The sequence below is a fragment of the Streptomyces sp. C36 genome, from assembly GCF_040932295.1.
Classification (GTDB): domain Bacteria; phylum Actinomycetota; class Actinomycetes; order Streptomycetales; family Streptomycetaceae; genus Streptomyces; species Streptomyces triculaminicus.
Genome location: NZ_JBFQGI010000004.1, coordinates 507,035 through 564,079 on the forward strand (window position 1 = coordinate 507,035; position 57,045 = coordinate 564,079).

Below are 57,045 nucleotides of genomic sequence, written 5' to 3' on the forward strand. Positions count from 1 at the left end.
CTGGCCGGCGAGGTTGGCCGTGTCGGGGTTCGGGATTTCCGGCTTCGTCGTGGTCATGCGAACGACGATAGAACCTCAAGCTCACTTGAGATCAAGTGTGTTGGGGGTCACGGGTGGTAGCGGGGGAACTCGGAACTGTCGATCGTCCAAGGACCGACGGAGACCTTGTCGCCGAAGACGTAGTCGTGGCGGGCTCGGTAGCAGTGCTGCCCGTCCGAACCGATGCCCGGGTCGGACATGACCGCGATGGATCCCTTGCGCGGGTCGACGAGCAGGTACAGAGGGATGCCCATGCGGGGGTAGTCGCGCGTCTTCTGCGCGTAGTCGTTGGCATGGTTGGACGGGGAGACGACCTCAGCCGCCAGCTTGAGGTCCTGGGGATGGAAGGCTCCTGGCGTGTCCATCACGTCGATCGGGATGACGATGAGGTCCGGACGGCGCAGGATTCCGAGCGAAGGATCCTCCACGTCCCCGCCCGTATGCGCTGCGAGATCGTCTGCCACCTGGCGGTCCAGCTGACGGCGCAGCCTCCAGGCCGCGAGTTCATGAGTGCCCGACGGGCTCATCATCATGACGATCGTGCCGTCGGAAATCTCGACCTTCCCCGCATTCGGCAGCGCGGCAAGTTCTTCGGCGACGGCACGCATGCGGGCGTAGTCCATGACAGGGCTCCTGGGTGCGAGCTACGAGCGCGTACGCCTTCATCGTCCCACGCCCCTACGACGACGGCCGGTCCCCGCGAGAGATCGCGGGGACCGGCCGTACGCACGCGTGCGGGACGCCTACTTCACCGGCTACTTCACCGGCTCAGGCTCCGGCGTGTCCGCCGTTTCGCCGTCGCCCTCCGGGGCGGCCGGGGTCTTCACCGACTCCAGCAGCAGCTGGGCGACGTCGACGACCTGGATGGACTCCTTGGCCTTGCCGTCGTTCTTCTTGCCGTTGACCGAGTCGGTCAGCATGACGAGGCAGAAGGGGCAGGCGGTGGAGACGATGTCCGGGTTGAGGGACAGGGCCTCGTCGACGCGCTCGTTGTTGATGCGCTTGCCGATGCGCTCCTCCATCCACATGCGCGCACCGCCGGCGCCACAGCAGAAGCCGCGCTCCTTGTGACGGTGCATCTCCTCGTTGCGCAGGCCCGGCACCTTGGCGATGATCTCGCGCGGCGGGGTGTAGACCTTGTTGTGGCGGCCCAGGTAGCAGGGGTCGTGGTAGGTGATCAGACCCTCGACCGGGGTGACGGGGACCAGCTTGCCCTCGTCGATGAGGTGCTGCAGCAGCTGGGTGTGGTGGATGACCTCGTACTCGCCGCCGAGCTGCGGGTACTCGTTGGCGATGGTGTTGAAGCAGTGGGGGCAGGTCGCGACGATCTTCTTCTTCGCCTTCTCGACCTTGACGCCCTCCTCCGCGTCCTCGCCGAAGGCCATGTTCAGCATCTCGACGTTCTGCTGGCCGAGCTGCTGGAACAGGAACTCGTTGCCCAGGCGGCGCGGGGAGTCACCGGTGCAGTTCTCCTCGCCGCCCATGATGGCGAACTTCACGCCCGCCATGTGGAGCAGCTCGGCGAAGGCCTTGGTGGTCTTCTTGGCGCGGTCCTCCAGGGCGCCGGCGCAGCCGACCCAGTAGAGGTAGTCGACCTCGGTGAGGTCCTCGATGTCCTTGCCGACGACCGGGACCTCGAAGTCGACCTCCTTGGTCCACTGCAGGCGCTGCTTCTTCGCCAGGCCCCAGGGGTTGCCCTTCTTCTCCAGGTTCTTGAGCATCGTGCCCGCCTCGGACGGGAAGGAGCTCTCGATCATCACCTGGTAGCGGCGCATGTCGACGATGTGGTCGACGTGCTCGATGTCGACCGGGCACTGCTCGACGCACGCGCCGCACGTGGTGCAGGACCACAGCACGTCGGGGTCGATGACGCCGTTCTCCTCGAGCGTGCCGATCAGGGGGCGCTCGGCCTCGGCCAGGGCCGCCGCCGGGACGTCCTTCAGCTGCTCCTCGGTCGCCTTCTCGTTGCCCTCCGCGTCCTTGCCGCCGCCGGCGAGCAGGTAGGGGGCCTTGGCGTGCGCGTGGTCGCGCAGCGCCATGATGAGCAGCTTCGGCGACAGCGGCTTGCCGGTGTTCCAGGCCGGGCACTGCGACTGGCAGCGTCCGCACTCGGTGCAGGTGGAGAAGTCGAGGATGCCCTTCCAGGAGAACTCCTCGACCTTGGAGACGCCGAAGACGTCGTCCTCGCCCGGGTCCTCGAAGTCGATCGGCTTGCCGGCGCTGACCATCGGCTGCAGCGCGCCGAGAGCGACGTCGCCGTCGGCCTCGCGCTTGAACCAGATGTTGGGGAAGGCCAGGAAGCGGTGCCAGGCGACACCCATGTCCGTCTTGAGCGAGACCGTGATCATCCAGATGAAGGAGGTCGCGATCTTCAGGCCCGCGAAGAAGTAGGTGAGGTTCTGGAGCGTGGAGACGTCCATCCCCTCCAGCCACGAGACCACCGGGTACGAGACGAAGAACGAGGCCTCGTAGCCGTCCACATGGTGCTGGGCGCCCTCGAGCGCGTGCAGCATGAAGATGCAGACGCCGACGATGAGGATGACGGCCTCGACGAAGTACGCCTGGCCGGTGTTGGAGCCGGCGAAGCGGGACTTGCGGCCCGGCTTGTCCGGCCGGTTCAGCTGCCGGATGACGATGAGGGTCAGGATGCCGAGCGCGGTCATCGTGCCGAGGAACTCGACGAAGACGTTGTACGGCGCCCACTCACCGATGATCGGCAGGAGCCAGTCGGCCTGGAAGAGCTGACCGATGGCGTTGACGATCGTCAGCAGCAGGGAGAAGAAACCCACCGCCACGAACCAGTGCGCCACGCCGACCACGCCCCAGCGGTTCATCCGCGTGTGGCCGAGGAACTCCTTGGCGACGGTGACGGTCCGCTGCGTGGGGTCGTCGGTGCGGGTGCCGGCCGGTACGGGCTGACCCAGCCGTACGAAGCGGTAGATCTGCAGGAGGGCACGGCCGAACAGCGCGACGCCGACCGCGATAAGGACCAGCGACACAATGATCGCGGCGAGTTGCATGGGAAGGGCTCCTCGAACCTGCGAGAGCGGGATTACTAATCGGTAACTTATCCAGTCCGTACGAGACTACTCACTCCCGCGTGCGCGATATACCCGCACCGCCGGTGATCTGTGTCGCCAAGGCAAGCCTTGCTCCCCTCCTCGCTCCCTGCTGTGCGATCACGACTGCCAGTAAGACCTACATAAAAGTTGAGTGGGCCCGACTCAGGTCTGTTGACAGGTTTGCGGGGGCTGTTGCACCCTTGAGTCTGTTCCACTCAAGTCAGCTGGAGGAATCGACATGGCACGTGCGGTCGGCATCGACCTGGGTACGACGAACTCCGTCGTCAGTGTTCTCGAGGGCGGTGAGCCCACCGTCATCACCAACGCCGAGGGCGCCAGGACCACGCCGTCCGTCGTCGCCTTCGCGAAGAACGGTGAGGTGCTGGTCGGCGAGGTCGCCAAGCGCCAGGCCGTCACCAACGTCGATCGGACGATCCGCTCGGTCAAGCGCCACATGGGCACTGACTGGAAGATCAACATCGATGGCAAGGACTTCAACCCGCAGCAGATGAGCGCCTTCATCCTGCAGAAGCTCAAGCGGGACGCCGAGGCCTACCTGGGCGAGAAGGTCGTCGACGCGGTCATCACCGTCCCGGCGTACTTCAACGACTCCGAGCGTCAGGCCACCAAGGAGGCCGGTGAGATCGCGGGTCTGAACGTCCTGCGCATCGTCAACGAGCCCACCGCGGCCGCCCTGGCCTACGGCCTCGACAAGGACGACCAGACCATTCTGGTCTTCGACCTCGGTGGCGGCACCTTCGACGTCTCGCTGCTCGAGATCGGCGACGGCGTCGTCGAGGTCAAGGCCACCAACGGCGACAACCACCTCGGTGGTGACGACTGGGACCAGCGCGTCGTCGACTACCTGGTCAAGCAGTTCGCCAACGGCCACGGCGTCGACCTGTCCAAGGACAAGATGGCGCTGCAGCGTCTGCGCGAGGCCGCCGAGAAGGCGAAGATCGAGCTGTCCTCGTCCACCGAGACCTCGATCAACCTGCCCTACATCACGGCGTCCGCCGAGGGCCCGCTGCACCTGGACGAGAAGCTCACCCGCGCGCAGTTCCAGCAGCTGACCGCGGACCTGCTCGACCGCTGCAAGACCCCGTTCCACAACGTCATCAAGGACGCCGGCATCAGCCTGTCCGAGATCGACCACGTGGTCCTGGTCGGCGGTTCCACCCGTATGCCCGCCGTCGCCGAGCTCGTCAAGGAGCTGACCGGCGGCAAGGAGGCCAACAAGGGTGTGAACCCGGACGAGGTCGTCGCCATCGGCGCCTCGCTCCAGGCCGGTGTCCTCAAGGGTGAGGTCAAGGACGTCCTGCTCCTCGACGTGACCCCGCTGTCCCTCGGCATCGAGACCAAGGGCGGCATCATGACCAAGCTGATCGAGCGCAACACCACGATCCCGACCAAGCGCTCCGAGATCTTCACGACGGCCGAGGACAACCAGCCGTCCGTGCAGATCCAGGTCTACCAGGGCGAGCGCGAGATCGCGGCGTACAACAAGAAGCTCGGCATGTTCGAGCTGACCGGCCTGCCGCCGGCCCCGCGTGGCGTCCCGCAGATCGAGGTCTCCTTCGACATCGACGCCAACGGCATCATGCACGTGACCGCGAAGGACCTGGGCACGGGCAAGGAGCAGAAGATGACCGTCACCGGCGGCTCCTCGCTCGCCAAGGACGAGGTCGACCGCATGCGCCAGGAGGCCGAGCAGTACGCGGAGGAGGACCACCGCCGCCGCGAGGCCGCCGAGACCCGCAACCAGGGCGAGCAGCTCGTCTACCAGACCGAGAAGTTCCTCAAGGACAACGAGGACAAGGTCCCGGCCGAGGTGAAGACCGAGGTCGAGACCGCGGTCGCCGAGCTGAAGGAGAAGCTCAAGGGCGAGGACGCGGCCGAGATCCGCACGGCGACCGAGAAGGTCGCCGCGGTCAGCCAGAAGCTCGGTCAGGCCATGTACGCCGACGCCCAGGCCGGTCAGGCCGCGGGCGGTGCCGACGCCGGTGCCGGCCAGGCCAAGGCCGAGGACGACGTCGTCGACGCCGAGATCGTGGACGACGAGAAGCCGAAGGGCGGTGCGTCGGCGTGACGGAGGAGACCCCGGGCTTCAACGAGAACGAGAAGCCTGAAGGCCCCTCCGACGCCACGACCCCCGATGACGCGGCGAAGGCCGCCGGATCCGCCGACAAGGCGGGTCCGGCCGGCCCGGCCGCGCCCGGCGAAGAGCTCGTCGAGGTAGGCCTCCAGGCACAGCTGGACCAGGCCCAGGCCGCGCTCACCGAGCGCACCGCGGACCTCCAGCGGCTCCAGGCCGAGTACCAGAACTACCGTCGCCGTGTGGAGCGGGACCGCGTCACGGTCAAGGAGATCGCCGTCGCGAACCTCCTGTCCGAGCTCCTGCCCACGCTCGACGACATCGGTCGCGCCCGTGACCACGGCGAGCTCGTCGGCGGCTTCAAGTCCGTCGCCGAGTCGCTGGAGACGGTCGTGTCCAAGATGGGCCTGCAGCAGTTCGGCAAGGAGGGCGAGCCCTTCGACCCGCTGGTGCACGAGGCCCTGATGCACAGCTACGCGCCCGACGTCACCGAGACCACCTGCGTGCAGATCCTGCAGCCGGGGTACCGGATCGGCGAGCGCACGATCCGCCCCGCGCGGGTCGCGGTCGCCGAGCCGCAGCCGGGCGCCGGCCCCAAGGGCGACGAGGCGTCGGACGAGGAGAACGGTGGCCCGGAAGAGGGCTGACGCCCTGGGTGACGGGAAGGAGGGACGTCGGGGATGAGCCTGAGCAGGGACTTGCTGGAGAAGGACCTCTACAAGGTCCTCGGCGTCCCCAAGGACGCCACCGAATCGGAGATCAAGAAGGCGTACCGGAAGCTCGCCCGCGAGTACCACCCGGACGCCAACAAGGGTGACTCCTCGGCCGAGGAGCGCTTCAAGGAGATCTCCGAGGCGAACGACGTCCTCGCCGACGCCAAGCGCCGCAAGGAGTACGACGAGGCGCGCGCCCTGTTCGCCAACGGCGGCTTCCGCGCCGGGCCGGGCGGCGGCGGCTCGTTCAACTTCGACCTGGGCGACCTCTTCGGGGGCGCCCAGGGCGGCGGCGGTGCGGGCGGTGCCGGCGGCTTCGGCGGCGGGCTGGGCGACGTGTTCGGCGGCCTCTTCAACCGGGGCGGTACGAGCACCCGCAGCCAGCCGCGTCGCGGCCAGGACATCGAGTCCGAGGTGACGCTCAACTTCACCGAGGCGGTGGAGGGGGCCACGGTCCCGCTGCGGATGTCCTCCGCCGCGGCGTGCAAGGCCTGCTCCGGCACCGGTGACAAGAACGGCACGCCCAGGGTCTGCCCGACCTGTGTCGGCACCGGCCAGGTGTCGCGCGGCTCGGGCGGCGGCTTCTCGCTGACCGACCCCTGCCCGGACTGCAAGGGCCGCGGGCTGACCCCCGAGAACCCCTGCGACGTCTGCCACGGCAGCGGGCGCGCCAAGTCCTCCCGCACGATGCAGGTCCGCATCCCCGCCGGCGTGTCCGACGGCCAGCGGATCCGGCTGCGGGGCAAGGGCGCTCCGGGCGAGCGCGGCGGCCCGAACGGCGACCTCTACGTCGTCGTCCACGTCGGCACCCACCCGGTCTTCGGGCGCAAGGACGACAACCTCACCGTCACCGTGCCCGTCACCTTCGTGGAGGCGGCGCTGGGCGGCGAGGTCAAGGTCCCTACGCTCGGCGGCCCCCCGGTCACCCTGAAGCTGCCCGCGGGTACGCCCAACGGCCGCACGATGCGCGCCCGTGGCAAGGGCGCGGTGCGCAAGGACGGCACCCGCGGCGACCTCCTGGTCACCGTCGAGGTCGCCGTGCCCACGGACCTCGACGACAAGGCCAGGGAAGCCCTGGAGTCCTACCGCGAGGCCACCGCGGGCGAGGATCCGCGAGCGGAGTTGTTCGAGGCTTCGAAGGGAGCGTGAACCCATGGAAGGTGTCGGCCGCCGACGAAACCCCTATGAGCTGACCGACGAGTCGCCGGTCTACGTGATCTCGGTCGCCGCTCAGCTCTCGGGGCTGCATCCGCAGACCCTGCGGCAGTACGACCGTCTCGGCCTGGTCTCCCCCGACCGTACGGCCGGGCGGGGCCGACGCTATTCCGCGCGCGACATCGAGCTGCTGCGGCAGGTCCAGCAGCTGAGCCAGGACGAGGGCATCAACCTGGCCGGCATCAAGCGCATCATCGAGCTGGAGAACCAGGTGGCCGCGCTCGCCGCGCGCGTCGCCGAGCTCCAGGCCGTCGTCGACGGCGCGGCGGCCGCCATGCAGCAGCGCGAGGCCCAGGTCCACGCCTCGTACCGCCGCGACCTGGTGCCGTACCAGGACGTCCAGCAGGCCGGCGCGCTGGTCGTGTGGCGTCCACGACGGGACCAGCGGGAACGCTGACGCCGAGGACCCGGAAGGGGCCGGGAGAGCCAGAGGCTCTTCCGGCCCCTTCGTTTTTCCCTGGCGACGTGTCCGCGCTGCGACTTGTCCACGGCGGCTTGTCCACACAGAGTCATCCACACAGAGTCATCCACAGAGAGTTATCCACAGGCCTGGCGGGTGACGGTGGGTGACCGGGACACTCGGGGCATGACGGGGGACACGACTTCTCTGCGGGCCCTGGCCGATGCCCAGGGCGGGGTGGTGCTCACGGCCCAGGCGCTGGCCGGGGGCTGGACGCGGGGGCGGCTCGGCCGCTTCCTGGCATCGGACGGATGGGCGAGGATCCGCGGCGGCGCCTGGCTCGCGCCGGGCCGCGAGGCGGGGCCGGGGGAGCTGCTGTGGGCGCATCAGCTGCTGCGGCCGGAGTTCGTGGTGAGCCACTGGTCGGCCGCCGCGCTGCACGGCGTGGAGGGCGGGCCGCCGGCCCGGCCCGAGTTCGTCTGCGCCGCCCGGGCGGCGGTGAAGGGCGTGAGGCTGCACCGGCTGCCGCTGGAGCCCGGCGAGGTGACGGCCGTCGGGGGCCTGCGGGCGACCACCGTCGCGCGGACCATGGCGGACCTGCTGCGGGCCGGGCCCCGGGACGAGGCGCTGCTGGCGGTCGACTCGGCCCTCGCCTGGCGGCATGTCGCGGCGCCGGGTGCGCGGGGCGCGCGAAGACCCCCGCTGACCACGCTCGACGCGATCGGCCGTGCCCTGACGAGCGCCCCGGCGCTGCGTGGCGCCCGGGGCGCCGCCTGGTGGCTGGCGCTGGCCGACCCCAGGGCGGGCTCACCCGCCGAGACCCTCGCCCGCCTGCGGATGCACGACGCGGGGCTCCATCCCGAGACGCAGGCCGTGCTGGTGGTCCCGGCCACGGGCCGGCGCGTCTATCCCGACTTCCTCTTCCGGCGGCAGGGCCTGGTCGTGGAGACCGAGGGGTACGCCTGGCACGGCAGCAGGGCGCAGCACCAGCGGGACGTCATACGGTTCAACGCCCTCGCGGCCTGCCCGGAGGTGCGCCGCATCCTGCGGTTCACCACGGCCGACGTCCGTGACCGCCCGGCCCTGATGATCCGCGACATCCGCGCCGCGCTGGCCTGACGGCCCGCGGCTCAGCCCCGGCCCAGCGCCCGGGTGACCGTGATCTCGATGACCACGCGCTCGGGGTTGGGCCGCGGGACGCGCTCGTAGCGCTCGGCGTAGCGGGTGACGGCGTCGGCGACGGCGTCGGCCTCGGTGCGGACGACGGCGCGGCCCTCGAGGGTGGCCCAGCGCCGGCCCTCGAGCTGGCAGACGGCCACGCGGGCGCCGTCGGGGCCCGCGGCCAGGACGTTGAGGGCCTTGCGGCTGTTCTTGCCGGTGATGACACGGGCGATCCGGGCCCCGGGGTCGAAGGTGACGCCGACGGGGACGACGTGCGGCGAGCCGTCCGGGCGGGGGGTGGTGAGGGTGCAGATGTGCCGCTCGCGCCAGAAGGCGAGGTAGGCGGGGTCGAGATCGAGGAGGTCCAGAGCCATGGAAGGAAGCCTAGGCGGCCGGGGGGCCGGGCCGGGGGCGGTCGCGCTCGCGGGTTCGGGGCACGGCGGCTTCACTCACAAGTGGGGCATTTCGCCGCGACCGTCTACCGAAGACAAGGTTGAGTGGAATAGACTCAACTTATCGCACGCTGATCCAAGCAGGACTGCGAGATCTGGGCATACGACACCCGGGCCTGTGACACCGCAGGCCAGCACGAGCCACAAGGAGGAGCGCGAAGCCGTGGATGCCGAGCTGACCAACAAGAGCCGTGAGGCGCTCAGCGCCGCGAACGACCGCGCCGTGTCGGCGGGCCACGCCGACCTGACACCCGCGCACCTGCTGCTGGCACTGCTGGCCGGCCGGGACAACGAGAACGTGATGGACCTGCTGGCCGCGGTGGAGGCCGACGCCGCCGCCCTGCGCTCGGGCGCCGAGCGGATTCTCGCCTCGCTGCCCAGCGTCCAGGGGTCCACCGTGGCCCCGCCGCAGCCCAACCGCGAGCTGCTGGCCGCCCTGGCGGACGCCTCGGAGCGGGCGCGCGACCTGGGCGACGAGTACGTCTCCACCGAGCACCTGCTCATCGGCCTCGCGGCCAAGGGTGGCCGGACCGGTGAGCTGCTGGCCGACCAGGGGGCCTCGGCCCGGAAGCTGCTGCAGGGCTTCGAGACCGCCCGGGCCGGGCAGCGCGTGACCTCGCCGGACCCGGAGGGCACGTACAAGGCGCTGGAGAAGTTCGGTACGGACTTCACCGCCGCCGCCCGGGAGGGCAGGCTCGACCCCGTCATCGGGCGGGACCACGAGATCCGCCGCGTCGTGCAGGTCCTCTCGCGGCGCACGAAGAACAACCCCGTGCTCATCGGCGAGCCGGGCGTCGGCAAGACCGCCGTCGTCGAGGGGCTCGCGCAGCGGATAGTGAAGGGCGACGTCCCCGAGTCCCTGAGGAACAAGCGCCTGGTCGCACTGGACCTGGGGGCGATGGTCGCGGGCGCGAAGTACCGGGGCGAGTTCGAGGAGCGGCTGAAGACCGTGCTGGCCGAGATCAAGGCCAGCGACGGGCAGATCATCACGTTCATCGACGAGCTGCACACCGTCGTCGGGGCCGGCGCCGGCGGGGACTCCGCCATGGACGCGGGGAACATGCTCAAGCCCATGCTGGCGCGCGGCGAGCTGCGCATGGTCGGCGCGACCACCCTCGACGAGTACCGCGAGCGGATCGAGAAGGACGCCGCGTTGGAGCGCCGCTTCCAGCAGGTGCTGGTCGCCGAGCCGTCCGTGGAGGACTCGATCGCCATCCTGCGCGGTCTCAAGGGCCGCTACGAGGCCCACCACAAGGTGCAGATCGCCGACTCCGCGCTGGTCGCGGCCGCCACGCTGTCCGACCGGTACATCACCTCCCGCTTCCTGCCCGACAAGGCCATCGACCTCGTCGACGAGGCCGCCTCCCGGCTGCGCATGGAGATCGACTCCTCGCCCGTCGAGATCGACGAGCTGCAGCGCGCCGTCGACCGGCTGAAGATGGAGGAGCTCGCGCTCAACAACGAGTCCGACGAGGCCAGCAAGGAGCGGCTCGCCAAGCTGCGCCGCGACCTCGCCGACAAGGAGGAGGAGCTGCGCGGCCTGACCGCCCGCTGGGAGAAGGAGAAGCAGTCCCTCAACCGCGTCGGCGAGCTCAAGGAGCGCCTCGACGACCTGCGGGTGCAGGCCGAGCGCGCCCAGCGCGACGGCGACTTCGACACCGCCTCCAAGCTGCTCTACGGCGAGATCCCGGCCGTGGAGCGTGAGCTGGCGGAGGCCGCGGAGGAGGAGGCCGAGGCCGAGCAGGAGGCCGCGGCCAAGGACCTCATGGTCAAGGAGGAGGTCGGCCCGGACGACATCGCCGACGTCGTCGCCTCCTGGACCGGCATCCCGGCGGGGCGCCTGCTGGAGGGCGAGACGCAGAAGCTGCTGCGCATGGAGGACGAGCTCGGCAAGCGGCTGATCGGCCAGAGCGAGGCCGTGCGGGCCGTCTCGGACGCCGTGCGGCGCTCCCGGGCCGGCATCGCCGACCCCGACCGTCCCACCGGCTCCTTCCTCTTCCTCGGCCCGACCGGCGTCGGCAAGACCGAGCTGGCCAAGGCGCTCGCCGACTTCCTCTTCGACGACGAGCGGGCGATGGTCCGCATCGACATGAGCGAGTACGGCGAGAAGCACTCCGTCGCCCGGCTGGTCGGCGCGCCGCCCGGCTACGTCGGCTACGAGGAGGGCGGTCAGCTGACCGAGGCCGTGCGTCGGCGCCCGTACAGCGTGGTGCTGCTGGACGAGGTGGAGAAGGCCCACCACGAGGTCTTCGACATCCTGCTGCAGGTGCTCGACGACGGCCGGCTCACGGACGGCCAGGGCCGGACGGTGGACTTCCGCAACACCATCCTCATCCTCACCTCCAACCTCGGCTCGACGTTCCTGGTGGACCCGCTGCTGAAGGAGGAGCAGAAGAAGGAGAGGGTGCTGGAGACGGTACGGGCCTCCTTCCGCCCCGAGTTCCTCAACCGCCTCGACGACATCGTGGTCTTCCACCCGCTCGGCACCGGCCAGCTGGAGCGGATCGCCCAGATCCAGCTCGGCCATCTGCAGCGCCGTCTGGCCGACCGCAGGCTCACCCTGGAGGTGGACGACGACGCGCTGCGCTGGCTGGCCACGCTGGGCCACGCGCCGCGGGCGGAGGGTGGCGAGGCGCCGGACCTCACCTACGGCGCCCGCCCGCTGCGCCGCCTGGTCCAGACCGCCATCGGCGATCAGCTCGCCCGGGCCATCCTGGCGGGCGACGTCCGGGACGGGGACACGGTCCGTGTCGGTGTCGCCGAGGGACACGGGTCGCTCACCGTTTCGCCTGCTCGCGAGGGTGTCATCGGGAAATAGGTGGGACAACAGGCCGGGCGGGGGTTGCCAGCTCCCGCCCGGGATGGGGGAGGATGGCGTCAGACCGTACGAAGGGAATAACACGGTGAGCATCGACCCGTCCTCGATTCCGAATTTCGGGGGCCAGCCCGAACCGCAGCCTGAGGCGGGCCCGACAGGCCCCGTCATCCCCGACCAGGACCTGGTCAAGCAGCTCCTCGAGCAGATGGAGCTGAAGTACGTCGTGGACGACGAGGGTGACCTCGCCGCGCCGTGGGAGCAGTTCCGGACGTACTTCATGTTCCGCGGCGAGGAGGAGCAGCAGGTCTTCTCCGTGCGCACGTTCTACGACCGTCCGCACGGCATCGAGGAGAAGTCCAAGCTCCTCGAGGTCATCGACGACTGGAACCGTCGCACGCTGTGGCCGAAGGTCTACACCCACACCCACGACGACGGCACCGTTCGCATGATCGGTGAGGCGCAGATGCTGATCGGCGTCGGCGTCGCGCTGGAGCACTTCGTCTCCAGCACCGTCAGCTGGGTGCGCGCCTCGATCGAGTTCGACAAGTGGCTCGTCGAGCAGCTCGGCCTGGAGGCCGACGCGGAGTCCGGCGACCAGAAGCCGGACGACGAGGAGTAGGACCCGGCCGCGGGCCCCCGGGGCTGCGTGTCACATCGGGACTCTGGCGACCGCCAGCAGGTAGGTCCCGTAGAAGAACGACAGCCCGGCCAGCGCGCCCGCCGTCATGGCGACGGTGCGCGGCCGGGCTCTGGCCATGGCCACGGCGGCCGGCAGCAGCAGCGGGAAGGCCGGCAGCAGGAAGCGCGGCTTGGACGCGAAGTAGCTGGAGCCGCCGACCGCGATGACGGTCAGCACGAGCACGTACACCAGCAGGGCCGCCGGCGGGCGGTCCAGGGCGAGGAAGAGCAGCGCGACGAGGGCGGCGCCCAGGATCGCCAGCGTGACGTAGTACGCCATGTAGTCCCGCGCGACGATCAGATGCCGGGCGAAGAGGAACGCGTCCCGCCCGAAGTCGAAGCGCGAGCCCCACAGCCGCTGGACCTCGAAGTAGCCGAGCGGCCCGCCACCGGAGCGCAGCCCGGCCCACAGCACGTAACCGGCCCAGCCCAGCGGCGCCATGGCCGCGCACCCCCACACCCGCCAGTTCCCGCGCGAGCGCCCGTCGCGCCACAGCGCGAGGCCGGCCGCGCAGGCGATGGCCGCGGCCACGGCGACGGCGTTGGGCCGGGAGAGCCCGGCCAGCAGGGCCAGCGCCCCCGCCGACAGCCACCGCTCGGAGATCGCCGCGTACAGCGCCCACGCCGCGAGCGCCGTCATCAGGGACTCGGTGTAGGCCATGGTCTGCACGATCGCGTGCGGCAGCAGCGCCCACAGCAGCACCAGCAGGGTCCCCACCCGCGGCCCGTGCAGCCGCTCGCCGACCGCGTAGATGCCCCAGGCCGCCGCTCCGGCCGCCGCCCAGGCCACGAGCAGCCCGGCGCTGACGATCGTCAGCGGCAGGACGGTCGCCACGGCGCGCACCAGCCCGGGGTAGAGCGGGAAGAAGGCGAGGTCGTTGTAGAAGACGTCGGGCGAGGTGGGGGAGGGAACGATCAGTCCGTAGCCGTCGCGCGCGATGCCGGCGTACCAGATGCCGTCCCAGAGGTGGCCGAGCAGCGTGCGCGGATGCTTGCCCACCCACCACGCCCACGCCGCCATCACCGTCATGCCGGTCAGCCGGACGGACGCGTACAGCCAGAGCGCGGGCAGCGCCCGGCGCAGCGCCTCGCGCACCCGGTCCGCGCGGTCGGCGCGGCGGCGGTCGCGGGCGGTGCGGCGCTGACCGGGCGTGCGGGCGGGCGCCGCGACGCGGTGGACGGTGGGGCCGGCGGCGGACACGGGGGCACCTCCGGTGCGGTGCTGCGGGAAAGTGGAGGTATACGGAGGCATACCGACGGCAGCCCGTTCGGCATTCCGGCGGCATACCGACCATGCGGCCCGTGCCTCGCGCGCGCGACCTGCAGCGCCCGTAAGCGGTGCACCTTCCACCCGCTCGGCCGCACAACCGGAGTGTCTGCGTCCGGACGATCCCGCGTCGTGTGCCGCGTCATGTGCTGTGCCGCCCGGGGCGTTCTGCCTAGGGTGAGGACGATCAGCGGAGCCGATGAGGACCGAGGGGAGCGGGATCGGGGATGGCCGAGAACGTCGAGATCACGATGGGTGCGCGGGGGGCGGACTGGAGTCCGGCGGCGCGGGTGCGCGGCCTGGGGACGTCCGTCTTCACGGAGATGACCGAGCTGGCCCGCAGCACGGGAGCGGTCAACCTGGGCCAGGGGGTGCCCGAGCTGGACGCTCCCGCGGCCCTGCTGCGGGACGTCGCCGAGACGGTGCTCGCGGGCGGCAACCAGTACCCGCCCGCCCACGGCTTCCCCGCGCTGCGGGAGGCCGTCGCCGCGCATCAGCTCCGGCGGTACGGGCTTTCGTACGACCCGCGGGACGAGGTGCTGGTCACCACGGGCGCGACGGAGGCCCTGGCGGCGGCGCTGCTGGGGCTGTGCGACCCGGGCGACGAGGTCATCGCCTTCGACCCCTGCTACGACGCCTACCCGGCGGGGGCGCGCTTCGCGGGCGCCCGGCTGGTGCCCGTACCCCTGGCGGAGGACGGCGACGGTTTCGTGCTCGACGCGGACGCGCTGCGCGCCGCGGTCACCCGGCGCACCCGCGTCCTGCTGCTCAACACTCCGCACAACCCCACCGGCAAGGTGTTCACCGACGGGGAACTGGCCGCGGTGGCGGAGGTCTGCCGGGAGCACGACCTGACGGTGGTGACGGACGAGGTCTACGAGCACCTGGTCTACGACGGGGCCGGGCACCGGACGATCGCCGCACTGCCGGGGATGCGCGAGCGGACGCTGACGATCTCATCGGCCGGCAAGACCTTCAACGTCACCGGCTGGAAGGTCGGCTGGGTGTGCGGCCCGGCCCGTCTGGTGGCGGCCGTGGCGGCGGCGAAGCAGTTCCTCACCTACGCCTCGGGCACGCCCTACCAGGAGGCGCTCGCGCGGGCGCTGGGGGGCGTGGAGGAGTGGGCGGCCGAGCTCAGGGCGTCGCTGCGCCGCAATCGCGACCTGCTGAGCGAGGGGCTCGCGCGGGCGGGGCTGCGCCCCCTTCGCGCGGACGCCGGCTATTTCGTGCAGGCGGACATCCGCGCGTGGGGGCACGCGGACGGCGTGCGATTCTGCCGTGAACTCCCTTTGCACGCCGGGGTGGTGGCCATTCCCACGTCCGCCTTCCAAATGCGCCCGGACGCCCCGTCCTATCTGGTGCGATTCTCCTTCTGCAGACGCGAGAAGTCGGTGGTCGAGGCGGTGGAGAAGCTGGTAGCCGCTATGTGATCAGTGGGATTGCAAGCGGCCCAAGGCCATTCGCATATGCGTCCGGCGGATTTCGACATCCGTCGGACGCCGGTGTGTTGAACATTTGAGCTGCACGGCCCTCGCGTGGATGGAAAGTTGCAGATGATGGGTAAAACTGCTGTGCACGCGGCTCATTCGTGATTCCCTCTCATTCAGAGCCACGTTGAGAGACAACTCCTCGGAATCGCCGGAATCCGGAATCCCACCCGCCGGAGCGGAACCAGGGGCCTCGAATGTGGGCATGAGCCGGCGCACCCGAAAGGAATCTGGTCCTCCTCGGGGCGGGCCGGCCCACCCTCCACTGCTCGCTCGCGGAGCCGACCCATGCTCACCACCCTCAAGACCACCTACACCGATACCCGCGCCGCCGATCTCGCCTGGTGTCTGGGCAAGGAGCCCCTTCCCGCGCTGGCGGTGCTCGACCTCCACCTCGACGGCGCGGCCGTCCAACTGCGCCTGCTGGGCGCCTCCCACCAGGTCATACTCGAAGAGGAGGACGGCATCTGCTCGGAGACGGTCGCTTGCATAGCCGGCAGCAGTACCCCGCTCCCGCTGGGAGTCGCCCGGCGCGTCGGCGCATGGGAGTACGAATTCGCCGCCCGCGTCGAGACCCTCTCCAGATGCTCGTTCGCAGGGCGCGCCCAGGAGCTGCTGGCCCTGGTCGCCGAGCACCCGCAGGGCCTGGCCGGCACCTTTCCCGGCAGCCCCCACGCCTTCACCGCGCTGCTGGCCCAGCGCCACGACGGCCAGATCAGCTGGCGCACCTGGCACGCCTACCCCCAGGAGGGGAGGCTGGTCGCCACCCGCACCCGCGTGGGCGTGCGCATGGCGGCCCCCATCTGAGGTCACCCCAGCGTGTGACGATTAAACCCGTGTGGGTGACAAAGGGTATGCCGGTTCGTGACGTAGCGTTCCCGCATGGTCCACCACCCCCCGGTACCAGCGAGGCTGCCCGTACCGGCAGGGCTCGGCCGCCTCCTCGTTCTGACCACGGTCTTCGTCTGCGCGGCCTGCGGGCTGGTGTACGAGCTGGAACTGGTCGCCCTGGCCTCGTACTTGATCGGTGACTCCGTCACCCAGGCCTCCGTCGTCCTGTCGGTGATGGTCTTCGCCATGGGCGTCGGCTCCCTGCTCGCCAAACGGTTGCGCGACCGCGCGGCCGTCGGTTTCGCGGCGGTCGAGGCGGGGCTGGCGCTGACCGGCGGGCTGTCGGCCATGGCGCTGTACGCCTGCTTCGCCTGGTACGGACAGGCCCGGCCCGCGCTGGTGGGCTTCTCGCTCGCCATCGGGGTGCTGATCGGCGCCGAGGTGCCGCTGCTGATGACCCTCATCCAGCGCATCCGCCGGCAGGACGCGGGCGGCGCGGTCGCCGACCTCTTCGCCGCCGACTACGTGGGCGCCCTGGTCGGAGGGCTCGCCTTCCCGTTCCTTCTGCTGCCCGTGCTGGGCCAGTTGACGGGCGCCCTGCTGACCGGCGCGGTGAACGCGGTCGCCGGCGGGGCGCTGGTGCTCTGGCTCTTCCGGGGCGACCTGAGCGCGCGGGCACGCTGGGTGCTGGTCACCGCGAACGCGCTGGTGCTGGTGCTGCTGGCCGTCTGCTCCGCGCTCACCGGGCCCTTCGAGCGGGCCGCGCGCAACGCCGTGTACGGGGCCGACGTCCGGGTGGCCGTGCAGTCGGAGGTGCAGGAGGTCGTCCTGACCGGCGGCGGCGCCGACGGTCAGCCGCTGTCCCTCTTCCTGGACGGGCGGCTGCGGGTCAGCGGCGACGACGAATACCGCTACCACGAGGCCCTGGTGCACCCCGCGATGGCGGGCCCCCACCGCGACGTCCTCGTCCTCGGCGGCGGCGACGGCCTCGCGGTGCGCGAGCTGCTGCGTTATCCGGACGTCGGCTCGGTGACCGTCGTCGAGCTCGACTCCGCCGTGCTGCGGCTGGCCCGCACGGACGCCGGCCTCGTGGCGCTCAACCGCGGCGCCTACCGCGATCCGCGCGTCAGGGTCGTGGCCGCCGACGCGTTCGAGTGGCTGCGCGCGCCGCGCGGGGCCGCCGAAGGTCCGTACGACGTGGTGATCTCCGACCTGCCCGATCCCGGCGTGACGCCCAGCGCCAAGCTGTACTCCCAGGAGTTCTACGGGCTGGTGACGCGGGTGCTCGCGCCCGGCGGCCGATTAGCCGTGCACGGGGGCGACCTCGACGCGCGTCCGCGCACCTTCTGGACCGTGGACGCCACGGTCCGTTCCGTGGGGCTGCGGACCGCGCCCTACGAGGTCCGGGCGCCGGCCGCGCGGGACGAGCGCCGCCCGGGCTGGGGCTTTCTGCTCGCCGCCCGCTCGCCCGTACGGCTGCGGCTGCCCGACGCCCACCCGTATCTGCCCTCCCTGACGCCCGAGAAGCTGGGCGAGGAGGCCCACGAGGCCGCGCGGCGCAGGGAGACGGGGCTGCTGCCGTCCACGTTGATGCACCCGCGCTACGCGCAGTGAGGCCCACCGGGCGGCGCCGGCCGCAGGGACGCGCGGAAGGCCCCCGGGGCGAGGCCCGCGCGGTGCTGGAAGAACTTGGAGAAGTTCGCCGCGTCGTCGAAACCCAGGCGGGCGGCGATCCGGGCGGCGGACAGCTCGCTGTGCGCGAGGAGCCGCTTGGCCTCCAGCATCACGCGCTGGTCGACGAACTCCTTGGCCCCCGCCCCGGTCGCCGCCAGCGTGGCCCGGGAGAGGGTGCGGGAGGAGTAGCCGAGCGCGCGGGCGTAGTCGGCGACCCGGCGGTGGGTGGCGAAGTCACGCTCGACCGCGGCCCGGAAGCGCGAGAACGCGTCGCCGGCGGCGGGCGGCGGCCCCGCCACGGCCGCGGTGTGCGCCAGGCGCAGCACCAGCACGGAGAACAGGTGCCGCAGGACGTCCGTGTGCACGCCCGCGGGGAGCCCGGCGCCGGTGCGGTAGTCGGTGGCCAGGTGGCGTACGGCGCAGAAGACGGCCTCCCGGTCGCCGCCCTCGGGCCGCCACAGCACCGGTCGGAACGGGTCGTCCGCCGTGGCCGCGACGCTGCTGCCGGGCGGCAGGAAGCCGGGCTCGACGAGGACGACGGTGCCCTCGACGCCGGTGACGTCGTCGCCGAACTGCTGCACCTGGCCGGGGCGCACCCACAGCACGCGGCCGGCGGCGAGGGAGTGGGCGGTGAAGTCCACGATGTGCGAGGCGGCGCCGGAGTCGACGGTGATGATCTGGTGGAAGTCCAGCCGCTGGGGCCTGGTCAGCAGGCCGTCCAAGGCGCGCTCGCGGAGCTCGGCGAGCGTCATCACCTCGAGGCCGGCGGGGCTGCCGGGCGGGGGGTCGTAGGCGAGGTCGAGGATCTCGCCGGGCTCGCCGTCCGGGTCGTCGTGTCGTTTTCTCACCATGAGCAGGCGCGAGCCTACCTCGCCGCGGGGCACCGGTCTGCCTAGCGTGGGTGTTCGGCACTGACCGCCGTTTCCGCAGTTCCAGAGGAGAAACCCCCATGGCCAAGATCGCTCTCTTCGGCGCCACCGGCACGATCGGCAGCCGCGTCCTGCGCGAGGCGCTGGACCGCGGCCACCAGGTCACCGCGGTCGTCCGCGACCCGGCGAAGGTCACCGAGCAGCACCCCAACCTCACCGTCACCACCGGTGACGTCCTCGACCCCGCGTCGGTCACCGAGGCCGCCCGGGGCCGGGACGTCGTGGTCAGCGCGGTGGGCGGCGGCGACGGCCCCGGCCACCTGGCGACCATCGAGCCCGCGGCCAAGTCGCTGGTGGCGGGCCTGCGCGCGCTCGGCGACGCGGCCCCGCGGCTGGTGGCGGTGGGCGGCGCGGGCTCGCTGCGCACGCCGGACGGCAAGCAGGTGTGGGACGCCGAGGGGCTGCCGGAGTTCCTGCTGCAGATCATGCACGCGCACGGTGACGCGCTGGACTTCTACCGCACGGTCTCCGACGTCCGCTGGACCAACATCAGCCCCGCGGGCCTCATCGAGCCCGGCGAGCGCACCGGCACCTACCGCACGGCGCTGGACGACCTCGTGGTGGACGCGGACGGCAAGAGCCGGATCTCCGCCGAGGACTACGCGGTGGCGCTCATCGACGAGATCGAGACGCCGAAGCACGTCGGAGAGCGCTTCACTGTCGGAGACTGACCGTCTTCTGACGGAAAGTTCGATCGGATTCGACCGGGGCGGTACCGGTACGGGGCCCGGTGGGTAGGCTCGCTAGCTATGGAGCATGAGGTGTTCGTTCCGTTTCCCGTGGAAGCGGTGCGGCGAGTTCTTTCCGACCCCGCGCGCGTCGCGCGCTGCGTGCCCGGCCTGCAGCAGGACGCCTCGGCCGGCGCCGCGCTCACGGGGCGCCTGCGGCTGCGCATCGGCGGCTCGACGATCACCTACCGGGGAGCGCTCCGGCTCACCGAGCGGGACGGCTCGTACGAACTGTCCGGCGAGGGCACGGAGGCACGGGGCTCCGGCACGGTCACCCTCATGCTGAGCGTCATGCCGGAGGAGATGCCCGGCGGCACCCGGTTGACCTGCACCGGAACGGTGGGCGGCGCCGGGCGGCTCACGGAGTTCGACACCAAGACCGCGGAGTCGGCGGCGCGGCGGCTGCTCGACCGGTTCGCCGCGGCACTGGCCGAGGAGCTGCGCGACGACGCCGCGACGGCCGTGGAGGCGGTGCCGCCGGTCGTCGTGGAGGCGGAGGAAGTCCCCGAGTTCGAGGACGAGGTCCTCGACGACGAGGAGCCCCCGGCCGAGGCCGCGCACGCCCGCCGCACGATGATCGGCCGCAGCGCGGAGGAGGTCGACCACGCGCCGCCGAGGGGCCGTTACGCCCCCGTCCCGGCACCGGAGACGGCCTCCGGCACGGCGGTCCTGCGCTGGGCCGCCCCGGCGGCGGCCATCGCCCTGGCGGGCGCGGTGGTCGTGACCCGGGCCCTGCGGCGCAAGCGCTGAACGTCCTGACCGTCTCCAAACCGTGCGTCTCCAAACCATGCGTCTCCCACCGGAATCGGTGGGTGTGTCCGGGCGTCAGGACATAGGCTCGAAGAGTGAGCGATGACGTACGCCTGAAGGCCGCGAACGCCGCGGTGACCCTGGATCCCGGCAACGGCTGCCGCCTGAGCAGCCTCAAGATCGACGACACCGAACTCCTGCGCCAGGGAGACCACTACGGCGCCTTCCCCATGGTCCCGTGGTGCGGCCGCATCGAGCTCGGCCGCTTCCGCAACGGCGGCGACACCCACCAGATGCCGGTCAACCACCCCCCGCACGCCATTCACGGAACCGGGCGGGACACCGCCTGGCGCACCGCCCGTGCGGACGAGCGCTCGGCGGCGTTCACCTACGACCTCGCCGACCCCTGGCCGTACACCGGACGCGTCACCCAGCTGGCCGAGCTGACGGAGAATTCCCTCACCCTCACCATGGGCGTCGAGACCTACGACGACTCCTTCCCGGCGCAGGCCGGCTGGCACCCCTGGTTCCTGCGGAACCTGGGCACCGGCAAGGACGTGGAGATCGGCTTCCAGGCCGCCTGGCAGGAGGAGCGCGGCGACGACCACCTCCCCACCGGCCGCCGCATCACCCCCCGGCCCGGCCCGTGGGACGACTGCTTCGGGATGCCCGACGGCGTGGACGTCACCCTCACCTGGCCCGGAGCCCTGGAGCTGAAGATCACCAGCCGTGCCGAGTGGGTCGTGGTCTACGACGAGCAGACCGAGGCGGTCTGCGTCGAGCCGCAGTCCGGCCCGCCCAACGGGCTGAACACCCACCCGCGCCTCGTCACGCCGATCGACCCCCTGGAGATCTCCACGACGTGGACCTGGCGGTCGCTGGCCTAAGCTCATGGCCATGAGCGATGCGCGTGACGCCCTGCTGCAGCAGATCAAGGACAAGGCCGTGGTGCACGGCAAGGTGACCCTCTCCTCCGGCAAGGAGGCCGACTACTACATCGACCTGCGCCGGATCACCCTGGACGCCGAGGCCGCGCCCCTGGTCGGCCAGGTGATGCTGGACGCCACGGCGGACCTGGACTTCGACGCCGTCGGCGGCCTCACCCTGGGTGCCGACCCGGTCGCCACCTCGATGCTGCACGCGGCCGCCGCGCGCGGCCGCAAGCTGGACGCGTTCGTCGTCCGCAAGGCGCAGAAGGCGCACGGCATGCAGCGTCGCATCGAGGGCCCGGACATCAAGGGCCGTCGCGTGCTCGTCGTCGAGGACACCTCCACCACCGGCGGCTCCCCGCTGACCGCCGTCGAGGCGGCCCGGGAGGCCGGCGCCGAGGTCGTGGCCGTGGCCACGATCGTCGACCGCGGCGCCCAGTCGGCCATCGAGGGCGCGGGCCTGCGCTACATCACCGGCTACGCCCTGGGTGACCTGGACCTGGGCTGACCCCGGCCGCGACCTCCGGTCCGGACTCGGTCCGGATTCGGGTCGGGTGCGGGCTTTTCCGGAAAAGCGTCGCCGAAGGGCGCGTGGTTTCACGTGAAACCACGCGCCCTTCGTCCGTATATGCCCTTCGCATATGTGTATACGCCCCTCGCATATGAGCGTGGTGGACCTCATGTGGAGCAATTCGAGGAGTCTGGGAAGATGGGTCCGACGATGACCGTCGCCCCCTAGGTCAGGGCCCGTATTTCGCCCGTACCCGCACATCACAAGGAGCGGACAGATGCCCATCGCAACCCCCGAGATCTACAACGAGATGCTCGACCGGGCGAAGGCAGGCAAGTTCGCCTACCCGGCCATCAACGTCACCTCGACGCAGACGCTCCACGCCGCGCTGCGCGGCTTCGCCGAGGCGGAGAGCGACGGCATCATCCAGATCTCCACGGGTGGCGCGGAGTTCCTGGGCGGCCAGTACAGCAAGGACATGGTCTCGGGCGCCGTCGCGCTCGCCGAGTTCGCGCACGTCGTCGCCAAGAAGTACCCGGTGAACATCGCGCTGCACACCGACCACTGCCCGAAGGACAAGCTGGACGGCTACGTCCGTCCGCTGCTGGCCATCTCGCAGGAGCGCGTCGCCGCCGGCCTGAACCCGCTCTTCCAGTCCCACATGTGGGACGGCTCCGCCGAGAAGCTCGACGAGAACCTGGCCATCGCCAAGGAGCTGCTCGCCGAGGCCGTGAAGGCGAAGATCATCCTCGAGGTCGAGATCACCCCGACCGGCGGCGAGGAGGACGGCGTCTCCCACGAGATCAACGACGACCTCTACACCACCGTCGCGGACGTGGAGCGCACCGCCGAGGCCCTCGGCCTGGGCGAGAAGGGCCGCTACCTGCTGGCCGCCTCCTTCGGCAACGTCCACGGCGTCTACAAGCCGGGCAACGTCGTCCTCAAGCCGGAGCTGCTGCGTGAGCTGCAGGACGGCATCGCCGCCAAGCACGGCAAGGCCGACCCGTTCGACTTCGTCTTCCACGGCGGCTCCGGCTCCACCGAGGAGGAGATCCGCACCGCGCTGGAGAACGGCGTCGTGAAGATGAACCTCGACACCGACACCCAGTACGCCTTCACCCGTCCGGTGGCGGCGCACATGTTCAAGAACTACGACGGCGTCCTGAAGGTCGACGGCGAGGTCGGCGACAAGAAGACCTACGACCCGCGCACCTGGGGCAAGCTGGCCGAGGCGAGCATGGCCGAGCGCGTGACCAAGGCCTGCGCCGACCTGCGCTCCACGGGCACCAAGCTCAAGTAGGCGCGTGAGCGTCGAGTAGGCGACGTCGAGGGCCCGGCACGGATCACCGTGCCGGGCCCTTCGCGTTCGCACAGGCCGTCCGGACCACCCGGCCCGCACTGGCCGTGGACGCCCGGCGCGGGGATCATCCAGGTATGAGCGACTCGGCAGCGGACGCCGGCGCCGTCCGCCTCGGCACCCCCGTGGGGCGCTGGGTCGTGCTCACGGCCGTGCTCGGGTCGGGCATGGCGATGCTGGACAGCACGGTCGTCAACGTCGCCCTGCCGCACATCGGCAAGGACCTCGACGCGGATCTGGGCGCCCTGCAGTGGACGGTCAACGCCTACATGCTCACCCTCGCGGGCCTGATCCTGCTGGGCGGCTCGCTGGGCGACCGGTACGGGCGCCGGCGGGTGTTCGTGACCGGCACGGTGTGGTTCGCGCTGGCCTCGCTGCTGTGCGGGCTGGCACCGGACGCCGGGATCCTGATCGCCGCCCGCGCGCTGCAGGGCGTCGGCGGGGCGCTGCTGACCCCCGGCTCGCTGGCGCTGATCCAGGCGGTGTTCCACCCCGACGACCGGGCGGGCGCGGTGGGCGCCTGGTCGGGCCTGGGCGGCGTGGCGTCGGCCGTCGGCCCGTTCGTGGGGGGCTGGCTGGTGGACGGGCCGGGCTGGCGCTGGGTCTTCCTGATCAACCTGCCGCTGGCCGCCGTCTGCGTGCCGGTGGCCCTCAAACACGTGCCCGAGACCCGCGACCCGTCCGCCCACGGCCGCTTCGACGTCCTCGGCGCGGCGCTGGGGGCGCTGGCCCTCGCCGCGGTGACGTACGCGCTCATCGCGGCCCCGGACAAGGGCGCCTCGCCCTGGGTGATCGTCCCGGGGGTCGCCGGAGTGCTGCTGGGCGTTGCGTTCGTGTACGTCGAGGGGCGGCGGGCGAACCCGATGCTGCCGCTGGAGATCTTCCGCGTACGGCAGTTCTCGGCGATCAACGTCGTCACGGTCTTCGTCTACGCCGCCTTCAGCGGGTTCTTCTTCCTCTCCGTCCTCCAGTTGCAGGTGGTGCTCGGCTGGTCGGCCCTCGAGGCGGGTACGGCCCTGCTGCCCACGACCGTGCTCATGCTGATGCTGTCCGCCCGTTCGGGACGGGTCGCCCAGCGTGTGGGCGCGCGCCTGCCGCTGACCGTCGGGCCGCTGCTGTGCGCGGCGGGCCTGCTGCTGATGACGCGGGTGGGCGCGGGCGCGCGGTACTGGACCGACGTGCTGCCGGCCCTCGTCGTGCTGGGTATGGGCATGGTGGTGCTGGTGGCCCCGCTGACCGCCACGGTCCTGGCCTCCGTCGACGTCGCCCGCGCCGGGCTGGCCAGCGGCATCAACAACGCCGCCGCGCGCGCGGCCGGCCTGATCGCGGTGGCGGCGCTGCCGCTGGCGGCCGGGATGGGCCCCGACGTGTACCGCGACCCGGCGGCGTTCTCGGCCGCCTTCGACCGCGCGATGCTGCTGTGCGCGGGCGCGCTGCTGGTGGGGGCGGCGCTGGCCTGGGGCACGGTCCGGGCGCCCGAGCGGGGCGTGTGTCATCCCGAGTGCGAATACCACTGCGGGGTCACCGCGCCGCCGCTCGACCCCGGGGAGGCCTAGGGAGGCCTAGGGGGGCCTGGGGCGTGTCCGATGTCCCGGCACGGACCGTGGCCGCCGTCCGCTGCTGGGGCAGACTGGAGCTCATGTCCATTCACGAGAACCTTCTCGGGGGCCCGGCCCCGACGCACCTGCCCGACGACCCCGAGCCGCGCGAGCTGCTCGCCTCCGGAGCGGCCCCCTCCGAGGTCGCCGCGAAGTACCCGGCGTCCTCCCTCGCCTGGGCCCAGCTCGCCGACGAGGCGTTCGAGGCCGGCCGCGTCGTCGAGTCCTACGCGTACGCCCGCACCGGCTACCACCGTGGCCTCGACGCGCTGCGCCGCAGCGGCTGGAAGGGCCACGGCCCGGTGCCGTTCGAGCACGAGCCCAACCGGGGCTTCCTGCGCGCCCTGCACGCCCTCGCCCGGGCCGCGCAGGCCATCGGCGAGAACGAGGAGTACGAGCGCTGCTCGACGTTCCTGCGCGACAGCTCCCCGACGGCCGCCAACACCCTGGGCTGAGCCTTCGGCACGGCCGGAACGCCCCGCCGCCGCGGGGCGTTCCCGCCGGTCAGCTCTTGCGCGAGCGAAGCGGGCGACGCATGATGCGCGCAGGGGACCGGGGCTCCGATGCCGACAGGAAGGGGCGGACCGCTACCCGGAAGCACGACGTGCCGAGGAGCCCGCCATGCCGCACGCGCAGCCCGCCTTCCCCCCTGCCCTCAGGGACTCCGGACCGGAGACCGGGGCGTCCCCGAACCTCGCCTTCGAGGGCACCACCCCGTACGAGGACTACGTACGGGCCGAGATCCTCACCAACCTCCAGAAGCCGCTCTCCGACGACCCCGGCGAGATGGTCTTCCTCGTCACCACCCAGGTGATGGAGCTGTGGTTCACCGTCATCGTCCACGAGTGGGAGACCGCCGCGCGCGCCCTGCGCGAGGACGACCTGCCGGTCGCGCTGGCCGCGCTCAAGCGCTCGACGTACGAGCTCACCTCCCTCAACGCCTCCTGGGAGCCGCTCGCGCACCTGACGCCCGCGCAGTTCAACGCCTTCCGCTCCGCGCTCGGCGAGGCGTCCGGCTTCCAGTCGGCGACGTACCGCCGGCTGGAGTTCCTGCTGGGCGAGAAGTCCGCCGCCATGCTCGTTCCCTATCGCAACGCCCCCGGCGTCCACGCGCGGCTCGAGACGGCCCTGAAGGCGCCGAGCCTGTACGACGAGGCGCTGGGCTGGCTCGCCCGGCGCGGGCACGCGATACCCGCGGCCGTCCTGGAGCGCGACCCGTCCGAGCGGTACGCCCCCGTCCAGGAGGTCGAGGACGTGTGGCAGGCCGTCTACGCGGGCGACCAGGGCAGCGAGGAGTGCCGGCTGGGCGAGGCCCTGACGGAGGTCGCCGAGCTCGTCTGGCGCTGGCGCAACGACCATCTCGTCGCGACCCGGCGGGCGATGGGGGCCAAGGTGGGCAGCGGCGGCTCGGCCGGCGTCGCCTGGCTGGAGAAGCGCGCCGGCAAGCACGTCTTCCCCGAGCTGTGGACGGCGCGCAGCAATGTCTGACCTCACGCACGAGGCCCTCGCGCTGGACGCCGCGGACGGACTGCGCGCCAAGCGCGCCGAGTTCGTCCTGGACGACGACACCGTCTACCTCGACGGCAACTCCCTGGGCGCCCTGCCGGGCGCCGTCGCCGGCCGCCTCGCCGACGTCGTCGAGCGGGAGTGGGGGCGCCTGCGCATCCGGTCCTGGACGGAGTCCGGGTGGTGGACGGCGCCCGAGCGGGTGGGCGACCGGATCGCCCGGCTCGTCGGCGCCGCGCCGGGTCAGGTCGTGGTCGGCGACTCGACAAGCGTCAACGTCTTCAAGGCCGTTGTCGCCGCCGTCCGCCTGGCCGCCGAGGGCCGTGACGAGATCCTCGTCGACGCCGCCACCTTCCCCACCGACGGCTACATCGCCGCCTCCGCCGCCCGCATGACCGGCTGCCGTGTGCGGGCCGTCGACGCCGCGGACATGGCCGCCGCGGCCGGGCCGAGCACGGCCGTCGCGCTCGTCAACCACGTCGACTACCGCACCGGCCGGCTGCACGACCTGCCCGGCACGACCGCCGCCGTGCACGCCGCCGGGGCGCGCGTGGTGTGGGACCTGTGCCACAGCGCCGGCGCGCTGCCCGTGGCGCTCGACGAGGACGGCGTGGACTTCGCGGTCGGCTGCACGTACAAGTACCTCAACGGCGGCCCGGGTTCGCCCGCCTACCTCTACGTCCGCCGCGAGCTGCAGCCCCGCTTCGACTCGCCGCTGCCCGGCTGGAACTCCCACGCCGACCCCTTCGGCATGTCGGCCGTCTACGAGCCCGCCGACGGCGCCCCGCGCGGGCGGGTCGGCACGCCCGACATCCTCTCCCTGCTCGCGCTGGAGGCCGCGCTCGACGTCTGGGACGACGTCGACGTCACGGCCGTACGGGCCAAGAGCCTGGCCCTGACCGACTTCTTCCTGCGCTGCGTCGCGGCGTACGTGCCGGCGGGGCGGGCCGAGCCCGTCACGCCGCTCGCGCACGCCGAACGCGGCAGCCAGGTCTCCCTGCGCTGCACCGGCGCGGAGGAGGTCATGGCCGAGCTGATCCGCCGGGGCGTGGTCGGCGACTTCCGCCCCCCGGACGTGCTGCGCTTCGGGTTCACCCCGCTCTACACCGGCTTCGCCGACGCCGAGCGCGCGGCCCGGGTGCTGGGAGAGGTGCTGGGAGCGTGACCTCCGAACGGGAGGAGGAGGCGCTGTTCGGCCTGCCGTACGTGCCGCCGGACGAGACGGTGGCCTACGGCCCGCATCCGAGCCAGGTCGTCGACTTCTACGGCCCGCCCGGCGCCACGACCCGGGTCACGCTGCTGCACGGCGGCTTCTGGCGCGAGGCGTACGACCGCCGTCACCTCGCGCCGCTGGCCGCCGCGCTGGCGGGGGAGGGGCTGCGGGTCGCCCTGGCGGAGTACCGGCGCGTGGGCGGCGGGGGCGGCTGGCCGGCGACCTTCGACGACGCCGCCCGGGCCGTCGGCACGGGCCCGGCCCCGGCGCGGCACGTCGTGGCCGGTCACTCCGCGGGCGGCCACCTCGCGCTGTGGCTGGCCTCCGGGCCGGTGGCGGCGCGGCTGGACGGTGTGGTGGCGCTCGCCCCCGTCGCCGACCTCGCGCGCGCCCGGGCCCTGCGGCTGAGCGACGGCGCGGTCGCCGGCCTCGTCGGGCCCGCCGACGAGGCGCGGGCCGACCCCATGCGGCTGCCGCCGCCGGCCGTACCGGTCACGCTGCTGCACGGCGACGACGACCGCGAGGTGCCGGTGGCCTTCTCGGCGTCCTACGCCGCGTACGCCCCGGCCGTCGCCTTCCGCCCGCTGGCCGGCACCGGCCACTACGCCCCGGTCACGCCGGGCACGCCCGCGTACGGGGCGCTGCTGGCGGCGATCGGCGGGTAGCGCCGGGAGGGCCTGCGGGGGTTCGCGTAGTACTTGAGACGGACCCCCGTAGATCCTCATCGGTGCGGACGCCGGGAGCACGCGCGCGTGCCTACCGTTGACGCTGTGATGGACACGTATGAGACGAACGGGCTGCGCAGCGAGATGCGCATCGCCAAGAGCGCCCTCGAGGGCATACGCCAGGACCTTTTCACCGACCCGTTCGCCTTCCGGCCGCTGCCACCGCTCGGCGGCGGGCGCGGGCGGTACGTCCGGTGGCTGCCGCACGCCGCCGTCATCGCGTTCACCGGCATGGTCATGCTCGCGGCGATGGCCTACGAACCCAGCAGGGGTGGCGTGCTGCTCGCGCTGCTCGCGGGCGCGCCGCTGCTGACGACGCTCTTCCGGCCGGTCGGCGCGTGGTGGCTGTCGCTGGGCTTGGTGTTCGCCTCCGGCGTGCTGTTCGTCCCCGCCCCGTGGACGCCGTCCGGGTTCGTCTCGCACCTCGCGGTGATGGTGATCGTCACGATCCGCACCCGGCCGCGCACGGCCGCGTGGATGTGGCTGCTGACGGCCGCCGCGGGGGTGTTCCTCGACGCGTTGCGCGGCCACGAGTACGACTCCGCCGTGTACGCGATGACCCTGCTGTCCGCCGTCGTGCTCTTCGGCGTCGCGGCCGTGCGGGGGCTGAGCGACTCCAAGCGTGAGGTCGCCGCGCAGGCCGCCGTCACCGAGGTGGAGCGCTCCCGGCGCACCGTCCTCGAGGAGCGCACGACCATCGCCCGCGAGCTGCACGACGTGGTCGCCCATCACATGTCCGTCGTCGCCATCCAGGCCGAGGCCGCGCCCTACCGCGTGCAGGACACCCCGCCGGAGCTCGCCGCCGCGTTCCAGACCATCCGGGAGAACGCCGTCGCCGCCCTGACCGAGCTGCGCCGCGTCCTGGGCGTCGTACGGTCGGAGAACCCCGACGCCTTCGCCGGCCCGGAGGCCCCGCAGCCCACCCTCGACGCGCTCCCCTCGCTGATCGACAACGTCCGCGCGGCCGGATTGGCCGTCGAGCACGTCACCACCGGCGCGGTGCGCCCGCTGCCGCAGGGCGTGGAGCTGTCGGCCTACCGGATCGTCCAGGAGGCGCTCAGCAACGTGCTGCGGCACGCGCCGGGCTCCCAGGCCCGCGTCGAGGTCTCGTACGTCCTCGGCGGGCTCGGCCTGCGGGTGGTCAACGGCCGCCCGGACCGGCTGGCCAAGCCCTCGCCGGGCGCCGGGCACGGCGTCCTCGGCATGCGCGAGCGGGTCGCCATGCTCGGCGGCGACATGACGGCCGAGGCCACCGGCGACGGCGGCTACGAGGTCGTGGCGTTCCTGCCCGTCGCGAACCCGGCCGAGGCCGCCGCGTGAGCGCCCCCATCCGCGTCCTGATCGTGGACGACCAGATGATGGTCCGCGAGGGCTTCTCGGTGCTGCTGGGCGCCCAGCCGGACATCGAGGTCGTCGGCGAGGCCGTGGACGGCCGCCAGGCGCTCGCGCAGGTCGCCGCCCTGCGCCCCGACGTCGTCCTGATGGACATCCGCATGCCGGAGCTCAACGGCCTGGACGCGACCCGCGAGATCGTCGCGGCCGACGCGGACGCCAAGGTGCTGGTGCTGACCACCTTCGACCTGGACGAGTACGTCTACCAGGCGCTGCGGGCCGGGGCGAGCGGCTTCCTGCTCAAGGACGCCTCCGCCCGGCAACTGGCCGACGGGGTGCGCGTCGTGGCCGCCGGCGAGGCCCTGCTGGCGCCCACGGTCACCAAGCGCCTGATCCAGGAGTTCTCCCGGCTGGGCGCGCCCAGGGCGCCCACCCAGGAGCGCGTCGGCGACCTCACCGAGCGGGAGACCGAGGTGCTGGTGCTGGTCGCCCAGGGCCGCTCGAACTCCGAGATCGCCGAGGGGCTGGTGGTCGCCGAGTCCACGGTCAAGACGCACGTCAGCCGCATCCTGGTGAAGCTGGGCCTGCGCGACCGCACCCAGGCCGCGGTCTTCGCCTACGAGGCCGGGCTGGTCACCCCCGGCGGCTAGAGCACCCCCTGGGCGCGCGGCAGGGTCAGCCGCCAGGCCTCCGGGTGGGCGGTCCAGGTGCGGGTACGCACCGGCCCGCGGATGCGGTTGTCCGCGCGGTAGCGGAAGTCCGGGCCCGAGACGGTGACCGCGCGGGCGCGGGCGCGTACCGGCTCGTCCCCCGAACGCTGCTGCACGACGACCTCGGCCAGCCCCTCCACCGCCGAGACCGCGACACGCCCGACGGGCCGGTCCAGGTCCGCCAGCAGCACCCCGTCCGCCTCGACCCGCAGCCGGGTGCAGGAGGGCAGCGGATGCCGCCCGCCGGGCCCGGAGAGCATGGTCAGGGCCGTACGGGCGGTCCGCGCGGCCGGCGACCACCACGACTGGTGGCCCGCGCCGCCCCCGCCGTCCCCGCCGCCGCTCCCGGCCGGCCCGGCCTCCGCGCCGGCGGGGGCCCGGCCGCGCCGCGCGCCGGCGGCGGGAGGGCCCGGCGTGTTCCGGTGGGTGGCCCCCGCGGGCACCCACAGGCCCCCCAGGACGACGCCGTCGCTGTCGTCGGCCAGGAGCCCCAGCCGCCGCTCCGCGCCGTCCAGAACGGCGCGTGCGGCCGCGACGGCGCTCAGCGGCACACCGAGCACCCGGGCCACCGACACCGCCGGGAGCGCGCCGACCGGCACCCAGGCCAGCGGCGCCACGGCCAGTTCCCGTCGCCGGTGCAGCAGGCCGACGACGCGCAGCAGGGCGCGGTCGTCCCCGATGACGACGGTCCGGCGGCGCCCGCGTCGGGCGACGGCGCGGGCGACCTCCTCCGGGCCGTTCGGGAGGCAGATTTTGGCCACCGCTCCCGCGCACAACACGTCCCGCGCGATCCGCGTGGACTCGCCGTCCACGCGCCGGGCGGCCGGGTCGATGACGACGAGCAGCTGCGCTCCTGTCGGGTCTGCAGCCGACACCTTCGTCCTTCCTCAGGTAATCTCTCGGTGCAAGAGCCCCTGTCGCTGTTGCGCCAGGGGCTTCGTCTATCCGGGGCACCGGTTCGACGGCTCTAGCAGTGGTGAACGCCCGATTCACGCGGGCTTCCGCCACCTGTGCACGTTGGACATGCCCCGCCCGGAAGGGGTGTACGCCTGTGCCCGCACTTGTGCTGCTCGGTGCTCAGTGGGGTGACGAGGGCAAGGGAAAGGCCACCGACCTGCTCGGTGGATCCGTCGACTACGTGGTGCGCTACCAAGGTGGCAACAACGCCGGCCACACGGTCGTCGTGGGTGACCAGAAATACGCGCTGCATCTCCTCCCTTCCGGAATCCTCTCGCCGGGGTGTACCCCGGTCATCGGCAACGGTGTCGTCGTCGACCCCGCGGTCCTGCTCTCCGAGCTGAGCGGGCTGAACGACCGTGGTGTCGACACGTCCAAGCTGCTGCTCAGCGGTAACGCTCACCTGATCACGCCGTACCACACCACGGTCGACAAGGTGACGGAACGCTTCCTCGGCAAGCGGAAGATCGGCACCACCGGCCGCGGCATCGGCCCGACCTACGCGGACAAGATCAACCGCGTGGGCATCCGGGTCCAGGACCTGTACGACGAGTCGATCCTGGAGCAGAAGGTCGAGGCCGCTCTCGACTTCAAGAACCAGATCCTGGCGAAGCTCTACAACCGCCGCGCCATCGAGTCGGGCAAGATCGTCGAGGAGCTGCTGGCGTACGCCGAGCAGATCAAGCCGTACGTCGCCGACACCACGCTGATCCTCAACAACGCCATCGACGAGGGCAAGGTCGTCCTCTTCGAGGGCGGCCAGGGCACGCTCCTGGACGTCGACCACGGCACGTACCCCTTCGTCACCTCCTCCAACCCGACCGCGGGCGGCGCCTGCACGGGTGCGGGCGTGGGCCCGACGAAGATCAACCGCGTGATCGGCATCCTCAAGGCGTACACCACCCGCGTCGGCGCCGGTCCGTTCCCGACCGAGCTGTTCGACAAGGACGGCGAGGCGCTGCGCACCATCGGCGGCGAGCGCGGTGTGACCACCGGCCGTGACCGCCGCTGCGGCTGGTTCGACGCGGTCATCGCCCGCTACGCCACCCGCGTCAACGGCCTGACGGACTTCTTCCTCACCAAGCTCGACGTCCTCACCGGCTGGGAGCAGATCCCGGTCTGCGTCGCCTACGAGATCGACGGCAAGCGCGTCGAGGAGCTGCCCTACAGCCAGAGCGACTTCCACCACGCGAAGCCGATCTACGAGATGCTGCCGGGCTGGTCCGAGGACATCACCAAGGCCAAGACCTTCTCCGACCTGCCGAAGAACGCGCAGGCGTACGTGAAGGCGCTGGAGGAGATGTCCGGCGCGCCGATCTCCGCGATCGGCGTCGGCCCGGGCCGCACCGAGACGATCGAGATCAACTCGTTCCTCTCGTAGGCGGTACCGCCGCGTGAGCGGTACGACGCGAGCGGCACGCACGCGTGCACGGCGCCCCGGTGGCTCAAGGCCACCGGGGCGCCGTCATGTCCGGGCGGTCCCGGCCGGGATCAGGAGATCTTCCGGTAGACGAGCGACGCGTCCTTGGTGCCGGAGTCGGTGAAGTCGCGTCGCATCCTGCCGTCCGGGAGCAGGACCAGGTCGGACGACGAGCCCGGCTGGCAGGCCGACGTGGGCATGGCCCGGCTGACGCTGGAGGGACCGACGTGCAGCGGCGCCCCACCGGTGCCGCCGCCGGTGGCGGTCGTGTGCCAGGCGCAGACGTACGAGGTGCCGTCGTCGAGGGTGCCGCTGCCGTCGATGGTGACGTCGACGACCGAGCCCCGCGTGATGGTGATGGTCCGGGTGTTGACGCGCGTGCCGCCGCCGAAGCTCGACTGCCAGGTGCCGATGAACGCGGCGGGTCCGGAGTCCGGCGTGGCGCTCGGCCCGGCGGACGGCGTCGTCGGCCCGGCCGTGGGCGGCTGCGGCGCGCCGGACGCCGAGCGGGCGGAGGGCGTCGGCGCGGGGTCCGGGGAGCGGGCGTCGTCCTGGGTGTGGCGGTTGAGCAGGAAGACCGTGCCGCCGCCCGCGAGCAGGCAGACGGCGACGACGGCGGCCAGCACGTAGGGCGCCTTCGAGCGGGGCGGCGGCGGTGCGGGAAGGCCGTAGGGCGAGGGGCCGTACGGGCCGGGGTAGCCGTAGCCGGCGGGCGCGGGCGGCGGCAGCGGTCCCGCGCCGGGCGCCGCGGTGACGGTCGGCGGCTCGGTGGGGCGCGCGTCCCGCGGCTCGGCCCGCGTCTCGACGCGGGTGGGCGCCTCGGAGGCGACCGGGGGTATCGGTGCGGCGGCCGGGCGGGCCGGGTTCTCGACGTCGAGCAGCTGGACGGCGTGCCGGCCGAGCTGGGCGACGAGGCCGCCGGGCAGCCAGGGTTCCGCGGCCCGCAGGTCGGGGAGCAGGTCCTCCACGCCGGTGCGCTCGAGGACCTCTTCCGGAGTGGGCCGTTGCGCGGGGTCCTTGACCAGGAACGCGGAGATCAGCGGCCGCAGTGTGGCCGGAACGCCGGTGAGGTCCGGCTCCTCCTCGGCGATGCGGTACATGAGCGCGTGCACGCCGCTGTCCGCCGTGCCGAACGGCATCGTGCCGGTGGCCGCGTAGGCCAGCACCGAGCCGAGGCAGAAGACGTCGCTGGCCGGGGTGACCTGCGCGCCGCGCACCTGCTCGGGCGACATGAAGCCGGGCGAGCCGACGGCCGCGCCGGTGCGGGTCAGGCCGCCGTCGGTGACGGTCTCCAGGGCCCGGGCGATGCCGAAGTCGATGACGCGGGGGCCGTCGAGGGTGATCAGGACGTTGGAGGGCTTGAGATCGCGGTGGACGATCCCGGCGGCGTGGATCGCCTGCAGGGCGCGCGCGAGCCCGGCGCCGAGGATGCGCACGGACCGCTCGGGCAGCGGGCCGTGGTCGGTGTCGACGACCTGGCGCAGCGAGGGGCCGGCGATGTAGCCGGTGGCGACCCAGGGGATCTCCGCCTCGGTGTCCGCGTCGAGCACGGGCGCGGTCCACTCGCCGCCGACCCGCCGGGCGGCCCGTACCTCCTGGCGGAAGCGTCGGCGGAACTCCTCCTGGCCCGCCAGCTCCGGCTGGACCAGCTTGACCGCGACCGTGCGTCCCCGGTCGGACCGGGCGAGGTAGACCCGGCCCATGCCTCCCGCCCCCAGCCTGCCCAGCAGGCGATAGGCACCGAGTTCTCGCGGGTCTTCCGGCGACAGCTCTTCCATGCCGGTGCCCTCCTTCCCCCATGTTTCGTCGCGGGGAGAATAGCGGCACGGCAAAGGGCCGGGTATCCGCACCGGCGAAAGTGCGGTCCCGGCCCCCGGCCCCCGGCTCCGGGCGGCCGCCGAGGCGGCCCCGGGCCCCGGCGTCAGGCCGGAAGGATGTTCTCCGCCTGGGGGCCTTTCTGGCCCTGGCTGATGTCGAACGTGACCTTCTGGCCCTGCTGGAGTTCCCGATAGCCCTGACTGACGATGTTGGAGTAGTGGGCGAACACGTCGGCGCCGCCGCCGTCCTGCTGGATGAAGCCGAAGCCCTTTTCCGAGTTGAACCACTTCACGATGCCGGTAGCCAAGACGATCTCCTTATGAGGGGGCGTGCGGAGGAATTTCGCGCGCCCGGGGGTGAAAAACGCGAGTGCGCCCGAGGTCGCGGACCTCAGGCGCACAAGACAAATGGGTACCAAACTGCAACCGCAAAGGACCGTAGCAGGCGAATTGCCATCGAATTGGGATTTCTCGTACGGCGATTTGCGTGATCCCGTGCCCATCCCGTGCCCACCGTCCGCGCCCGGCATTGTGTCCGCGTGCGCGGCGAGCGGTGCGACACAGTGCCGGTACCGGCCCGGGCGGGGCTTTCGTAGGCTCGGGGCCGCACAGCCCACGCCTCTTTCCTCCCGCACTCCCGATCAGAGGTCACGCCCGTGAGCACGCAGCCCGATCCCGCCCGTGGCGCCGCCGTGAAGGCGACCGACCGCGCGCACGTCTTCCACTCCTGGTCCGCCCAGGGGCTCATCGACCCGCTGGCCGTGGCCGGCGCCGAGGGCTCGTACTTCTGGGACTACGACGGCAACCGCTATCTCGACTTCTCCTCGCAATTGGTCAACACCAACATCGGCCACCAGCACCCCAAGGTCGTCGCCGCGATCCAGGAGCAGGCCGCCCGGCTGTGCACCATCGCGCCCGGCTTCGCCGTCGACGTGCGGTCCGAGGCCGCGCGGCTGGTCGCCGAGCGGACGCCCGGCGACCTGGACAAGATCTTCTTCACCAACGGCGGCGCCGAGGCGGTGGAGAACGCCGTCCGGATGGCCCGGCTGCACACCGGCCGGCCCAAGGTGCTGAGCGCCTACCGCTCGTACCACGGCGCGACGGCCGCCGCGATCAACCTCACCGGGGATCCGCGCCGTTGGGCCTCCGACACCGGCTCGGCCGGTGTGATCCACTTCTGGGCGCCCTTCCTCTACCGCTCGCCCTTCCACGCGGAGAGCGAGGAGCAGGAGTGCGAGCGCGCCCTGCGGCACCTCGAGGACACCATCGTCTTCGAGGGCCCGGCGACGATCGCCGCGATCCTCCTGGAGACCGTCCCGGGAACCGCCGGGATCATGGTCCCGCCGCCCGGCTACCTGCCGGGCGTCCGCGCGCTCTGCGACCGGTACGGCATCGTCCTCGTCCTCGACGAGGTCATGGCCGGCTTCGGGCGTACGGGCCGGTGGTTCGCCGCCGACCACTTCGGCGTCACCCCCGACCTGCTGACCTTCGCCAAGGGGGTCAACTCCGGCTATGTGCCGCTCGGCGGCGTCGCCATCTCCGCCGAGATCGCCGCCACCTTCGAGACGCGGCCCTACCCGGGCGGGCTCACCTACTCCGGGCACCCGCTCGCCTGCGCCTCCGCCGTGGCGACGATCGACGCGATGGCCGAGGAGGGCATCGTGGAGAACGCCGCGCGCATCGGCGAGGACGTCCTCGGTCCCGGCCTGCGCGAACTGGCCGAGCGCCATCCCTCGGTGGGCGAGGTCCGCGGCCTCGGCGCGTTCTGGGCGGTGGAGCTCGTCCGCGACCGCGCCACCCGCGAGCCGCTGGTGCCGTACGCGGCGACGGGCGAGGCGAACGCCCCCATGGCCGCCTTCACCGCGGCGTGCAGGGCGGCCGGCCTGTGGCCGTTCGTGAACATGAACCGCACCCACGCCGTTCCGCCGTGCACCGTCACCGTGTCGGAGGCCAAGGAGGGTCTGGCGGCCCTGGACGAGGCGCTGACGGTGGCGGACCGGTACACGGTCTGACGGCCCCCGCCGCCCCGGCGGCACGGCCCGGGTGACCGAATCGCCCGTACCCACCCGTACCGCCCAGCCCGGCGATCCGGTAGCGTTCGCCCTTCCCGTGCTCACGGCCATATCGCCCGTGACGGCCCTCGCATATCGTGGCGGGGGCCGTTCGCATGTCAAGCGCGGCGGCCAGGGGACATCGGAAAAAAGCGGAGACGGAGACCCATGCCCGGCAGCGAGACTGTCAAGCGCACGACGCTGCGCTCACAGATCGCCGAGGCGTTGCGCGACGAGGTGATCGCCGGGCGGCTCCCGGCGGGCCGGCAGTTCACCGTCAAGGAGATCGCCGAGCAGTACGGCGTCTCGGCCACGCCCGTCCGCGAGGCGCTGCTCGACCTGTGCTCGCAGGGGCTGCTCGACGTGGAGCTGCACCGCGGTTACCGGGTGCGGGAGTTCTCCTACGCCGACTTCCGCGACATGATCGAGGCCCGCACGCTGATCGTCGAGGGCATGTTCCGCCGCTCCGCCGAGCGCGCGCTGCAGGCCGCGACGCCGCAGGCGCTGGCCTCGGTGCGGCGGCGCGCGGAGGAGGCCGGACGGGCCGCGCTGGCGGGCGATCTCGACATCCTCATCGGCTACGACCTGCGCTTCTGGCGGGAGATGGCCGGGCTGGTGGGCAACCCCTACATATCGGACTTCCTGGACCGGGTCCGGGTGCAGAGCTGGATCTTCACGGTGCCCCTGCTGCGGGGCCTGGGGGACCTGCGGGGGCGGCTGTGGCACGGCCACGCCGACCTGGTGGAGGCGGTGGCGTGCCAGGACGTGGTCCGCGCGCAGCGGATCGTCGTGGCGTACAACCACCACTCGCTGGCGTTGATCGACGGCTTGGCCCCTCGACCCGATCGGAATCCGACCGCATAAGGTCGATGTCGCTCGCCGTCGTCGACAAACGGAATGTGATTCGCCATGAAGCCGGCACCGGCCCAGCCGTCGGATCCCTCCGGAACGGCCGCTGAGGCAGCCGTCGATCTGACGGTGGTCATCCCCGCGTACAACGAGGAGAACCGGCTCGCCCCGACGCTCACCGCGGTGCGCGCCCACCTCGAGAGCCTCGAACCCCTGAGCTGGGAGCTGATCGTCGTCGACGACGGCTCGGCCGACGGCACGGCCGCCGTCACCGAGGCCGCCGCCGCCGAGGAGCCCCGCGTCCGGCTGCTGCGCACCCCGGCCAACCGCGGCAAGGGGCACGCCGTACGCACCGGAGTGCTCGCCTCGCGCGGCCGCCGGGTCCTGGTCACCGACGCCGACCTGGCCACCCCCATCGAGGAGCTGACCCCGCTCCAAAGACGGCTGGACGAGGGCGTGGCCGCCGCCGTCGGCTCCCGGGCGCTGCCGGAATCACGGATCGCCGTACGCCAGAACCCCGTGCGGGAGATCATGGGGCGGCTCGGCTCCGGGCTGATACGCGCGGCCGCCGTGCCGGGCATACGGGACACCCAGTGCGGCTTCAAACTCTTCGACGGCGACAAGGTCCGCACGGCCTTCGAGGGCTCCCGGCTCGACGGCTGGAGCTACGACGTCGAAATCCTGCGCTTCTTCCACCAGATGGCCTGGGAGGTCGCCGAAGTGCCCGTCCGATGGGCCCATCAGCCCGGTTCCAAGGTCCGTCCGTTCGCCTATCCCACCGTCCTCGCGGACCTCGTGCGGCTGCGCTGGCGCGCGGTGCGGCCGGAGCGGATAGCCATACCCGCGATCTTCCTGGTCCTCGCCTTCTTCCTCTACGGGGGCCTGTGGGGCGGCCTCGGCGGCGCCTACCTCGCCGACTCGGGCTCCGACCAGCAGCAGTGGGAATGGTTCTTCGCGGTCACCGCCGACAACGTCGCCCACCTGCGGAACCCGCTCTTCACCGACCTGCAGAACGCCCCGCTCGGGGTGAACCTCATGGCGAACACCGCCATGCTGGGCCTGTCCGTACCGCTGGCGCCCCTCACCCTCGCCCTCGGCGCCCACGTCACCTGGGCCGTCGTGCTCACCGGCGGGCTGACCGCGACCGCCTGCTCCTGGTACTGGCTCATCGCCCGGCGTTTCGTGCGCTCCCGCTGGGCGGCCGCGCTGGGCGGCGGGTTCTGCGCCTTCGCGCCGCCGATGATCTCCCACGGCACCGCGCACCCCAACTTCGCGGTGCTCTTCATGATGCCGCTGATCATCGACCGGGCGCTGCGGCTGTGCGAGGGCAGGCGGCCCACCCGCGACGCCGTCGTCCTCGGTCTCTTCCTCGCCTACCAGGTCTTCCTCGGCGAGGAGGCGCTGCTGCTGGCCGTCACGGGCATGCTCCTGTTCGCCTTCGGCTACGCGGTCGCCTCCCCGGACGTGGCCAAGGCCGTCGCCCCGCCCCTGCTGCGCGGCCTGGGCATCGCGGCGCTGGTGGCCGTGCCGCTGGTGATGGTGCCGCTGGCCTGGCAGTTCTTCGGCCCGCAGAGCTACCGCAGCGTGCTGCACGGGCAGGTCGGCAACCACCCCATGGCGCTGCTGGAGTTCGCCACCCGCTCGCTGGCCGGCGACGAGCACGTCGCGGCCTCGCTGTCGCTCAACCGGACCGAGGAGAACGCCTTCTTCGGCTGGCCCCTCGTCGTCCTCGCCGTCGCGCTCGTCGTCCACCTGCGCGACCAGCCGCGCGTGCGCGCCCTGGGCTTCACCGCGCTGGCCGCCGCCGTGCTCTCCCTGGGCCAGAACATCCCGCTGCCCGGCACCGGCAAGACCCTGCCGGGACCGTGGCGGGTGGTGGCGCCGCTGCCCGTCTTCGAGTCGGTCATCGAGTCGCGGATGGCCATGGTCTGCGTCCCGGCCCTCGGCATCCTCCTGGCCCTCGGCTGCGACCGGCTGGTCCTGCGGCGCGTCCGCAGCGAGCGCGAGAGCTCCCGCCGGATCCTCGGCGCGGCCGCGCTCGTCGTGGCCGTGCTGCCGCTGTTCCCCACGCCGTACCGCACCGTCGAGCGCGCCCCCGTGCCCGCCTTCGTCTCCGACGGCACCTGGCGGGAGTACGTACGCCCCGGCCGCTCCCTGGTGCCCGTACCGGTCCCGTCCCCGGCCGACACCACCGCACTGGGCTGGCAGATCGACGCCGGCCTCGGCTTCCGCATCCCCGGCGGCTACTTCAACGGACCCTGGGGCCCGGAGCGCATCGGCATCTACGGGCCGCAGCCGCGCCCCACGTCCGAGCTGCTGCGCAAGGTCCGCGAGACGGGCAGGGTGCCGGTGATCGGCCCCCAGCAGCGCCGCGAGTTCGGCTGGGACCTCGACTTCTGGCGCGCCGACGTGCTCGTCCTGGCGGGTCAGGACAACGACGAGGCGCTGCGCACGGCGGTCACCGCCCTCGCGGGCCGGCAGCCGAAGCGGGCGGGCGACGTGTGGGTGTGGGACGTGCGGGCGGGCCGCTGACGCGGGCGGTGGCGGGAGGCGTCCACGGCCGTGCGGAGTGCGCGATTCCATCTGCGTCGGCCCTGTGTGACAACCGGCTGAGCGGCACTACTCTGGCCCGACCATCGCATGCCCCGACCATCGCACGAACGCGAAAACGAGAGTGAGTTCACGTGGCCTGTGACCTCTGGCTAGTGCCCCTTGTCGACGTGCTGTGCCACAGCCCCGACAACCCCTTCGCCGAGGAGATCGCCGCGTACGACAAGGCCCTCGGCGAGGCCGGACTGCCTCCCGTGCCCGTCTTCGGCTACATGCCGGGCCTCTCCGGCGACGTGGCCCCGGTCGCGGGCTTCGACTACGACGCGCTGCACTTCCTGCGCCGCGCCCACCTGCTCAACCTGTGCGGTCTGGCCGTCACCCCCGTGGATGAACTCGGCGGCGACTACGAGCAGTTGCTGGAGATGTTCGAGAGCACGGCCCAGCAGTCGCACCTCGTGTGGCACTACGACCACGCCGGGGCGTACGTCCCCGTGGACTTCGCGCATCCGCTGTACAACGACGAACTCCTCGAGGGCGGCGGCCCCTTGGGCTCCAGCCACGGGCTGCTGCGCGAACTCCTCGCCGTGGCGCCCGTCCTGGGCATCGACCCGGCCAACCCGCCCGCCGCGCCCGCCGCTCCGGACCACCCGACCACCCTCGAGGAGCGCGCGGCCCCCGGCCCGCACGACGACAGCCCCTTCGCCCGGGAGCGCCATGTGTGGCTGGGCCTGCACGCGGCGGCGACGCGCAGCCTGGGTCAGGGATCGATGATCGTCTTCAGCTGACGGGCGCCTACGGCCGACGGGCGCCCCCGGCGCCGGACGGCGGCCACGGCCGTACGGCACCGGGAGCTCCCGGGCAGGTCCTGGGACAACACGGCCTAGCGCGGCGACTCCGGCGGCCGCTGCCGGGGCATGTTCGGCCGCGTGTGCGGCGGCATCGGGAACCGCCCCACGGGGCCGTTTCCCTCGCCCCGCGGGCCCCACGCCACGAGCGACTGCGTCAGAAGCGGCGCCGGGCCCGCCCGGAACTCCACCATCCAGTCCGCCGTCTCGGCCCGTACGAGCTCGGAGACGTCCTCCGAGAAGCGCCGCAGCACGGTCAGGCAGCGCTCGGCGGCCTCGCTGGCCGTGCCCTCGGTCGGGCCGAGCACCTCGCGCACGCACTCCGACGCCCAGTCGAACTGCAGCACCTCCAGCCGCCGCTGCACCGCCTGCGCCGTGGCCACCGCCCGCATCCAGCCGGACGTCAGGCCGAAGTAGCGGTCGCAGGCCACGCAGGCCACCGCGCCCAGCAGCGCCAGGAACGCCCAGGCCGAGCCCGTGCGCAGCACCTTCGTCAGCTCCAGCAGCGGCAGCGCGGCCCCCACCAGGGCGCAGGAGGCCGCCGCCAGGCGCAGCCCGCGCGCCCAGCGGCGCTTCCAGGCGCGGTCGGTCAGGTACCAGTCGGCGAGATTGAGGGCGCCGCCCTCGACCCATCTGTACAGCTCGTCCAGCCGCTCGGCGGGCTCTCCCCAGTCCCCGAGCGGGAAGGTCCGGCCGCGCAGGTCGCCCCGGTGCTTCCCGTCCTGCTCCCGAGGGAGCCCCTCGGGCTGCATCTCAGGCTGGCTCACGCCTGCACTCCCTCTCCGCCGTGTGCGCGTCCACGCACCTCAACCGTGCTGGCAGCCTCCTTCCTACCGCCGAACGGTTGGCGTTGGGCGCAAGATCCAGCCTTTTCCGTCCGTAAGTGCGGCGCAATCAGGTATAGGAGGCCCTCGGCCTCACTCGAAAGAGTTCGCCCCGGCCGGGGCGTGGACGCCCGCGGGCGCCCAGGAGGCGCGTCACGAGGCCGGTCAAGAGCCGATCAAGAGGTTCCTACGAAGAGCGGGCGGCACCCGAGTCGTGGTGATCCACAAGGCAGGCAATAGGGTGGCCCCTGTGAAGGTCCTCGTCATCGGCGGCGGCGCCCGCGAACACGCCCTGTGCCGCTCTCTGTCCCTCGACCCCGACGTCACCGCGCTCCACTGCGCCCCCGGCAACGCCGGGATCGCCGAGGTGGCCGAGGTGCATCCCGTGGACGCGCTGGACGGCGTCGCCGTCGCGGAGCTGGCCGCGTCGCTGCGCGCGGACCTCGTGGTGGTCGGCCCGGAGGCGCCGCTGGTCGCCGGCGTCGCCGACGTCCTGCGCGAGCGCGGCGTCCCCGTCTTCGGGCCCTCGGCCGAGGCGGCCCTGCTGGAGGGCTCCAAGGCGTTCGCCAAGGACGTCATGGCCTCCGCGAACGTCCCCACCGCCCGCAGCTACGTGTGCACCACGGCCGAGGAGATCGACGCGGCCCTCGACGCGTTCGGCGCGCCGTACGTCGTCAAGGACGACGGCCTGGCCGCCGGCAAGGGCGTCGTCGTCACCTCGGACGTCGCGGCCGCCCGGGAGCACGCGCTGGCGTGCGAGCGCGTGGTGATCGAGGAGTTCCTGGACGGCCCCGAGGTCTCGCTCTTCGCGATCACCGACGGCGAAACGGTCCTTCCCCTGCAGCCCGCCCAGGACTTCAAGCGCGCCCTGGACGCCGACGAGGGCCCCAACACCGGTGGCATGGGCGCCTACTCCCCGCTGCCGTGGGCCGGCCCCAAGCTGGTCGACGAGGTGCTCCGGACCGTGCTCCAGCCCACCGTCGACGAGCTGCGCCGGCGCGGCACGCCGTTCTCCGGGCTGCTCTACGCGGGCCTGGCGATCACCTCGCGCGGGATGCGGGTCATCGAGTTCAACGCCCGCTTCGGCGACCCGGAGACCCAGGTCGTGCTGGCCCGCCTGCGCACCCCGCTGGCGAGCGTCCTGTTCAACGCGGCCACGGGCAACCTCGCCGCCGAGCCGCCGCTGCGCTGGAGCGACGACGCCGCCGTGACGGTCGTCATCGCCTCGCACAACTACCCCGGCACCCCGCGCACCGGCGACGTGATCGAGGGCCTGGACGGCGCGGCCGAGGTGGAGCAGGCCTACGTCCTGCACGCCGGCACCGCGCACGACGCCGAGGGCCGCGTGGTCAGCGCGGGCGGCCGGGTGCTGTCCGTCACCGCGACCGGCGCCGGCCTGGAGCAGGCCCGCACGCGCGCGTACGAGGCCGTCTCCCGCGTCCGCCTGGACGGCTCGCACCACCGGACGGACATCGCGGCGAAGGCCGCCGCGTCCGCCTGATCCCGCCGCGACCCGCCCCCCACCCGTTCGTCGAACGCCAGTACTGGCGGAGTGGGTGGGGGCAGTGTGCGCATGGGCCTTGCCCAAAGCCATTCCATCGAGTGACCGATCCGCCAACCGGCTGACGGGTGCCCCGACCCCAACTAGGGTGCGGCGAAGGCCTGCTGCGCGTCCGGCAACTGGCCCACCGGCATTGCGATGTCAGAGGCCGGTGCCACAGTGGGGGTGGTAAGCACCCGGGCAGAGCACTACAGGCGACTGGGGGTGATCGGTCTCGTGGCAGGTCCCGAAGCAGGCGTGCTGACCGCGCGCGCCCGTGCCCTCGCCGTGCTGCGGGTGCGCAGCACGGCGCTGGCGGTCGCCCTGCTGCCCGCGGCGGCCGCGGTCGTGCTGGCCGCGGGCTCGGCCATGGGTCGTATTCCGGACGATTCCGTCTGGGACGTTCTCCGGCCCGTCGTGAGCGCCCTCGCGGTGCTGGCGCTGGTGCTGGCCGCCGGCGTGGCCGCCGTGGTCGCGCGGGCCCGGCCGGCCCTCAGCCCCACCGTCCCGATCCCCGAGTCGACGGCCCCCGACCTCTACCGCCTGGTCCGTGACCTCGCCGAGCGGCTGGACGTCCCCGCCCCCTCCGCCATAGCCCTCACCCCCGACTGCGACAGCTGGCTGGAGGACCGTACGCATCCCGCGCACGGCCCTTCGCGCGAGCGGCCGCCGGCGCGCCGCCGGGCCGGGGACGCGCCGGTGCTGGTGATCGGCTCGCCGTTCCTGTGGTGGATGCGCGTCGCCGAGCTGCGCGCCCTGCTCGCCCCCGTGGTGGCGGGCACGGGCCCGGCCGCCCACCCCGACATAGCGGCCGCCCGCCGCTTCGTCCGCGGCCTGGACGCCGCCGTGGCGGTGGCGGCCGGGCGGCCGCTGCTCGCGTTCGTGGGCTGGGCCGCCCGGCTGCTGCTGCGCTCGTGCCGCGACCACGCCGCCGAGATGGAGCGGGGGGTGGCGGCGGCCGCCTCCGAGCGCGCCCAGGCGGTCGACTACGGCCTGCGGATCGTCGCCCAGGAACAGGTCGGCCTGGCCTACGCCGGCTGGGACCGGCTGCTGAACCGCGTCGCGCTGCCCGCCTGGCGCATGGGTCGCTGGCCCTCGCGCCTGGACGCGGGCGTCGTCTCCGCGCTGACCGAGCTCTCCCGGCGCGACCGGCTGGCGGAGGGCTTCGCCTCCCGGCTGGGCGAGCGGCCCGCGTGCGACCTGCTCGAGGAGCCCGGCCTCATCGACGAGGCCGCGTCCCTGCTGGCCGCCCGCCTCTTCCACGGCGGCCCGCCCGAGCCCGGCCCCGACTGGTCGCCCGTCAGCTGGAGCCAGTATCCGGAGGAGGTCGTGGACCGCAAATGGCGGCTGGAGGCCGCCCGGCTGCACCGCGTCCTGGACGACATCGCGCCCCGCGCGCTGCCCGGCCTCCCGGACGCCGGGCGGACCCCCCTCGTGCCGGACCCCACGCCCGCGGCGCCCACGGTCGCCCGGGTCCTCGAGCGTCTCACCGGCCCGGCCGGCGGCGGGGTGGGCGAGGAGCTGGGGGTGCGGCTGAGCGCGGAGGTCGCCCGCGAGGCGGCCCGGGAGGAGCGGGTGGCCGAGCGGGGCGGGCTCGGCGCCTCGGCCGGCTCCTGGATCGACGGCCTGGCCCCCCTGTTCCCGCTGCAGCCGCCGCGCAGCGGCCGCGAGCTGCTCGCCGACCATGTGACGGCCATGGTGTGCTGCGCCGCCGTCGACACCGCCGGGGCCGTGCCCGGCCTGGACTGGCTGGACGGGCCCGCCCTGATGATCGGCGGCGCCCGCCGCGCCGATCTGGCCCGTACGGTCCTGAGCCTGATCGAGGACGGCGACGGCGAGCCCCTGCGTGCCTGGCTGGGGGAGATCGGGGTGCGGCCGGAGAAGCCCGTCCGGCTGGGCTGAGGGCTCCGGCAGCGCCTCCGCCCCGCCGTCACGGACGGTGAAGCGGTGACGCTGCGTAGAGGCCGAGCCATCACTTCCGGGGAATTTGCCGACGAACAGTGACGAGCCGGGTGTGTCCTGTGATCTGCTGGGAAACCGAATGGGTATGCGGTGATCCAGGGGAGGGAGAGCGCACATGGGGACGGAGCAGGTCCGGCGCTGGGAATCCGGGGCACTCGCGCACGCCGTCTCCGATCCCTTCGGACAAGGGCCACTGCCCTGGCTGCGCGGTGGCGAGTACTACTTCGACGGCACCGGCCAGATCATCCCCTGGTACGTCGACCCGGTCGTCGCCCCGGCCGGCGCGCGCGTCCCGCCGCCGCGCAGACCCGGGCCGCGCACCGCCGACGACGTCCACTGCCAGATCAAGGGCTTCGCCACCGACAGCGCGGTGGCCCCCGGAGAGGCCGTGGACTTCCGGATCACCGTGGATCCCCCGCAGCAGTTCTCCGTCGACATCTACCGCATCGGCCACTACGGGGGCGTCGGCGCCGCGAAGATCACGACGAGCCCCCGGCTGTCGGGCATCGTCCAGCCGCCGCCGCTCACCGCGGACCGCACGGTCTCCTGTCACCACTGGTGGCTGTCCTGGCGGCTGCAGATCCCCAGCTTCTGGAGCACCGGCGCCTATGTCGCCGTCCTCACCACCGCCGACGGCTACCGCAGCCACATCCCCTTCACCGTCCGCGACAGCACCCCCGCCGACCTGCTGCTCGTTCTCCCCGACATCACCTGGCAGGCCTACAACCTCTACCCCGAGGACGGCCGGACCGGCGCCAGCCTCTACCACGCCTGGGGCGAGGACGGCCGGCTGCTCGGCGAGGAGGGCGCGGCCACCACCGTCTCCTTCGACCGCCCCTACGCCGGCGCCGGGCTGCCGCTGCACGTGGGCCACGCCTACGACTTCATCCGCTGGGCCGAGCGCTACGGCTACGGCCTCGCCTATGCCGAGACCCGCGACCTCCACGCAGGGCGAATCGATCCGGCACGCTACCGGGGCCTCGTCTTCCCCGGCCACGACGAGTACTGGTCGCCCGCCATGCGCCACGCCGTCGAGAACGCCCGCGACTGCGGCACCTCGCTGGTCTTCCTCTCCTCCAACACCATGTACTGGCAGGTCGAGCTCGCCCCCTCGCCGGCCGGCCCCGACCACCTGCTGACCTGCCGCAAGCGCCGGGGCCCCGGCCGCTCGGCGCTGTGGCGCGAGATGTCGCCCCCCGAGCAGCAGCTGCTCGGCATCCAGTACGCCGGCCGCGTCCCCGAACCCGCCCCGCTGGTCGTCCGCAACGCCGACCACTGGCTGTGGGAGGCCACGGGCGCCGGCGAGGGCGACGAGCTGGCCGGCCTCGTCGCGGGCGAGGCCGACCGCTATTTCCCCCGTACGGCCCTGCCCGAGCACACCCGTCGCATCCTGCTGGCCCACTCCCCGTACGAGGACGGCGAGGGCACCAGACGCCACCAGGAGACCTCCCTGTACCGCGCCCCCAGCGGCGCCCTGGTCTTCGCCTCCGGCACCTTCGCCTGGTCCCCGGCCCTGGACCGCCCCGGCCATGTGGACCCCCGGATCCAGCGGGCCACGGCCAATCTCCTGGACCGCATCTGCAAACGCGCCTGACCCCCGGCGGAGCCGCGCGCCGCCGTACGGCAGAATCGGGGTGTTTGGACAAACCACCAGGAGGACGCGTGTCCGGATTCGTCGAGAAGCCCAAGCCCGTCGAGGTCCCGGGCCTGACGCACCTGCACACCGGCAAGGTCCGCGACCTCTACCGCGACGAGGCCGGCCGGCTGGTGATGGTCGCCAGCGACCGCATGTCCGCCTACGACTGGGTGCTGCCCACGGAGATCCCCGACAAGGGGCGCGTCCTCACCCAGCTGTCCCTGTGGTGGTTCGACCGGCTGCGCGACCTCATCCCGCACCACGTGCTCTCCGACGAGCTGCCCGCCGGCGCCCCCGCCGACTGGGCCGGGCGCACCCTGGTCTGCCGCTCGCTGGAGATGATCCCGGTCGAGTGCGTCGCCCGCGGCTACCTCACCGGCTCCGGCCTCGTGGAGTACGAGCAGACCCGCACCGTCTGCGGACTCGCCCTCCCCGAGGGCCTGGTCAACGGCTCCGAACTGCCCCAGCCGATCTTCACCCCGGCGACCAAGGCCGAGGTCGGCGAGCACGACGAGAACGTCTCCTACGAGGAGACCGCCCGCCGCGTCGGCGCCGAGACCGCCGCGATGCTCCGCCAGACGACCCTGGCCGTCTACAGCCGCGCCCGCGACATCGCCCGCGACCGGGGCATCATCCTGGCGGACACCAAGTTCGAGTTCGGTTGGGCGGACGGCGACCTGGTCCTCGCGGACGAGGTGCTCACCCCCGACTCCTCCCGCTTCTGGCCCGCCGACTCCTGGGAGCCGGGCCGCGCCCAGCCCTCCTTCGACAAGCAGTTCGTCCGCGACTGGCTGTCCTCGCCGGCCTCGGGCTGGGACCGCAACGGCCAGCTCCCGCCGCCGGAGCTGCCGGCGGAGATCGTCGAGCGCACCCGCGCGAAGTACGTCGAGGCCTACGAGCGCCTGACCGGCTCGAAGTGGGCGTAGCGGCACCGACCGGGCGGCTGGGAGGGCCCTCGCGGCGGTAGGGGCCCTCTCTAAGAGCTCTCTCAGACAGCGCATGCCATCGTGGGGCACGCACAAGATCCCGTACCCCCGCCGGAGGCGCGATGGCCGAGACGCCGACGTCCGTACTGGTCGTGGACGACGACCCCGACGTACGGGCAGCCGTCGTCGACAGCCTGACCGTCGAGGGCTACGCCGTGCGCTCGGCCGCCGACGGGCTGGAGGCCCTCTCCGCCGTCGCGAGCGCACCGCCGGGAGCCATCGTGCTCGACCTCGCCATGCCCGTGCTCGACGGCCTCGCCGTCTGCCGCCGCCTGCGCGAGCTCGGCGACCGGACGCCGGTCCTCGTCCTGACCGCCCGCGACGCCGTCTCCGACCGTGTCGCGGGCCTGGACGCCGGGGCCGACGACTATCTGGTCAAGCCCTTCGCGCTGGACGAGCTGCTCGCCCGCCTGCGGGCCCTGCTGCGCCGCGCGGCCCATGCCGAACCGATGGGGGAGGAGCAGGAGTTGACCTTCGCGGACCTGCGCGTCGACCCCGTCACCCGGACCGGCGAGCGCGCGGGGCTCGCCCTGGAGTTCACCCGGACCGAGTTCGCGCTGCTGGAGGTGCTGCTGCGGCACCCGGGGCAGGTGCTGCCGCGCGAGGTGATCCAGGAGCGCGTCTGGGGCGCGGACTTCGGCCCCGAGTCCAACTCCCTCGCCGTCTACGTCGGCTACCTCCGGCGCAAGCTCGAGGCGTCCGGCGCGCCCCGCCTCGTGCACACCGTCCACGGCGTCGGCTACCAGCTGGCCCAGCGGTGAGCCGCCGCACCGGCCCCCTCGGCCGCAGGCCGCTGCGCACCCGCCTGACGCTCGTCACCTCCGCGGCCGTGGCGCTCGTCGCCCTGGGCGTGCTGGCCGGCGCCTATGTGGTCATCCGCTACGAACTCGTGCGCCAGCTGGACCTCCAGCTCAAGCAGCAGGCCGGGCTCGTCGCCCAGCAGAGCCGCGGCGGCGCCGACCAGGGCGTGCTCTACGACCAGTGCGCCTGGCGGGCCGCCCCCGCCTGCGCCCAGATCGTCCGCGCCGACCCGGCGGCCCCCGGCCAGAACGGCCTGGTGCTGCCCGTCACCGGAGCGACCCGCCGGGTCGCGGCCGGCACCCTCGGCGCGTACTACAGCGACATCACCCACCACGGCCGTCCCATGAGGATGCTGACCACCCCGGTCCCGGGCCGGGACGGGCGCGCCCTGCAGGTGGCGGCCCGCTCCGACAGCGTCGACCAGAGCGTGGAACAGGCCGGTCTCTACCTCGGCGGGGTCGGCGCCGTCGGGGTCCTCCTCGCGGCGGCGCTGGGCCACCTCGCCGCGCGCACCTCGCTGCGGCCCGTCACCCGCCTGACCGCCACCGCCGAGCGCATCGCCGCCACCCGCGACCCCGCCCACCGCATCGAGCTGCCGCCCTATGAGGCACGCCGCCAGGACGAGATCACCCGCCTCGCCACCAGCTTCAACACCATGCTCGGCGAGCTGGAGGAGGCCGTCGCCGCCCAGCGCCGACTCGTCGCCGACGCCTCCCACGAGCTGCGCACCCCGCTCACCGCGCTGCGCACCAACGCCGAGCTGCTCGCCCGCGCCGACCGGCTCTCCACCGCCCAGCGCGAGCGGGCCTCGGACGCCCTGGGCCGCCAGCTGCGCGAGGTGACCGGCATGGTCAACGACCTCATCGAGCTGGCCCGCGACGAGGAACCCCAGCAGCTGGTCGAACAGGTGCGGCTGGACCGGCTGACCGAGCGCTGCGTGGCCGACGCCCGCGGCCACTGGCCGGCCACGCTCTTCACGGCCGACCTGGCCGCGGCCACCGTCCCCGGCGTGCCCGCCCGGCTCGCCCGGCTGCTGTCCAACCTGCTGGACAACGCGGCCAAGTTCAGCCCGGCCGGCGCCATGGTCGAGGTGCGCCTCGCCCGCACGGACGGCACCCTCGATCTCACCGTCCGCGACCACGGCCCCGGCATCTCGGACGAGGACCTGCCGCATGTCTTCGACCGCTTCTACCGCTCCCGTCAGGCCCGCGCCCTGCCGGGCTCCGGCCTCGGCCTGGCCATGGCCCGCCAGATCGCCCGCGCCCACGGCGCCGAGCTCACGGCGGAACAGGCCGGCACGGGCGGCGCCCTCTTCCGCCTGAGCTTCCCCGCCTCCGAACCTCGCTGACGCCGGGAAGGACCGGGGAAGGACCGGGGAAAGACCCGGGGAAAGACTGGGGAACGCCGAAGGCCCCGGTCGTTCCCGACCGGGGCCTTCGTTCTCTGAGCGGACGACGAGACTCGAACTCGCGACATCCACCTTGGCAAGGTGGTGCTCTACCAACTGAGCTACGTCCGCATTCGCCCCGCGCTCTCGTGCGGTGCGGGTACCACTATAGCCAACCCTGAGCGCGTGCGATGCGCGCCGCCGCATGACGGTTCTCCGCGCCCAGCTTCGCGGCCGCCGAGGAGAGGTAATTGCGGACCGTCCCGGGTGTCAGCGAAGCCTTCCGCGCGATCTCCGCGATGGGCGCGCCGTCCTCGGCCAGCTCGAGCAGTTCCGCCTCGCGCGCGGACAGCGGGGAGTCCCCGGCGCTGATCGCGTCGGCCGCCAACTCCGGGTCCACGTAGCGGCTTCCGCCGTGCACGGTACGGATGATCTCGGCGAGCCGCTGGGCCGAGACGGTCTTGGGCACGAACCCCCGCACCCCCGCCTCGAGGGCCCGCTTCAGATGCCCGGGGCGGCCGTGGCCGGTCACGATCATGGCGCGGCAGGAGGGGAGTTCGGACCGCAGTGATGTGGCGACCGTCACACCGTCCGCCCCTGGCATCTGGAGATCCAGTACGGCTACGTCCGGCCGGTGGCACCGGGCCATCGCCAGCGCCTCCGGTCCGGACGCGGCCTCCGCCACCACCTGGAGATCGTCCTCGAGCCCGAGGAGGGCGGCCAGCGCCCCCCGGATCAGGTGCTCGTCGTCGGCGAGCAGCACGCGAATCGTCATGCGCCCGCCCTGTCCGCCGTGAGTCCGGCCGGCACCTTCGCCGTCAGCCGGAACGTCTCGTTCGAGCCGTACTCGTACGACACCGTCCCCCCGAGCGCCGTCAGACGCTCCCGCAGGCCGGCGAGGCCCGAGCCGCCACCGTCCGGAGCGGCCGGCCGCACACCGTTGTTCTCCACCGTCAGCACGGCCAGGCCCTCCCTCTGTCGCAGTCGCACGGCGCAGCGCGCCGCGTCCGAGTGCCGCAGCACGTTCGTCGTGGCCTCGCGCACCACCCATGCCAGCGCCGACTGGACCTGCCGCGGCAGCTCGTCGGCGGCGGTGTCGTCCATGCGGCACTCGATGCCGGCGGCGGCCAGGATGCCGCGGGCCCCGACCAGTTCCGTGTGCAGGTCGGCCTCGCGGTAGCCGCGGACGACCTCGCGCAGCTCGCGCTGGGAGTCCTGGGCGATCCGCTGCACCTCCGCCATCTGCGCCGAGGCCGTGTCCGAGCCCCGCTGCGAAAGTTGCTCGGCGAGCTCGCTCTTGAGCGCGATCGCGGCGAGGTTGCGGCCCAGGATGTCGTGCATGTCGCGGGAGAACCGCAGCCGCTCCTCCGCGACGGCGAGCCGCGCCTGTACCGCGCGGGCCGCGTCGAGCTCCCAGATGATGGAGAGCATCCATCCCGAGACCCGGGCCATCAGCGCGACCCAGCCGCTGACGAAGAGCGCGCCGAAGACCACCCCCGTCAGCGCCGGAGCGCCCGCTCCCACCACGGCGAACGGCACGGTCGCGACGAACGAACCGGCCGTGCACAGCCCCCAGTAGGTTCGCTTGCGCACCACCAGGCACAGAGCCCCCAGCGGCGCCACCGTCAGGCCCATGAACATCGTGGACCCGAGCTGACCGAGGTTCCCGGCGCTGACGGCCAGCAGTCGCGCGAAGAGGCACAGCGCCAGCACCAGCAGGACGAACGAGAAGACCAGCCGCCCCCTCAGGCCGGTCGTCTCCTTGCGCAGGTAGCGGTCGAGGGCCCGCCGGATCAGACCGATGCCGAACGTGGCCTGCAGGGCACCCACGACGATCAGGGAGACGGCGAGCGCCCGAGGCAGGGGCTCGGGCCCCGCGAGAGACACCAGGCCCCCCGCCTCGATCAGGAGGAAGAACCACGGGACGACGTACAGCGCACTGCGCGTATAGAGATCGACCTGCTCGAGCCTGCTCCGGCTCCGAAAGATGCGCATTCGACGGATCACGCGCCGCCACCCCCGATGTTTCCCCAGCTCAGCGCCGTGGTTCCCAGCGGAACCACCGCCGTACAGCAAACACCCCGACGATCACCCAGACCAAGGCGGCCCCCAGCCGGCCCAGGATCTCGGCCGTGCTCGCCCCGCCCAGCCAGCCGGTGCGCATCAGCTCGACGACCGGTGTCATGGGCAGCACCTCGCAGAACCGCGCCAGGCCCTCGGGCATCGCCGCCAGCGGCCAGAACATCCCCGAGCCCAGCATCGAGACCATCGCCAGCGGCATCGCCGCGAGCTGCGCGCTCTCCGAGGTCCGGGCGAGGGCCGTGGACGCGGCGGCCAGCGCGGCGAGCAGGACGATGCCCAGCAGCACGCCCGCGAGCAGCAGATCGGGGCGCGCGGGGGCGGGCATGTCCAGCCAGACCGAGCCCGCCACGACCAGCAGCACGCACTGCGCCAGGGCGATCGCCGCGGAGGGCAGCGCGGCGCCCGCGAGGATCTCCGCGTCGCCCGTCTCCCCGGTGCGCAGCCGCTTGAGCACCAGTTCCTCGCGGCGGGCGGTGTAGGCGCTCATGAGGTGGTAGTAGACGACGAAGAGCAGGACGTATCCGAAGGCGCCGGTCATGGTCACTTCCTTCAGTGACAGTCCGGTGCCCTCCAGGTCCAGGTTCTTCGTGCCCGCGCGCATCGCGTAGACCATGAAGAGGGGCATCAACAGGGTGATGTACAGGGCCGTCTTGTTGCGGAGGAGGAGGGTCAGCTCGGCCCGCCCCAGCGCCAGTGCCCGTCCCGCGACCGTCGTCGAGCTCGTCGGGACCCCCGTACCCGTCGTGCCCGCCGGCCGCATTCCGTTGCCCGCCATCACTCGCCCCTCCCCGCCGTCGCGCCCGCTATCGCGAGGAACGCCTCCTCCAGCGAGGCGGTCCGCGCGTCGAGCCCCTCCAGCTCGATGTCCTTCTCCCGTGCCCAGACCAGCAGTCCGGTGAGGGTCCGCTGCAGCTCCTTCGTCTGCAGCTCGATCCGCCCGGCGCCCTCCTCGTGCCGCAGGACGCCCATCTCGGCCAGCGGCGGCAGGTCCCCGACGAACCATCCGTCCGGCATCGCGAAGCGGATCCGCGCCGGATACCCGCCGATCACCTCCGCGGGCGTCCCGGCCGCCACGATCCGCCCCTCGCGCATGATCGCCAGCCGGTCGGCCAGCGCCTCGGCCTCTTCCAGGTAGTGGGTGGTCAGCAGCACCGTCGTGCCCTCGTCGCGGAGTGCGCGCACCAACTCCCACGTCATGTGCCGCGCCTCGGGGTCGAGGCCGGTCGTGGGTTCGTCGAGGAAGAGCACCTCGGGACGCCCGAGCAGGGCCAGCGCGAGGTCCAGCCGCCGCCGCTCGCCGCCCGAGAGCTGCTTGATACGGACGTCCCGGCGGCCCGTGAGCCGTACGAGGGCGAGCGCCTCGTCGACGGGCCGCGCACCCGTCGTGCACCCCGCCCACATCGTGACCGTCTCCGCGACGGTCAGCTCGGAGGGGAAGCCGCCCTCCTGGAGCATCACCCCGATCCGCGGGCGCACCACGCGCCGTTCCTCGTACGGATCGTGGCCCAGCACCCGCACCCGGCCCTCCGTGGGCCGCGCGAGGCCCTCCAGCAGCTCGACCGTGGAGGTCTTCCCCGCGCCGTTCGTCCCCAGCAGGGCGAACAACTCGCCCCGCCGCACGGTGAAGGAGACGCCCCGCACCGCTTCGAAACCACCGTCCCCTGACTGCCCGTACCTACGCCGCAGCCCTGAGACCTCGATCACGCTCTCGCCGAAGTCCATGCTTCAAGGCTCCCGGCCCGCCCGGCTCCGGATCAGTGCGGCCTGTCATGACTTCGGATGACGAATGTCATCGGGCCGGCCCGGCGGATGTCCGCGGGTACCGGGGAACGCCGAAGGCCCCGGTCGTTCCCGACCGGGGCCTTCGTTCTCTGAGCGGACGACGAGACTCGAACTCGCGACATCCACCTTGGCAAGGTGGTGCTCTACCAACTGAGCTACGTCCGCATACTTCCGCTCGACAGCTTCTCGAAGAGAGGGCCGCCGTGCGGTGCGTGCACCACTGTACCTGATCCACCGGAGTGGTCGGTAAGCGATGAGAGCGGGTGACAGGAATCGCACACTGCGCCTCCCCCTTGGAAAGGGGGCGCTCTACTACTGAGCTACACCCGCATGACCATCCGTCCGAGCCACGTACGTGACTTGGTTGGACGTTCAGAGCGGGTGACAGGAATCGCACACTGCGCCTCCCTCTTGGAAAGAGGGCGCTCTACTACTGAGCTACACCCGCGCGTCCATCCACCCGGCCACATACGTGGACGGTTGGACGGTCAGAGCGGGTGACAGGAATCGCACACTGCGCCTCCCCCTTGGAAAGGGGGCGCTCTACTACTGAGCTACACCCGCATGACCCCGAAGTTCCGGCTGGTTTCCCGGCCTTGCCCCTCGGCGTGATCCAGACTCTAGCTGATCATCCGGGGTGCTTGGCAAGTCGGACCGGAGGAAGCTGTTCCACCCGTTCGGCCGACAGGCCGCCCGGACGGACCTCGACGTTCCGCCCGGCGGCCTCCCCGGCCTCCCGCGGCCCCTGCCGGGCCCCGGGCGCCCCGGCCTCAGGCCGCCTCGTTGAACGCCTCGTAGACCTTCTTGGGGATCCGGCCGCGCGGCGGGACCTCCATGCCGTGCGAGCGGGCCCAGGCCCGCACCGCGGCGGGGTCGGGCGCCACGGCCGTGCGGCGGTACGTCTTGCCCGAGCGGGAGTGCTTGCGGCCGGCCTCCACGTAAGGGGCGAGGACGGTTCGCAGTTTCTTCGCATTGGCAGTGTTCAGGTCGATCTCGTACGACTTGCCGTCGATCCCGAACATGACGGTCTCCGCGGCTTCCCCGCCGTCGATGTCGTCGGAGAGTGTGACCACTACGCGCTGCGCCACGGAAATGGGTCCTTTCGGCCGGTATCACCGCGTTGACCTGCGGTGACATGAGGGTTGCGGTTGTTCTCGGTCAATACATATTCACTTGTACAACAAAAGGCAATGCGTGGTGAAGCCCAGTTAATTCCGTCCGCGTGCCCCGTCGCAATCGCGACGGTGCGATCTCCCCGTGTTTTTCCGGAATTTTTTCCGTGCGTTCCCGTGCGGCCCCGCGTAAACGCGAGGGATAAGCCAGACATATCTATGCGCGTAGATTTTTCGGGACTGTACTCTGACATCACCGCTTCAGCTCACGCACCACACACCGGGAGTGCCAGTGGCACGCGTCGTAGTCGACGTCATGCTCAAGCCGGAGATCCTCGACCCGCAGGGCCAGGCGGTGCAGCGCGCGCTGCCACGCCTGGGTTTCGAGGGGATCGCCGACGTCCGTCAGGGCAAGCGCTTTGAACTCGAGGTGGAGGGTCCGGTCGACGACGCCGCCCTCGCCCGAATCCACGAGATGGCGGAAACGTTTCTCGCCAACACCGTGATCGAGGACTTCACCGTGCGAGTCGAATCGTGACCGCACGCGTAGGAGTCGTCACGTTCCCCGGCACCCTGGACGACCGCGACACCCAGCGCGCCGTCCGGATCGCCGGCCTCGAGCCCGTGCCGCTCTGGCACCGCGACAAGGACCTCAAGCAGGTCGACGCCGTGGTCCTGCCCGGCGGTTTCTCCTACGGTGACTACCTGCGGGCGGGCGCCATCTCCCGCTTCTCGCCGGTCATGGAGACCGTCATCGAGCAGGCCAAGGGCGGCATGCCCGTCCTCGGCATCTGCAACGGCTTCCAGGTGCTCACCGAGACGCACCTCCTCCCCGGCGCGATGCTGCGCAACAACCACCTGCACTTCATCTGCCGCGACCAGAAGCTCCGCGTCGAGAACGCGGACACCGCCTGGACGGCCGACTACGAGGCGGGCCAGGAGATCTCCGTCCCGCTGAAGAACATCGACGGCCGCTACGTGGCCGACGAGCGCACCCTCGACGAGCTCGAGGCCGAGGGCCGCGTCGTCTTCCGGTACCTGGACGTCAACCCCAACGGTTCGCTCCGCGACATCGCCGGCATCACCAACGCCGCCGGCAACGTCGTCGGCCTGATGCCGCACCCCGAGCACGCCGTCGAGCCCCTCGTCGGCACCGGTCGGACCGACGGGCTCGGATTCTTCACCTCGATCCTGAAGAAGCTGGTCAACGCATGACTCTCGACACCGTCAAGCACGCCAACGAGACCCCCGACGTCGACCAGCCCTGGGCCGAACTCGGCCTGAAGCAGGACGAGTACGAGCGCGTCCGTGCCATCCTCGGCCGCCGTCCCACCGGCGCCGAGCTGGCCATGTACTCGGTCATGTGGTCCGAGCACTGCTCGTACAAGTCCAGCAAGGTGCACCTGCGCCAGTTCGGCGAGAAGGCCCCCGAGAACGACGCCCTGCTCGTCGGCATCGGCGAGAACGCCGGCGTCGTCGACGTCGGCCAGGGCTACGCGGTCACCTTCAAGGTCGAGTCGCACAACCACCCGTCGTACATCGAGCCCTACCAGGGCGCGGCCACCGGCGTCGGCGGCATCGTCCGCGACATCCTCGCCATGGGCGCCCGTCCCGTCGCCGTCATGGACCCGCTGCGCTTCGGCGCCGCGGACCACCCCGACACCAAGCGCGTCCTGCCGGGCGTCGTCGCGGGCATCGGCGGCTACGGCAACTGCCTGGGCCTGCCCAACATCGGCGGCGAGGTCGTCTTCGACTCCTGCTACCAGGGCAATCCGCTGGTCAACGCCCTGTGCATCGGTGTGATGAAGCACGAGGACATCCACCTCGCGAAGGCGTCCGGCGCCGGCAACAAGGTCATCCTCTACGGTGCCCGCACCGGCGGCGACGGCATCGGCGGCGTGTCCGTGCTCGCCTCCGAGACCTTCGACTCCACCGGCCCCGCCAAGCGCCCGGCGGTCCAGGTCGGCGACCCCTTCCAGGAGAAGCTCCTCATCGAGTGCACCCTGGAGATCTTCCGCGAGGACCTCGTCGACGGCATCCAGGACCTCGGCGGCGCCGGCCTGTCCTGCGCCACCAGCGAGCTGGCCAGCGCCGGCTCCGGCGGCATGCGTGTCGAGCTGGACCGCGTACCGCTGCGCGACGCGACGCTCTCGCCCGAGGAGATCCTCATGAGCGAGTCGCAGGAGCGCATGTGCGCGATCGTCGAGCCGGGCAAGGTCGCCCGCTTCCTCGAGATCTGCGAGAAGTGGGACGTCATCGCCACC

At 72.3% G+C, this 57,045-nt stretch carries 51 protein-coding genes and 5 tRNA genes (2 of these 56 only partly in view); 36 read left to right on the forward strand and 20 right to left on the reverse strand.

All coding sequences use genetic code 11. From position 1 onward, the window contains the following. The 3 genes from AB4K12_RS15875 to AB4K12_RS15885 all read right to left on the reverse strand — a co-directional run. Positions 1–57, reverse strand: the beginning of a protein-coding gene (locus tag AB4K12_RS15875) for a MarR family winged helix-turn-helix transcriptional regulator (RefSeq protein WP_368434809.1). Its footprint begins 426 nt before the window's first position; 57 of the gene's 483 nt are visible here — the first part of the coding sequence; the start codon lies at positions 55–57; its stop codon lies beyond the left edge, outside the window. A 50-nt stretch (positions 58–107) separates the two neighbouring features. Beyond that, positions 108–662, reverse strand: coding sequence for a Uma2 family endonuclease (locus AB4K12_RS15880; RefSeq protein ID WP_368434810.1), 555 nt, complete (start codon positions 660–662; stop codon positions 108–110). 132 nt (positions 663–794) lie between these two features. After that, the gene (locus AB4K12_RS15885) at positions 795–3,059 is read right to left on the reverse strand and encodes a (Fe-S)-binding protein (protein ID WP_362256333.1); all 2,265 of its coding nucleotides are present in this window, start codon (positions 3,057–3,059) and stop codon (positions 795–797) included. A 280-nt stretch (positions 3,060–3,339) separates the two neighbouring features. Here AB4K12_RS15885 and dnaK point away from each other — a divergent pair, with 280 nt between their 5' ends. From dnaK to AB4K12_RS15910, 5 genes are all read left to right on the forward strand, one after another. Next, entirely contained in the window at positions 3,340–5,190 is a 1,851-nt protein-coding gene (gene dnaK, locus AB4K12_RS15890; RefSeq protein WP_368434811.1) for a molecular chaperone DnaK, read from the forward strand. After that, entirely contained in the window at positions 5,187–5,843 is a 657-nt protein-coding gene (gene grpE / locus AB4K12_RS15895) for a nucleotide exchange factor GrpE (RefSeq protein WP_362256339.1), read from the forward strand. The genes dnaK and grpE overlap by 4 nt, the downstream gene beginning before the upstream one ends. A gap of 33 nt (positions 5,844–5,876) precedes the next feature. Further along, positions 5,877–7,058 carry a molecular chaperone DnaJ gene (gene dnaJ, locus AB4K12_RS15900; RefSeq protein ID WP_368434812.1) on the forward strand — a complete coding sequence of 394 codons (1,182 nt, stop codon included), beginning with the start codon at positions 5,877–5,879 and terminating at the stop codon, positions 7,056–7,058. Positions 7,059–7,062: 4 nt separating this feature from the next. Next, positions 7,063–7,521: a heat shock protein transcriptional repressor HspR gene (locus AB4K12_RS15905; RefSeq protein WP_086573372.1), complete on the forward strand. Its 459-nt coding sequence runs from the start codon at positions 7,063–7,065 to the stop codon at positions 7,519–7,521. A 189-nt stretch (positions 7,522–7,710) separates the two neighbouring features. After that, a complete protein-coding gene (locus AB4K12_RS15910) occupies positions 7,711–8,643 on the forward strand; it encodes a hypothetical protein (protein WP_368434813.1) in 933 nt (310 codons plus the stop codon). An 11-nt stretch (positions 8,644–8,654) separates the two neighbouring features. Here AB4K12_RS15910 and AB4K12_RS15915 read toward each other — a convergent pair whose 3' ends face one another. Further along, on the reverse strand, positions 8,655–9,059 hold the full coding sequence (locus tag AB4K12_RS15915; RefSeq protein ID WP_086573370.1) for a TIGR03618 family F420-dependent PPOX class oxidoreductase: 405 nt from the start codon (positions 9,057–9,059) through the stop codon (positions 8,655–8,657). Positions 9,060–9,300: 241 nt separating this feature from the next. On the opposite strand from AB4K12_RS15915, the gene clpB reads away from it, so the two are divergent. Both clpB and AB4K12_RS15925 read left to right on the forward strand, forming a co-directional pair. Further along, entirely contained in the window at positions 9,301–11,955 is a 2,655-nt protein-coding gene (gene clpB / locus AB4K12_RS15920; RefSeq protein WP_368434889.1) for an ATP-dependent chaperone ClpB, read from the forward strand. A gap of 85 nt (positions 11,956–12,040) precedes the next feature. Further along, the gene (locus AB4K12_RS15925) at positions 12,041–12,574 is read left to right on the forward strand and encodes a YbjN domain-containing protein (RefSeq protein WP_368434814.1); all 534 of its coding nucleotides are present in this window, start codon (positions 12,041–12,043) and stop codon (positions 12,572–12,574) included. Between the two features lie 30 nt (positions 12,575–12,604). Here AB4K12_RS15925 and AB4K12_RS15930 read toward each other — a convergent pair whose 3' ends face one another. Beyond that, complete coding sequence (locus tag AB4K12_RS15930; protein WP_368434815.1) at positions 12,605–13,834, reverse strand: hypothetical protein; 1,230 nt, start codon at positions 13,832–13,834, stop codon at positions 12,605–12,607. Between the two features lie 317 nt (positions 13,835–14,151). Between AB4K12_RS15930 and AB4K12_RS15935 the strand changes: the two genes are divergently transcribed. The 3 genes from AB4K12_RS15935 to AB4K12_RS15945 all read left to right on the forward strand — a co-directional run bounded on the left by AB4K12_RS15935 (position 14,152) and on the right by AB4K12_RS15945 (position 17,832). Further along, positions 14,152–15,330, forward strand: coding sequence for an aminotransferase class I/II-fold pyridoxal phosphate-dependent enzyme (locus AB4K12_RS15935; RefSeq protein ID WP_368434890.1), 1,179 nt, complete (start codon positions 14,152–14,154; stop codon positions 15,328–15,330). A 345-nt stretch (positions 15,331–15,675) separates the two neighbouring features. Further along, positions 15,676–16,194, forward strand: a complete 519-nt coding sequence (locus AB4K12_RS15940) for a DUF2617 family protein (RefSeq protein WP_368434816.1) — start codon at positions 15,676–15,678, stop codon at positions 16,192–16,194. Positions 16,195–16,269: 75 nt separating this feature from the next. Next, on the forward strand, positions 16,270–17,832 hold the full coding sequence (locus AB4K12_RS15945; RefSeq protein ID WP_368434817.1) for a polyamine aminopropyltransferase: 1,563 nt from the start codon (positions 16,270–16,272) through the stop codon (positions 17,830–17,832). Here AB4K12_RS15945 and AB4K12_RS15950 read toward each other — a convergent pair. Further along, on the reverse strand, positions 17,820–18,743 hold the full coding sequence (locus AB4K12_RS15950) for a helix-turn-helix domain-containing protein (RefSeq protein WP_368434818.1): 924 nt from the start codon (positions 18,741–18,743) through the stop codon (positions 17,820–17,822). The genes AB4K12_RS15945 and AB4K12_RS15950 overlap by 13 nt on opposite strands. Positions 18,744–18,841: 98 nt before the next feature. Between AB4K12_RS15950 and AB4K12_RS15955 the strand changes: the two genes are divergently transcribed. The 12 genes from AB4K12_RS15955 (at position 18,842) to AB4K12_RS16010 (ending at position 30,120) form a co-directional block, all read left to right on the forward strand. Then, on the forward strand, positions 18,842–19,492 hold the full coding sequence (locus AB4K12_RS15955; RefSeq protein ID WP_368434819.1) for an NAD(P)-dependent oxidoreductase: 651 nt from the start codon (positions 18,842–18,844) through the stop codon (positions 19,490–19,492). Positions 19,493–19,570: 78 nt separating this feature from the next. Then, positions 19,571–20,299 carry an SRPBCC domain-containing protein gene (locus tag AB4K12_RS15960; protein ID WP_368434820.1) on the forward strand — a complete coding sequence of 243 codons (729 nt, stop codon included), beginning with the start codon at positions 19,571–19,573 and terminating at the stop codon, positions 20,297–20,299. A gap of 95 nt (positions 20,300–20,394) precedes the next feature. Then, entirely contained in the window at positions 20,395–21,186 is a 792-nt protein-coding gene (locus AB4K12_RS15965; protein ID WP_368434821.1) for an aldose 1-epimerase, read from the forward strand. 4 nt (positions 21,187–21,190) lie between these two features. Continuing rightward, the gene (gene pyrE, locus AB4K12_RS15970) at positions 21,191–21,736 is read left to right on the forward strand and encodes an orotate phosphoribosyltransferase (protein ID WP_368434822.1); all 546 of its coding nucleotides are present in this window, start codon (positions 21,191–21,193) and stop codon (positions 21,734–21,736) included. A 280-nt stretch (positions 21,737–22,016) separates the two neighbouring features. Then, complete coding sequence (gene fbaA / locus AB4K12_RS15975; protein ID WP_362256374.1) at positions 22,017–23,039, forward strand: class II fructose-bisphosphate aldolase; 1,023 nt, start codon at positions 22,017–22,019, stop codon at positions 23,037–23,039. A 134-nt stretch (positions 23,040–23,173) separates the two neighbouring features. Beyond that, on the forward strand, positions 23,174–24,652 hold the full coding sequence (locus AB4K12_RS15980; protein ID WP_368434823.1) for an MFS transporter: 1,479 nt from the start codon (positions 23,174–23,176) through the stop codon (positions 24,650–24,652). Between the two features lie 83 nt (positions 24,653–24,735). Continuing rightward, a complete protein-coding gene (locus AB4K12_RS15985; RefSeq protein WP_086572931.1) occupies positions 24,736–25,149 on the forward strand; it encodes a DUF3151 domain-containing protein in 414 nt (137 codons plus the stop codon). Positions 25,150–25,315: 166 nt separating this feature from the next. Continuing rightward, positions 25,316–26,182, forward strand: coding sequence for a tryptophan 2,3-dioxygenase family protein (locus AB4K12_RS15990; RefSeq protein ID WP_368434824.1), 867 nt, complete (start codon positions 25,316–25,318; stop codon positions 26,180–26,182). Further along, complete coding sequence (gene kynU / locus AB4K12_RS15995; protein WP_368434825.1) at positions 26,175–27,365, forward strand: kynureninase; 1,191 nt, start codon at positions 26,175–26,177, stop codon at positions 27,363–27,365. Before AB4K12_RS15990 ends, kynU begins: the two co-directional genes overlap by 8 nt. After that, positions 27,362–28,078, forward strand: a complete 717-nt coding sequence (locus tag AB4K12_RS16000) for an alpha/beta hydrolase (protein WP_368434826.1) — start codon at positions 27,362–27,364, stop codon at positions 28,076–28,078. The genes kynU and AB4K12_RS16000 overlap by 4 nt, the downstream gene beginning before the upstream one ends. A gap of 108 nt (positions 28,079–28,186) precedes the next feature. Beyond that, complete coding sequence (locus AB4K12_RS16005) at positions 28,187–29,458, forward strand: sensor histidine kinase (RefSeq protein ID WP_368434891.1); 1,272 nt, start codon at positions 28,187–28,189, stop codon at positions 29,456–29,458. Beyond that, positions 29,455–30,120 (forward strand): response regulator transcription factor, encoded by a 666-nt coding sequence (locus AB4K12_RS16010; RefSeq protein ID WP_278251596.1) that lies wholly within the window; start codon positions 29,455–29,457, stop codon positions 30,118–30,120. The genes AB4K12_RS16005 and AB4K12_RS16010 overlap by 4 nt, the downstream gene beginning before the upstream one ends. On the opposite strand, the gene AB4K12_RS16015 is transcribed toward AB4K12_RS16010, so the two are convergent. After that, positions 30,117–31,055 carry a diacylglycerol kinase gene (locus AB4K12_RS16015; protein WP_368434827.1) on the reverse strand — a complete coding sequence of 313 codons (939 nt, stop codon included), beginning with the start codon at positions 31,053–31,055 and terminating at the stop codon, positions 30,117–30,119. The two genes, AB4K12_RS16010 and AB4K12_RS16015, sit on opposite strands and share 4 nt — an antisense overlap. Before the next feature lie 176 nt (positions 31,056–31,231). On the opposite strand from AB4K12_RS16015, the gene AB4K12_RS16020 reads away from it, so the two are divergent. After that, positions 31,232–32,518, forward strand: coding sequence for an adenylosuccinate synthase (locus AB4K12_RS16020; protein ID WP_086566128.1), 1,287 nt, complete (start codon positions 31,232–31,234; stop codon positions 32,516–32,518). Positions 32,519–32,628: 110 nt separating this feature from the next. On the opposite strand, the gene AB4K12_RS16025 is transcribed toward AB4K12_RS16020, so the two are convergent. Together AB4K12_RS16025 and AB4K12_RS16030 are read right to left on the reverse strand one after the other, a co-directional pair. Beyond that, positions 32,629–34,335, reverse strand: coding sequence for a serine/threonine-protein kinase (locus AB4K12_RS16025; protein WP_368434828.1), 1,707 nt, complete (start codon positions 34,333–34,335; stop codon positions 32,629–32,631). A gap of 143 nt (positions 34,336–34,478) precedes the next feature. Next, a complete protein-coding gene (locus AB4K12_RS16030; RefSeq protein WP_086566126.1) occupies positions 34,479–34,682 on the reverse strand; it encodes a cold-shock protein in 204 nt (67 codons plus the stop codon). 348 nt (positions 34,683–35,030) lie between these two features. Between AB4K12_RS16030 and AB4K12_RS16035 the strand changes: the two genes are divergently transcribed. The 4 genes from AB4K12_RS16035 (at position 35,031) to AB4K12_RS16050 (ending at position 40,609) form a co-directional block, all read left to right on the forward strand. After that, on the forward strand, positions 35,031–36,386 hold the full coding sequence (locus tag AB4K12_RS16035; RefSeq protein WP_368434829.1) for an aspartate aminotransferase family protein: 1,356 nt from the start codon (positions 35,031–35,033) through the stop codon (positions 36,384–36,386). A 207-nt stretch (positions 36,387–36,593) separates the two neighbouring features. Continuing rightward, positions 36,594–37,289, forward strand: a complete 696-nt coding sequence (locus AB4K12_RS16040) for a GntR family transcriptional regulator (protein WP_368434830.1) — start codon at positions 36,594–36,596, stop codon at positions 37,287–37,289. A gap of 45 nt (positions 37,290–37,334) precedes the next feature. Then, on the forward strand, positions 37,335–39,806 hold the full coding sequence (locus AB4K12_RS16045) for a glycosyltransferase (RefSeq protein WP_368434831.1): 2,472 nt from the start codon (positions 37,335–37,337) through the stop codon (positions 39,804–39,806). A 152-nt stretch (positions 39,807–39,958) separates the two neighbouring features. Beyond that, the gene (locus AB4K12_RS16050; protein WP_086566122.1) at positions 39,959–40,609 is read left to right on the forward strand and encodes a hypothetical protein; all 651 of its coding nucleotides are present in this window, start codon (positions 39,959–39,961) and stop codon (positions 40,607–40,609) included. Positions 40,610–40,704: 95 nt separating this feature from the next. On the opposite strand, the gene AB4K12_RS16055 is transcribed toward AB4K12_RS16050, so the two are convergent. Continuing rightward, positions 40,705–41,436 (reverse strand): SLATT domain-containing protein, encoded by a 732-nt coding sequence (locus tag AB4K12_RS16055; protein ID WP_179198719.1) that lies wholly within the window; start codon positions 41,434–41,436, stop codon positions 40,705–40,707. 307 nt (positions 41,437–41,743) lie between these two features. Here AB4K12_RS16055 and purD point away from each other — a divergent pair, with 307 nt between their 5' ends. The 6 genes from purD (at position 41,744) to AB4K12_RS16085 (ending at position 49,766) form a co-directional block, all read left to right on the forward strand. After that, positions 41,744–42,994, forward strand: a complete 1,251-nt coding sequence (gene purD / locus AB4K12_RS16060) for a phosphoribosylamine--glycine ligase (protein WP_368434832.1) — start codon at positions 41,744–41,746, stop codon at positions 42,992–42,994. Positions 42,995–43,261: 267 nt separating this feature from the next. After that, the gene (locus AB4K12_RS16065) at positions 43,262–44,935 is read left to right on the forward strand and encodes a hypothetical protein (RefSeq protein WP_368434892.1); all 1,674 of its coding nucleotides are present in this window, start codon (positions 43,262–43,264) and stop codon (positions 44,933–44,935) included. A gap of 175 nt (positions 44,936–45,110) precedes the next feature. After that, positions 45,111–46,589: a N,N-dimethylformamidase beta subunit family domain-containing protein gene (locus AB4K12_RS16070; RefSeq protein ID WP_368434833.1), complete on the forward strand. Its 1,479-nt coding sequence runs from the start codon at positions 45,111–45,113 to the stop codon at positions 46,587–46,589. Positions 46,590–46,657: 68 nt separating this feature from the next. Further along, on the forward strand, positions 46,658–47,557 hold the full coding sequence (locus AB4K12_RS16075) for a phosphoribosylaminoimidazolesuccinocarboxamide synthase (RefSeq protein ID WP_086566117.1): 900 nt from the start codon (positions 46,658–46,660) through the stop codon (positions 47,555–47,557). A 122-nt stretch (positions 47,558–47,679) separates the two neighbouring features. Continuing rightward, entirely contained in the window at positions 47,680–48,378 is a 699-nt protein-coding gene (locus tag AB4K12_RS16080) for a response regulator transcription factor (RefSeq protein WP_368434834.1), read from the forward strand. Next, the gene (locus AB4K12_RS16085) at positions 48,375–49,766 is read left to right on the forward strand and encodes an ATP-binding protein (RefSeq protein WP_368434835.1); all 1,392 of its coding nucleotides are present in this window, start codon (positions 48,375–48,377) and stop codon (positions 49,764–49,766) included. Before AB4K12_RS16080 ends, AB4K12_RS16085 begins: the two co-directional genes overlap by 4 nt. A gap of 98 nt (positions 49,767–49,864) precedes the next feature. On the opposite strand, the gene AB4K12_RS16090 is transcribed toward AB4K12_RS16085, so the two are convergent. The 10 genes from AB4K12_RS16090 to AB4K12_RS16135 all read right to left on the reverse strand — a co-directional run bounded on the left by AB4K12_RS16090 (position 49,865) and on the right by AB4K12_RS16135 (position 54,757). Next, a tRNA-Gly gene (locus tag AB4K12_RS16090) sits at positions 49,865–49,937 on the reverse strand. Between the two features lie 34 nt (positions 49,938–49,971). Further along, entirely contained in the window at positions 49,972–50,580 is a 609-nt protein-coding gene (locus tag AB4K12_RS16095) for a response regulator transcription factor (protein WP_368434836.1), read from the reverse strand. Continuing rightward, a complete protein-coding gene (locus tag AB4K12_RS16100) occupies positions 50,577–51,800 on the reverse strand; it encodes a sensor histidine kinase (RefSeq protein ID WP_368434837.1) in 1,224 nt (407 codons plus the stop codon). The genes AB4K12_RS16095 and AB4K12_RS16100 overlap by 4 nt, the downstream gene beginning before the upstream one ends. Positions 51,801–51,840: 40 nt before the next feature. After that, positions 51,841–52,662 (reverse strand): ABC transporter permease, encoded by an 822-nt coding sequence (locus AB4K12_RS16105; RefSeq protein WP_368434838.1) that lies wholly within the window; start codon positions 52,660–52,662, stop codon positions 51,841–51,843. Continuing rightward, entirely contained in the window at positions 52,662–53,609 is a 948-nt protein-coding gene (locus AB4K12_RS16110; RefSeq protein ID WP_368434839.1) for an ABC transporter ATP-binding protein, read from the reverse strand. Before AB4K12_RS16110 ends, AB4K12_RS16105 begins: the two co-directional genes overlap by 1 nt. 152 nt (positions 53,610–53,761) lie before the next feature. Further along, a tRNA-Gly gene (locus AB4K12_RS16115) sits at positions 53,762–53,834 on the reverse strand. A gap of 93 nt (positions 53,835–53,927) precedes the next feature. Beyond that, a tRNA-Gly gene (locus AB4K12_RS16120) sits at positions 53,928–53,999 on the reverse strand. 46 nt (positions 54,000–54,045) lie between these two features. Then, positions 54,046–54,117 (reverse strand) — tRNA-Gly (locus tag AB4K12_RS16125). A gap of 44 nt (positions 54,118–54,161) precedes the next feature. Then, positions 54,162–54,233, reverse strand: a tRNA-Gly gene (locus AB4K12_RS16130). A 206-nt stretch (positions 54,234–54,439) separates the two neighbouring features. Continuing rightward, positions 54,440–54,757 (reverse strand): Lsr2 family protein, encoded by a 318-nt coding sequence (locus tag AB4K12_RS16135; RefSeq protein ID WP_086566112.1) that lies wholly within the window; start codon positions 54,755–54,757, stop codon positions 54,440–54,442. Positions 54,758–55,073: 316 nt separating this feature from the next. On the opposite strand from AB4K12_RS16135, the gene purS reads away from it, so the two are divergent. The 3 genes in view from purS to purL are tightly spaced (each overlapping or abutting the next) and all read left to right on the forward strand, a layout consistent with a single transcriptional unit that may run on beyond the window. Continuing rightward, positions 55,074–55,319, forward strand: a complete 246-nt coding sequence (gene purS / locus AB4K12_RS16140) for a phosphoribosylformylglycinamidine synthase subunit PurS (RefSeq protein WP_086566111.1) — start codon at positions 55,074–55,076, stop codon at positions 55,317–55,319. Further along, positions 55,316–55,996 carry a phosphoribosylformylglycinamidine synthase subunit PurQ gene (gene purQ / locus AB4K12_RS16145; RefSeq protein WP_086566110.1) on the forward strand — a complete coding sequence of 227 codons (681 nt, stop codon included), beginning with the start codon at positions 55,316–55,318 and terminating at the stop codon, positions 55,994–55,996. The genes purS and purQ overlap by 4 nt, the downstream gene beginning before the upstream one ends. Continuing rightward, a protein-coding gene (gene purL / locus AB4K12_RS16150; protein WP_368434840.1) for a phosphoribosylformylglycinamidine synthase subunit PurL crosses the window boundary here: on the forward strand, positions 55,993–57,045 show its beginning. It continues 1,197 nt past the right edge of the window; the window shows 1,053 of its 2,250 coding nt (coding positions 1–1,053); it begins with the start codon at positions 55,993–55,995; its stop codon lies off the right edge, out of view. The genes purQ and purL overlap by 4 nt, the downstream gene beginning before the upstream one ends.

Coding starts and splice junctions, on each gene's coding strand:
- AB4K12_RS15880 (WP_368434810.1), bottom strand. CDS start 662: ATGGACTACGCCCGCATGCGTGCCGTCGCCGAAGAACTTGCCGCGCTG.
- AB4K12_RS15885 (WP_362256333.1), bottom strand. CDS start 3,059: ATGCAACTCGCCGCGATCATTGTGTCGCTGGTCCTTATCGCGGTCGGC.
- dnaK (WP_368434811.1), top strand. CDS start 3,340: ATGGCACGTGCGGTCGGCATCGACCTGGGTACGACGAACTCCGTCGTC.
- dnaJ (WP_368434812.1), top strand. CDS start 5,877: ATGAGCCTGAGCAGGGACTTGCTGGAGAAGGACCTCTACAAGGTCCTC.
- AB4K12_RS15905 (WP_086573372.1), top strand. CDS start 7,063: ATGGAAGGTGTCGGCCGCCGACGAAACCCCTATGAGCTGACCGACGAG.
- AB4K12_RS15910 (WP_368434813.1), top strand. CDS start 7,711: ATGACGGGGGACACGACTTCTCTGCGGGCCCTGGCCGATGCCCAGGGC.
- AB4K12_RS15915 (WP_086573370.1), bottom strand. CDS start 9,059: ATGGCTCTGGACCTCCTCGATCTCGACCCCGCCTACCTCGCCTTCTGG.
- AB4K12_RS15935 (WP_368434890.1), top strand. CDS start 14,152: ATGGGTGCGCGGGGGGCGGACTGGAGTCCGGCGGCGCGGGTGCGCGGC.
- AB4K12_RS15940 (WP_368434816.1), top strand. CDS start 15,676: ATGCTCACCACCCTCAAGACCACCTACACCGATACCCGCGCCGCCGAT.
- AB4K12_RS15945 (WP_368434817.1), top strand. CDS start 16,270: ATGGTCCACCACCCCCCGGTACCAGCGAGGCTGCCCGTACCGGCAGGG.
- AB4K12_RS15950 (WP_368434818.1), bottom strand. CDS start 18,743: ATGGTGAGAAAACGACACGACGACCCGGACGGCGAGCCCGGCGAGATC.
- AB4K12_RS15955 (WP_368434819.1), top strand. CDS start 18,842: ATGGCCAAGATCGCTCTCTTCGGCGCCACCGGCACGATCGGCAGCCGC.
- AB4K12_RS15960 (WP_368434820.1), top strand. CDS start 19,571: ATGGAGCATGAGGTGTTCGTTCCGTTTCCCGTGGAAGCGGTGCGGCGA.
- pyrE (WP_368434822.1), top strand. CDS start 21,191: ATGGCCATGAGCGATGCGCGTGACGCCCTGCTGCAGCAGATCAAGGAC.
- fbaA (WP_362256374.1), top strand. CDS start 22,017: ATGCCCATCGCAACCCCCGAGATCTACAACGAGATGCTCGACCGGGCG.
- AB4K12_RS15980 (WP_368434823.1), top strand. CDS start 23,174: ATGAGCGACTCGGCAGCGGACGCCGGCGCCGTCCGCCTCGGCACCCCC.
- AB4K12_RS15985 (WP_086572931.1), top strand. CDS start 24,736: ATGTCCATTCACGAGAACCTTCTCGGGGGCCCGGCCCCGACGCACCTG.
- AB4K12_RS15990 (WP_368434824.1), top strand. CDS start 25,316: ATGCCGCACGCGCAGCCCGCCTTCCCCCCTGCCCTCAGGGACTCCGGA.
- kynU (WP_368434825.1), top strand. CDS start 26,175: ATGTCTGACCTCACGCACGAGGCCCTCGCGCTGGACGCCGCGGACGGA.
- AB4K12_RS16005 (WP_368434891.1), top strand. CDS start 28,187: ATGGACACGTATGAGACGAACGGGCTGCGCAGCGAGATGCGCATCGCC.
- AB4K12_RS16025 (WP_368434828.1), bottom strand. CDS start 34,335: ATGGAAGAGCTGTCGCCGGAAGACCCGCGAGAACTCGGTGCCTATCGC.
- AB4K12_RS16040 (WP_368434830.1), top strand. CDS start 36,594: ATGCCCGGCAGCGAGACTGTCAAGCGCACGACGCTGCGCTCACAGATC.
- AB4K12_RS16045 (WP_368434831.1), top strand. CDS start 37,335: ATGAAGCCGGCACCGGCCCAGCCGTCGGATCCCTCCGGAACGGCCGCT.
- AB4K12_RS16070 (WP_368434833.1), top strand. CDS start 45,111: ATGGGGACGGAGCAGGTCCGGCGCTGGGAATCCGGGGCACTCGCGCAC.
- AB4K12_RS16080 (WP_368434834.1), top strand. CDS start 47,680: ATGGCCGAGACGCCGACGTCCGTACTGGTCGTGGACGACGACCCCGAC.
- AB4K12_RS16095 (WP_368434836.1), bottom strand. CDS start 50,580: ATGACGATTCGCGTGCTGCTCGCCGACGACGAGCACCTGATCCGGGGG.
- AB4K12_RS16100 (WP_368434837.1), bottom strand. CDS start 51,800: ATGCGCATCTTTCGGAGCCGGAGCAGGCTCGAGCAGGTCGATCTCTAT.
- AB4K12_RS16105 (WP_368434838.1), bottom strand. CDS start 52,662: ATGGCGGGCAACGGAATGCGGCCGGCGGGCACGACGGGTACGGGGGTC.
- AB4K12_RS16110 (WP_368434839.1), bottom strand. CDS start 53,609: ATGGACTTCGGCGAGAGCGTGATCGAGGTCTCAGGGCTGCGGCGTAGG.